Origin of the sequence: Bacillus sp. RCC_6_1, assembly GCF_041360755.1 — a bacterium.
GTDB lineage: Bacteria > Bacillota > Bacilli > Bacillales > Bacillaceae_G > Bacillus_A > Bacillus_A cereus.
This window is the reverse complement of sequence record NZ_JBFUPV010000024.1, coordinates 1-48345: the sequence shown is the minus strand read 5'-3', so window position 1 is coordinate 48345 and position 48345 is coordinate 1. Positions and strand designations below refer to the sequence as shown.

Genomic DNA, 48345 nt, shown 5'->3' with positions numbered 1-48345 from the left:
AGTTAGTTTGTCTAGCATCTAAAATAAAAATTGACGTTTCACGTTGTTTGTTTCGTTCAGTTTTCAAAGAACTACTTTGTCGCTCAGAAGCGACTTTATCAATATAACATTTCGTTATATTTTCGTCAACAACTTTTTTAATAAGTTGTTTTTCGTTTGTTTTGTTTGTTACCTTTCGTGGCAACGAATATAAATATACCAGTTTGATTATTAAAATGCAATAGTTTTTCTAATAAAATTTTTAACTTAGTAAAAAAGTATAAAAACAGCACATTTCTTCTATATAAATATAATTTCTCGCACTATCAAGATTTACTATACCCACGCAACTCATGCTCAAATAAAAAAAGCTTTGGAGAAATCTCCAAAGCTTAGTCTTGTTTATGGCGCATAGCAGGGAATAATAATACATCACGAATAGATGGTGCATTTGTTAATAACATAACTAGACGATCAATACCGATTCCTAATCCACCCGTAGGAGGCATACCGTACTCAAGAGCTTCAATATAATCGTCATCCATCATGTGAGCTTCGTCATTACCTTGTTCGCGCTCTTTTAATTGCGCTTCAAAACGTTCTTTTTGATCGATTGGATCATTTAACTCAGTGAATGCATTTGCATGTTCACGCGCAACGATAAATAATTCGAAACGATCTGTAAATCTTGGATCTTCATCATTCTTTTTCGCAAGCGGCGAGATTTCTACCGGATGACCGTAAATAAATGTTGGTTGGATTAATTTATCTTCTACTTTTTGTTCGAAGAATTCATTTATAATATGACCAACTTCCATTGTATCTTTAATTTCTACATTATGTTCTTTTGCAAGTTCACGCGCTTCTTCTATACTCATCGGATTCCAGAAATCAGCTCCAGAGTATTGCTTAATCGCATCTACCATATGAAGACGTGTCCATTCTGGTTCTAGATTAATTTCATAATCACCATACTGGATTGTTGTTGTACCCAGTACTTTTTTCGCGATATGAGCAACCATATCTTCTGTTAACTTCATAATATCTTTATAATCAGCGTATGCTTCATATAATTCAATCATCGTAAACTCAGGGTTATGACGAGTTGATACACCCTCATTACGGAATACACGGCCGATCTCATATACTTTTTCTAAACCACCCACAATAAGACGCTTTAAATGTAGCTCAATTGCGATACGCATATATAATTCCATATCTAACGCATTATGGTGTGTAGTGAAAGGACGCGCAGAAGCTCCACCTGCAATTGCATGCATCATAGGTGTTTCCACTTCAAGATAACCGTTGTCATCTAGGTATCTTCTCATCTCACGAATAATTTTACTACGAGTAACGAACGTTTCACGACTTTCCATACTTGTAATTAAGTCTAAGTAACGTTGACGGTAGCGTTGTTCAACATCTTTTAATCCATGGTATTTATCTGGTAATGGACGAAGAGATTTCGTTAATAGCGTAAAGCCTGTTGCTTTTACTGAAAGTTCTCCAACGTTTGTTTTGAACACTTTACCTTCAATACCTACTAAATCACCTAAATCTGCTGTTTTAAATAATTCGTACTCGTCATCTCCAACAGCATCTTTACGAACATAAATTTGAACTTGTCCATGTAAATCTTGAACATGTGCAAATCCAGCTTTCCCTTTTCCGCGTTTTGTCATAATACGACCAGCGATAGAAACAGCGATTTCCTTCTCCTCTAATTCCTCTTTAGAGAACTCTCCATATAGACTCACTAAGTCAGTTGTTGAATTTGTGCGTTCAAATCTTTTACCGAACGGGTCAATTCCTTGTTCACGTAAATTATGTAGCTTTTCACGACGAACAATCAATTGGTCGTTTAATTCTTCGTGGTTCATGTTATCCATGATATTGATATCACTCCAGCTCTATTTAATTTTACAATATATACAGTATAGCATTTTCTACTCAACTAGAAAAACTGCCAGCAACTAACTGGCAGCTCTTCTTTCTTTCACGTAATTATAGGAAGTGTATAGAAGAATGTCAATCTCCTATGCCCATTATTAACCAACGTAAATTGTTTGTTGTTTCGCTTCCACTTCTTCTACAAATGTACCTAACACATTCGCAAGGTCTTCCCGTGTGTTACAAGCATTAATACCATTACGTACACTCGCATTACCACGAACACCTTTTAAATACCAAGCTGCATGTTTTCTCATCTCTCTTACAGCGACACTTTCATTCTTTAAGTCGATAAGACGATCTAGATGCAACATACATACATCAATTTTCTCGCGCACTGTTGGTTCCGGCATTAATTCACCTGTCTCCAAATACTTTACCGTACGATAAATCATCCACGGATCTCCAAGAGCAGCACGCCCAATCATAACACCATCTACACCAATTTCATCAAGCATACGCTTTGCATCTTGCGGCGTTGCGACATCACCATTTCCGATAACCGGGATATTTACAGATTGTTTTACTTGTTTAATAATATCCCAATCCGCTTTTCCTTCATACATTTGCACTCGTGTACGTCCGTGAACCGCCACAGCTTGGCCACCAGCACGCTCAACAGCCCTAGCATTTTCTATTGCGAAAATATGTTCTTCATCCCAACCGATACGCATTTTAACTGTAACCGGCTTTTCAACAGCATCTACAACCGCTGCTACCATTTCATATATTTTATTCGGGTCTAAAAGCCACCTTGCTCCAGCATCACATTTAACGATTTTCGGCACTGGACAACCCATATTAATATCAATTATGTCTGCTGTCGTATATTTATCTACATATTTCGCAGCATCTACAAGAGTTTCTTTCTCTCCACCAAAAATTTGTAAACTTAATGGCTTTTCTCTCTCGTCGATATATAACATATCTAATGTTCTTTTATTATTAAGTAATATTGCCTTATCACTTACCATTTCAGCACAAACTAATCCGGCACCAAATTCTTTTACTGTTAAACGGAATGCAGAGTTACACACTCCCGCCATCGGTGCTAGTACAACCGGATTTTTCATCTCGATATTTGCAATCTTTAACAATCAATCTACTCCTTCCTGTACAATCACTTTGGCATTAATTCCTCTATCGAAACATTTAATGCCTTAGCAACTTCTACTACAAAATCTTGAGAAGGCGATCTATTCCCTCTCTCAACCTCACCTAAAACAGATACAGATACCCCTAGTGCTTTAGCAAAACCTTCTTGTGTGTAACCTTTTAGCTTTCGAAAAGCACGAATGCGTCTTCCCCATTTTTCTGCTTCCATACCGTTACTCCCTCTCGCCTTTTCATTTCTTCTACTTGTGAACATGAAATGTTTTGTTTTATGTCTTGATTAATTTCTAACAACGGAACGATAACAAAAGCTCTTTCAAACATCCGCGGATGCGGAACAATAAGATTCTCTGCTTCAATATTCTCTTGATTATAAAGTAAAATGTCAAGGTCGATAGTCCTCGGCCCCCACCTAATTTCCCTTTTTCTTCCTAGGTCATTTTCTACTTTTTGTGTTGCTTTCAATAATTCTTGTGGTGATAAATTGGTAGAAATTTTTATAACTAAATTTAAAAAGCAACTTTGGTCAGTATAGCCAACTGGCTCAGTTTCATATACAGATGAAATATCATCAACCTGAATATAAGGATTTTTATTTAAAAACTGAATCGCTTCGGTTAGATACGTATAACGCTCTCCAATATTTGACCCTAATGCAATGTAAGCTATATTGTTCATGGACGTTCTCTCGTAATTTCTACTGCTACAGCACGATAATGACCCGGTATCGGTGGATCCGGCTTAATTACCTTAATTGTACAGCGCGAAATACTTTCATATTGTTTTAATATATCTGCAGCAATATTTTCAGCGATACTCTCCACAAGCTTATACTTTCTATCCTCAACAACTTTTCTACATAATTCGAAAAGCTCTCCATAATTGACCGAATGCTCTAAGTCATCACTTTCCCCTGCACGCTTTAAATCCAACTCCACCGTTAAGTCAACTTTAAATCTCTGACCTAATTTATTCTCCTCTGGGAACACGCCATGATAACCATAAAACTCCATATCATGGATATAAATTTTATCCAATTACCTTACCCCCTTACCAATCATCGCATCCATCATTTTAGCCATACGCGCCATTTCTTTCACATCATGGACACGAACAAACTCACAGCCCTTTTCAATACCAAGACAAACAGTAGCTCCCGTTCCCTCAAGGCGTTCCTCTACTGGCAAATCTAATACGTGCCCAATAAAGGACTTTCTCGAAGTACCTAAGAGAACCGGATAACCTAGCACATTTAACTGTTCTAAATTACGCATCGCCTCTAAGTTCTGCTCAGGTGTTTTAGCAAAACCGATACCTGGATCTAAAATAATATTCTCATCTCGCACACCAGCATTTTTAGCAATTTTAATACTGTCATACAAATCAGCAATCATATCCGCCATTAAATTACGATAATTCATGTTATCGCGGTTATGCATTAAAATGATGGGTACATCGTAATGAGCTGCGACTTCAGCAATTTTCGGCTCCGCCTTCGCTCCCCAAATATCATTAATAATATGAGCACCAGCCTCAATTGCTTGCTTTGCAACTTCAGCTTTATATGTATCGATAGATATAGGCAATTTTACTTCTTTTGAAACTGCTTGAATCATCGGGACAACTCGCTTTATTTCTTCTTCTACTGATACTTTAGCAAAACCCGGGCGAGTAGATTCGCCACCAATATCAATAATATGAGCACCTTCACCTTGTATTTCTTTTGCGTGACGTACCGCAGCATCTACTTCGTTGTAACTCCCACCATCAGAAAACGAATCTGGTGTTACATTTAAAATCCCCATAATTAATGTCTTTTCATTTAAATTCAATGTATATTCGCCGCAGCGTAAATCATAATCCCACTTCAAACTACACATCTCCTCTTCGTAATTCATTTCTGCTCCATAATTTCTCTCTTTGCATTCCATAAAGGTACATTAAACTTTTTGTAACCACTCCTACTTTACCCGGGAAATCCTGCGCTTCTATACGATAAAGCGGAACAATTTCTTGAATGGAGTTTGTTACGAAGACTTCATCCGCTGAAAGTAGCTCATCTTTTGTAAAGAAACCTTCCTTTACTTCTATATTTAATTCTTCAGCACTCTTTATAATAAACGCACGAGTGATACCATTTAAAATCCCTGTCTCTAACGAAGGTGTATATAAAACATCACCTTTCACAAAAAATAGATTGGAAACAATACCCTCTGCAACATAACCTGCTTCAGTAAGAAAAATACCTTCCTTACTCACAACATTTCCAATTTCACGCTTCCCTAAAATATTATTTAAATAATGATGAGACTTCAGACGAAATGTTCCTTCCGGTGTATTTCGCACTTGTTTTAGAATAACACCTTCTTTTTCCACTACATCTCCTGGAGCTGTTAAAGGTTTTATAAAAACAATAACCGAAGGCTCTTCATACATTTCCGTTTGTAATCCTATTTCATCTATACCCGCTGATACATTAAAACGTACATATGCATGCTTCAATTCATTCTTAGCGAGTAAATCTTTCAAAATAAGCATCACGTCATTTTTTTTCATTGTCCATTTAATTTGCAATGTATCCAGCGCTTCTATTAAACGGTCATAATGATCATCCAATAAGAAAGGATGACCATTATAAATACGAAACGTTTCAAAAACTCCAAGACCATATAAATAACCATGATCATAAGGAGAAATTTTCGCTTCACTTGCTTCTACATACTGACCATTTACGTAAATTAACATAACGTTGCACTTGGACTGTATTTACAAATGAAATTCTGTAACAACTCTTTCCCATGAGAAGTCATAATAGATTCCGGATGGAATTGCACACCCTCTATCGGCAATGTCTTATGACGAAGTGCCATAATTTCTCCTTCCTCTGTCCAAGATGTTACCTCTAAGCAATCGGGTAACGTCTCTTTCTTAACAATAAGGGAATGATAGCGCGTCGCAGTAAACGGATTAGGAATATCCGAAAAAATCGTCTTTCCATCATGATGCATAAGCGACGTTTTCCCATGCATTAATCGTTCTGCACGGACAACCTCTCCACCAAACACTTGTGCAATGGATTGATGCCCTAGACAAACTCCAAAAATCGGAATCTTTCCAGCAAAGTATTTAATAACTTCCATACTAATCCCCGCTTCATTAGGACTACATGGACCTGGAGAAATCATTAGAAAATCTGGTTTCATATTCTTAATATCTGAAATGGTCACTTCATCGTTACGTTTAACAACGAGCTCTTGTCCAAGTTCTCCAAGAAACTGCACTAAATTAAATGTAAAAGAATCATAATTATCAATCATTAATATCATTTCTCTCACCTAACCGTTTCTTCGCTACGTTCTTTTGCACGCCATAAAGCAATCGCCTTTTTTAACGACTCTTTATATTCATTTTCTGGATTTGAATCAATTACAATTCCCGCCCCTGCTTGTACATGAGCTTTTCCATCTTTAGCAAGAAGTGTTCTAATTACAATATTCAATTCTGTATCTCCAGAATAACCAATCCAACCGATTGAACCTGTATAAATCCCTCTTCGAACAGGTTCTAATTCCTCAATAATTTCCATCGTACGTATTTTCGGGGCACCAGTAATTGTTCCCCCAGGGAATACAGCCTTCACTAAATCAAAAGCATCTTTATCTTCTTCCACCTCACCACGCACATTAGAAACAATATGCATAACATGTGAGTATTTCTCAATTACCATAAATTCATCTACTTCTACAGTGCCATATTTACAAACACGTCCTAAATCATTTCTTTCTAAATCCACAAGCATTACATGCTCTGCTCTTTCTTTTTCGTTCTCAATTAATTCTCTTGCTAATTCTTCATCCTCTTGCTCATCCGCGCCTCTAGATCTCGTTCCAGCAATTGGTCTTGTACTTACTTCAGTTCCTTGTTTCTTAATTAACAACTCTGGCGATCCACTAACAATTTGAAAATCCCCAAGCTCCAGGTAACCCATATATGGAGATGGATTAATTTCACGAAGACTTGTATAAATTTCTAGTGGGTGTGTCTGTAACGTTCTTTCTTGTCTCGTCGACAAGTTTACTTGGAACACATCACCCGCCCCAATATATTCTTGAATACATTCAACTGCCTTCATAAAGCCGGCTTCAGTAAAAGCAACTGCTTCACTTTTCTTTTCAGGACTTTCAAAGGGCACAGTCACTTCAGGCGCTTCTGTCATCCAAAGACTCTTCCACTCATTTAGCCGTTCTTTTGCCTCTTCATATTTATCTATATAATGCGTAATAACCCATAACACTTGTTCTTTTTGATCATAGACAAATACGTCATCAAATAATAAAAAGAAGATGTCAGGTATATTAATATCATCTTCCGCAAGAGAAGGCAGCTTTTCAATATAACGGATACAGTCATAACTGAAATAGCCAATTGCACCACCTTGAAAAGGCGGATACTCTGGGTTATAGTCCGTCTTCCATTGTTCCATATATTCTTGCATTAAATCTAACGGATTCCCTCGTTTTATTGTTTCCTTACCACTTTCACTTATATGTAACGTTTCATCCTTCCCTCGGATTACCGCTACTGGGTTCAGCCCTACAATGTTATAACGACCGCCACGGCCGCTTTCTAACAAAATATGTTGCGATTTACCCTGAGAAAGAAATTTATATTGCTTAAAGAAATCTAACTGATATGGAATAGAAAGCGCTAAAGATTTTCTTCGTTGCATATCAACACCCCGTCTTCTTTTATCCCACCCTCTTAGATTAACCAGCTCAAACTACATAAGTTATTTATATAGAGATTGATTATACTCGAAGGCTAGTGAAAATAATTTAATTATACTACCTCTTATTTTACATGAAGTTTTCTAGTCATTCACTCTTTTCCTATTTCCAATCCCAAAAGAAAAAGCACCCTTTTTCAAGGATGCTTTTTCAATCGCGTTTAATTATGATTCAAATTGATAAAGTGGTGTACTTAAATAACGTTCACCGTTACTCGGGATAATAACAAGTACCTTTTTCCCTTTACCTAACTTTTTCGCAACTTCTGTTGCTGCATAAATAACTGCGCCTGAAGAGATACCAACTAAAATACCTTCCTCTTTAGCCACTCTTCTCGCATATTCAAATGCTTGCTCTGTTTTCACTTGAATAATTTCATCATATACTTCTACATCCAACGTCTCCGGAACAAATCCCGCCCCAATTCCTTGGATTTTATGTGGACCTGGTTTCCCACCAGATAATACTGGTGAATCTGCAGGTTCTACTGCATAAATTTTAATATCTTTATACGCTTCCTTCAGTACTTCACCAGCACCAGTAATCGTTCCACCTGTACCAATACCTGCAATAAACGCATCTAATTGGTCACCCATTTGTTCAATAATTTCTGGACCTGTTGTTAAACGGTGAATTTCTGGATTCGATTGGTTTTTGAACTGTTGTGGTATAAAGTAGCCATGCTCTTTTGCTAATTCAGTCGCTTTACGAATTGCTCCACCCATTCCTTCAGGCCCTGGAGTCAATACTAATTCCGCACCGTAAGCACGTAATAAATTACGACGCTCAATACTCATTGTTTCTGGCATTACTAAGATTGCATTATATCCTTTAGCAGCCGCTACCATCGCTAAACCAATTCCTGTGTTACCACTTGTCGGCTCAATGATTGTATCGCCCTCTTTTAATAATCCATTTTTTTCAGCATCTTCAATCATAGCTAATGCGATACGATCTTTAACGCTACTCCCCGGATTCATAAATTCTAATTTTAAGTATATATCTGCGCTGTCTGATTCTACGATGCGGTTCAACTTAACGATCGGCGTTTTCCCGATTAATTCTGAAACTGATTGTGCCACTCGCATTCCTGTCACTCCTAACACCGAGTATTTTTATTGGTTTTATCTATATTTAGATTTTGTCAGAAAATTCCCTGTTTGTCAATTCATTTGGAGGATTGCTCCTCTTAATTCCCTTATTACAAATTCTCGATTAAATTTGTAATATCTTCTTTAGAGAACTTGTATCGTTCATTACAGAAATGACAGTGAACTTCTGTCTCTTCCTCTTCTTCACGAACTTGCTCTAACTCTGTTTTACCTAAACTAATTAATACACTCTCAATACGCTCGCGTGAGCATGTGCAATTAAATTGAACATCCATTGTTTCTAATACTTTTACTTTATCTTCTCCAAGAACTGCATATAGTAGCTCTTCCGGAGAAAGTCCTTGTTCAATCAACGTTGATACAGGTGGAATCTTTTGTAAACGGTCTTCAATAAATGAAATCGTTTCATCTTGCGCACCCGGCATAATTTGAAGGATGAATCCACCTGCCGCTAATATGCTATCATCTCCATTTACAAGAACACCAACACCTACAGAAGAAGGCGTTTGTTCAGAAACTGCAAAATAATACGTAAAGTCTTCTCCTAATTCTCCTGAAACGATTGGAGATTGACCAATAAACGGCTCACGCATTCCAATATCTTTAATTACAGTTACAAACCCCTCTGTACCTACCGCTTGATATACACGTAACTTCCCTTGTTCTGTTCCTTCAAAATCAACATGCGGATTCGTTACATAACCACGTACATCTCCATTTGCATGAGCATCTACTAAGATAGGACCAATCGGACCGTTACCTTCTACCTTAATCGTTAACTTTTGCTCACCTTTTAACATTGCGCCCATCATTGTACCCGCAGTTAAAGAACGCCCTAGTGCCGCTGAAGCTGTTCTCCATGTATCATGACGTCTTTGCGCCTCACTTACTGTATTTGTTGTACGTACACTATACGCACGCACTTCTCCATCAAACGCTAACGCTTTTACTAAATAATCTTTCATACGTATTTATTCACCTTTCTCATGCTGTAAATTTGCATTACGTTCATATAACATGTATAAACCTTTTAACGTTAAAAATGGATCTACAATATCAATTACATTCGATTCTTCGGAAATTAATTTTGCTAATCCACCTGTTGCAATAACTTTAGGTTCTTGTCTAGCTTCTTCTTTCATACGCTTAACAATACCTTCCACTTGTCCAACATAACCATAAAGAATACCCGATTGCATCGCACTTACTGTATTTTTCCCAACTACACTGCTTGGTTTTGTAATTTCGATACGAGGAAGTTTTGCTGCTCTGCTATATAAAGCCTCTGCTGAAATCATAATTCCTGGCGTAATAACTCCACCCATATAATGCTTTTCTTCGTTAATATAACAATATGTAGTAGCCGTACCAAAATCAACAATAATAAGCGGACTTCCATATAAGTGGATTCCTGCTACTGCATTTACAATTCGGTCTGCGCCTACTTCACGCGGATTTTCATATTTAATATTTAGCCCTGTTTTTATCCCAGGCCCTACTACAAGCGGTTTAATTTTAAAATATTTTTCACACATGCGCTCTAAAGCAAACATAATTGGTGGTACGACTGAAGACACAATAATACCTTTCACATCTTCAAACGAAAGACCTTCATGCTCAAGCAATTGCTTTACAAGCATTCCATATTCATCTTCTGTCTTATGACGATCTGTTTCCATGCGCCAATGCTGACGAAGTTCCCCCTCTTCAAACACACCTAGTACAGCATTTGTGTTCCCTACATCCAATACAAAAATCATATTCTCACCACTTATCTTATTTAATCTATATTTGTGCAGTATGTATAAAACTTATAAAAACATCATATCACACATACTTATATAATCAGCTTTCCTATCCTCATCATTTTACAAAAAGATTGCTCTCTATTTCAATTTTTAATACTAGTTTTACTTAAATTACTTTATCCACTAAGTTCTCAATAGTAATTAACAAAGGTTTTAACAAACAAAAAAGGAGTGACGATAGTCACTCCTTCGTTTCTTACTTATCTTCTTTATCTTCATCGTCTTTCTTCATGTTGATGTTTACTTTCACATCATCTGAAGATGTTGGACGTTCTGGCAATCTGCCGTAATCACATAAATGATTGATTTGCTCAGCATCTAACGTTTCTACTTCAAGTAACGTTTTTGCAATAAGATCTAGCTTATCACGATTTTCAGTAAGAATGTCTTTTGCACGAGCATAACATTCTTTCATAATCGTTTGCATTTCTACATCGATATCGTGTGCAATTGCATCACTGTAGTTTTGCTCTGAATGGAAGTCTCTTCCTAAGAACACTTGACCACCTTGCGAACTACCAAATTGCATTGGTCCAAGCTTATCACTCATACCGAATTCTGTAACCATGCGTCTTGCAATGCCCGTCGCACGTTGGAAGTCGTTGTGAGCACCTGTACTCACTTCACCAAATACAATCTCCTCAGCTACTCGACCACCAAGTAAACCAGTGATTTTATCAAGTAACTCTGGCTTTGTCATGAAGTAACGATCTTCTTTCGGAAGCATTACTGCATATCCACCAGCTTGACCACGAGGGACAATTGTTACTTTATGAACGACATCAGCTTCATCAAGAACAACACCAATTACAGTATGACCCGCTTCATGGAAAGCAACGATATTACGTTCTTTTTCAGAGATAACACGACTTTTCTTAGCCGGACCTGCAATAACGCGATCCGTTGCTTCATCAATGTCACTCATATCAATTTTCTTCTTATCTTGACGCGCAGCTACTAAAGCAGCTTCGTTTAATAAGTTTTCAAGATCAGCACCAGAGAATCCTGGCGTACGAGTTGCAATTGCTCTTAAGTTGATATTCTCATCAAGCGGTTTATTACGAGCATGCACCTTCAGTACAGCTTCACGGCCATTTACATCTGGACGATCTACTGTAATTTGACGGTCAAAACGACCTGGACGTAATAATGCTGGATCAAGAATATCAGGACGGTTTGTCGCAGCGATGATAATAATACCTTCGTTTGCACCGAATCCATCCATTTCAACAAGTAATTGGTTCAACGTTTGCTCACGCTCATCATGGCCACCACCAAGACCTGCGCCACGTTGACGCCCTACTGCATCAATTTCATCAATGAAAATGATACAAGGAGCATTTTTCTTTGCATTTTCAAATAAATCACGTACACGTGATGCACCGACACCCACAAACATCTCTACGAAGTCAGAACCACTGATAGAGAAGAATGGAACGCCAGCCTCACCTGCAACAGCACGTGCTAATAAAGTTTTACCTGTACCTGGAGGTCCAACTAATAGGACACCCTTTGGAATACGAGCACCAACTTCAGAGAACTTACGAGGGTCTTTCAAGAATTCAACTACCTCAACAAGTTCTTGTTTCTCTTCATCCGCACCAGCAACATCTCTGAAACGAACTTTTTTCTTTTCATCATTATATAACTTCGCCTTACTTTTCCCGAAGTTCATAACACGGCTACCGCCGCCTTGAGCTTGGTTTAATAAGAAGAAGAATAAAATGAAGATGATGACAAATGGAATGATTGAAGTAAAGAATGTTACCCAGGCACTTGTTTCTTCTGCTGGTTGATACTTAACTTCGGCACCTTTCGCTTTATCATTAATTTTCTTTTGTAATTCCTCAGTATTTGGTGCATAAGTAACAAATTGTTCTCCTTGGCTAGAGTTATTAAATTGTCCTTTTACCTCAAATACACCATTTTTCGGTTGAAGTTGCACATTACGCACTTCACCGCTTTCTAGTTTAGTAATGAATTTGTCGTAGCTAACTGATGTCGTTTTTTGTGTCGAACCATTAAAATAGCTCACGATTCCAATTACTACTAAGAATATCAGTAAATAAAAGATGGTATTACGGAAGATACGATTCATTCCTAACCTCCTCTCACGGCATAAACACTATAGTAAATCGTAACATAGAAAAACTTTCCTATACAATTGTGAAGCCTATATTTAATTAATTTGAGTAAACGCTTGGTTTTAATACGCCTACATAAGGAAGATTACGGTACTGCTCTTTATAATCTAATCCATATCCTACTACAAATTCATGTGGAACAGTAAATCCAACATAATCCGCTTTCAGATCAACCTTACGGCCTGTTGGCTTATCTAATAATGTAACAATTTTTACAGACTTCGCTTTACGATATTTGAATAAGTCTACTAAGTAGCTTAGTGTAAGACCACTATCAATAATATCTTCGACGATTAAAATATCGCGACCTTCTACAGAAGTATCAAGATCTTTTAAAATTTTCACTTCGCCTGTTGAAACTGTAGAGTGACCGTAACTAGATACAGCCATAAAATCCATTTCAAGATATGTATCTGTTCTCTTTAATAAATCTGCCATGAATGGCATTGCGCCTTTTAATACACCAATTGCAAGAGGTACTGTGTTTTTATAATCCTCTGCAACAATTGCACCTAGTTCGCGCACCTTTTCTTGTATTTGCTCTTCAGAAATTAATACTTTTTCGATATCTTGATTCATCATTTCATTATCCTCCCGGAAGACTCCTTGCTTTTGTAGTGAATAATCATATATTTATCCTTCTTTGCCATCTCTTTCGAAATTGCAAATGCAGATCGCTTCAACAAGGGTACCCAAATAATGGTCCCACTTGCATCACAAACGACCGGCCATTCTTCTCTTTTTTCTTTCGGTACTTTTGCTTCGATAAAAATAGCTTTTATCTTTTTCGTGCCATTCATACCTTGTATTGACATGCGATCTCCATTTTCCCTAGAACGAATACGAAGTGGATATGATATATCATTATACTTAGCAACAAATACTGTTTCATTCATGTTACTTGGTATATCTTCGCTCACCTCTGTTACAAATTCATCCCCGTTCAATAGCGTAATGGTCCCGGGTACTGATAAATCTTGTAAAAAAGGAGAAACAATTTCTTGTTTAAATCTAAAGCTACACTCCTCGTATGTACGAACAATTTTCAAATCACCTGGAAAATCAAGTGAACCTGAAGGTTGCGTCCGCTTAAAAAACTCAATCACCTTGTCAATATGTATGGAAGAAAGAGAAGATGGAATCTTATATTCATAAAGATAGTTTAATATTAGTTGAATCCCTCTTCTTTGTAAAGGCATAGACATGGATTCAAAGGCAGGAATTGATAAGCTAATTTGTTTATCACTTTTTTTTGTAATTACTTTATTCATTTTCTCAAAAGCTAATTCCTGCAAATAAGCCTCATCCTCTTGCATCTGCACGCTAAATTTTTGGAATTTCTCATGCACTTGTGGATTTTCTTCTTTCAAATGAGGAAGGACATATTTACGTAATCGATTCCTTGTATATACTTCCTTTTTATTACTCGGATCTATACGTGGCATTAAATTTAGCTTATTACAGTAATCAACAATTTCTTCCTTCGTTACCCCAAGTAACGGCCTAATTAAATACCCATTATGAAAAGGACGCTTCACTGCAATTCCTGCATATCCTTTCGGAGTACTCCCTCTTACAAGACGCATTAAAATTGTCTCGACTTGATCATCTCCATGATGTCCAAGAGCAACATATCTTGCATCATATTTCTTCATTATTCTTTCCAAAAATGCATATCTGCATTCTCTAGCAGCAACCTGTGCATTCATTCCGTATTGCTGTTGATATTGTGATACATTAATCCTTATCGTTTCACAAATAATTCCCAGTTCTTCACAAAGGCCCTGCACAAACCGTAAATCCTCATGAGATTCATCACCTCTAAACATATGATCCACATGAGCTACTACAATTTCCAACTGTTTTTCCGCTCTTTTTTCTAATAAATAATATAAAAGCGCTAACGAGTCAGGACCACCAGAAACTCCCACAACAATTGTTGAATCATTTTTTAATACATCATGCTGCTTTACAAAGTCATCTACTTTTTCAACAAATGTATCTTTCAACTTCGTAATCACCTTTCATTAAACAAGAACAGCAACGTTAGTTGCCTTGTCTACAATGGTACAACTTTTACAAACATTGTGCAAAAAAAAGATATACAAAAATTACATTTTTATCTTACATCCTCCGTGTATATTCACAAAATTAATAACATTACCTTTTTCCACAAAAAAACCTAGGTATTCACCTAGGTTTTTAAAATCAAATTATAGATAAACATTCCACTTACATTTTACTGCGCCTGCATTCCTACAATCGGAATCGTAGCCCACTTCGGCATATTTTTCTTCACTTTTGCCACTACAATAGTCATATCATCATTTATATAACCATCACAAGAGCGAATCACTTCTTCCATAATGATATCAGCAATTTCTTGCGGGTCTTCGGTTTGCAATTCTTTAATTTTTCGTTTCATCCACAATTCATGATTCTCCACATGCTGCGCTCCCTCAAAAATCCCATCGCTCATCATAATAAGAATATCGCCCGTTTTTAATTGTTCACCCACCACATCAACTTCAACATCTTCAATGATTCCCATCGGCAAATTACTTGCTTCAATTTTCAAAATATTATTTGCGCGTTTAACAAAACTCGGCGTCGATCCAATCTTTAAAAACCTTGCACTCGCATCCCGCAAATCTACCATAGCTAAATCTAACGTCGTAAACATCTCTTCTGTCGTTCTCAAAGAAAGAATTGAATTGATAGACTTAATTGCTATTTCTTCATCAATGCCCGATTGGAGTATTTTTTGTAATAATTTCACCGTTTCCTTACTTTCCATATGAGCCCTTTGCCCATTCCCCATACCATCACTAATTGCAAGTGCATATTTACCAACACTTAAATCCATCATCGCATAAGAGTCACCCGAAACAAATCCACCGCCTTTTGCAGCTGTAGCCAATCCTGTATCAAGAGAATACGTCTTCGCCGAACCAAATGATATTAAACTATGGCCATTTGGATAAGAAGACTTTTCTTCATGTTTAACGACAATATTTTCTTTAAGGATATCCGAAAGCATCGGTGCAACTAACTTTTCACATTCACCATGTTCATTAGATGCAACTGGAATTAACATTTCAATATCAATACTTCCTCTATCTAAACAATAAATATCAACATGCTCTACTTCGACACCAAAATCACGGAATGCTTGCATAATCTGTTCTTCCTGCACTTGATGATTTTCACGCTCTCGTTGTATCTCCTTAGCAAAATCCTCCATAACCTTTGATACACCTAATAGTTGCTCCGCTACTATTCTACGATTTTCCTTCATTTGTTTTCGTAATTTTTGTCCCTCATAGAAGTGATCTAATTCACCCGCTACTAAATCCGTCACTTTTTTCCCTCTCACACAATGCTTGTCCCACTCACGAACTAATTTACGATTATGTTGCAGGGTTCCTTCTTCCGTTTCATTCATTATTTGTTTCATATAATCGTACGTTTTATCAAAATTCACTACCCAGCATTGATCCTTTTTAAAGCATGTTTGACATGTTTTCGCAGTAATTGTACTCAAAAACAAATCTGCTTCTGTCTCTTTATCTTCTTCCTCTACATACCCATATACAGAAAAGCTATTAGATAAAGCAGCAAATACATTTGCAAATTGGTTGATTTTATTTGCTGTAACATCACGCATCCTTCTTAAATATTGTTGTTGGTCTTGCGAATGCTCTTGTGTACCTGGCATAAATTTAGCAATACGATCCAAAACAAGCTTCGGTGTTAATAAGAAGATAACAATCGCTACACCTGACTCAATTAAAGTTGTTACAATATTTGTCTGTTTGTCCACATATAATGTAATTAAGCTTGTCCCAATTAATAAACCTAAACTAACACCTAAACGCTTCCCTTCTTTTAACAATCCACCAAGCAATCCAGAGAAAGCAAGAAGGCTAAGCTGAGACAAGCTAGACACATTTGCTAAACTTAATATTAGTCCTGTTACAACCCCTACTGTGGATCCTGTGGCAGCACCTGCAATAAATGCAAATACTAGCACTAAATACCTTGTAAAAATATGTTGAATAGAAGCATCATATACAAACCAATCTGTTGTACCCGTTAAAACAGATGCTAGTAATATAATCAAACAAACAATTTCTTCCGTCTCTAATGCCTGTTGTTTTCCTTTCCTTTCCACTAAAAGCGGGACGCTTTGTAAAAATATCATAGTTAATACGAAACTAAGCCCAGCCTCAATGGTACTAACGAGTAAATCGTACATGGTGACAGTTTGTTGCGCAAAATATACAACAACTAAGTGTGCGGTTAATGCGGAGATAAATACTTGAAATGGAACAAGTCCAACAGTTTTACGTGTAAATCGACTAAAGAAGATATTATAAATGAAGAAGGTAAAGATAGATGCAAAGGTAAAAAACAAATTATCTATCGATACCGAAAGAGCTCCTCCCATTAGAGCTAAAAATGCTAGCGGCATCTTATCCCGCTTCATAACATAAACAGCAGCAAAAAATGGCAGTGCAAACGGTAAAATATTTGTTAATATATATGCTCGTCCCAAAAGAAAACCAATAACAACAATAATAAATCCCCATCTAAAGAAAACTTGCTCAAATTTCATTCGCAACTTACTCGTCCACTTTATTCCTCCAAGCTGACTCTCATTCATTGCCAATGCACTTGTATTCATAGTATTCCTTCCTGCTTTAGGCATATTTTTAACACCACCTGCATAGTTTAATTACTGTCATTATAAAAGATGATTGTTGGTTTTTTTGTCAAAACAACAGTTTTCACTTTTATAATCGTTCGACTTTTTATTCGAAATAACTCTACAGATATACACGGTATGTAAGTTATTTTTGAGATTTTAATTAAATATTCAGAAAATATAGGGTGATTTTGTAGAAGTGTTGTATATCTTAATTTATTTAACAAAAAAAGATCATGCAAATTTGCATGATCTTTTTAGATGACCCGTACGGGATTCGAACCCGTGTTACCGCCGTGAAAGGGCGGTGTCTTAACCACTTGACCAACGGGCCGTTAAATTAAATATAGCGGCGGAGGGGATCGAACCCCCGACCTCACGGGTATGAACCGTACGCTCTAGCCAGCTGAGCTACACCGCCATGTCGTCTTATTTAACGGACAATTAGTATCTTACATCAGATACTAATTAAAGTCAACACATCTCAAAAACTTTTTTAAAAATATTTTTAACATATAAAAAAGCACCCTGAGCCATCACTCTGGGTACCTCTCTATATGTTAAAAACTAAACGTCCTTATTATCCGCGACGCGCGCCACGGCCACCACGTTTAGACTCTGTGTTACGCTTTAAAGAAGTTAAACGATCTTCGCTATCTTTTAAGAAGCGTGCCATCTTTTGCTCAAATGTTTCTTTCGGAGCTCGGTCGTTACCGCCACCGCGATTATCTCTGTTGAAAGAGCGATTATTACGTTGTGGACGTCCAGAACGTTGTTGATCACCACCGCGTTGGTATTCACCGCGTGGACGATCTCCTTCTGTTTTTTCACGTTCTTTCGCTTTTTTGATAGATAAACCAATCTTTCCATCTTTTTCAACATTAATAACTTTTACTTCTACTTGGTCGCCCACTTTTAAGTGATCGTTAATATCTTTTACATAGTTATCAGCAACTTCACTAATATGAACAAGACCCGTTAAGCCCTCTGGCAGCTCCACAAAAGCCCCAAAATTTGTAATACCTGTTACTTTACCCTGTAACTTGCTGCCTACCTCGATTGACATAAAAAAAATGCTCCTCCTTAGTGGTTAAAAAGTCAAATTTTACTTTATTATATATAATCCTAAAATATAGTGTCAATAAGACATACTCTACTTAGAAACAGGAAAAATTATCTCCCCTTTACCAGAGAAGAAATAATCCCTTCTAGCAATCTTTAATACGTACTCTTCATCATTTAACTTTTGAACTTCGTCTTTTAGACTTTTTTCTTTATTCGTTAATGAATCCAGTTCTTTTTTCATGTCCTTAACTTTTGCTTCTTTTGCTTTAATGGAACTGTTTTGTTGATAAAACGTTACACTAATACTCGCAATAATTGTAAAAGTAAAGACAAGAAAAACCGCTAAACGGCGATAAAGTCGCTTCCTGTTCTCATCCGTTTGTATTATATGCTCTTTAACAGGATTTGGACTCTGTTTTTCGATTGTTCTTTGTCTCAGTTCCCTCATTTCCGAGGTCCCCCTAACTTCTTTTTTATATGCTCCCATAGTTGGAAGATATGTCCCTTCAATTTTGCTATATATTGCAGGAACCCTATATGTTTCACTATAAAAAGTTTAACACGATTAGGGAGAAGTTTCCATATGAGCGAAGCAATAAATCGAACAGGCCAGAAAAAAACTTTCCATATGAAAAGTAATATCCAAATCACCATTTTCCATAACACATGTCCAATTGAAAGCAGTATACGAAATAAGAATAATATAAATGCAATAAATAGCTGCGCTATAATAATAACAGGTTTTATCATGAGTAGCTGTATAATTCGAACAAAAAAATATGTTGTTTGCATAAAAATATAGATGAGAAAATTTAACAGCTTCATGTATAGTGCCTTCAGTAAGCTTTGATATGCCGCAAAACCACATAATAATGCCAAAAACACATATATACGTAGCTCAGCTTCATTTACGAGAAGCAATACATAAAAGACGGATAATGCTTGGACAATCCAAAATAATATATCATGTATAAATACAAGCCAACGTTTACGTTCTTGGCGCTTTAAAAAACGTTGATATGTATCTAAAGACGCTCCAATCCAAGCACCCATTCCAATCATTGAAAGCATTGTATACAACTGAATTGTTAAGCTCATTTAAACAACTTACTAAAGAAACCTTTAGTTTTTTCCCCTTGATTTTCATCAATATACAGCATCTCATTAACTTTCCCTTTAATCGACACAATACCTTTTTCCACATCTAAATTTTTCATTTGTAAATTTTGACCACGAATTGTTAAAAAACCCATTACGGTCTCTAGTAAAAACTCTTCGCTATCAAAACTCTCTACCTGCTTCACACCGGTAATATCAATTATACGCCTGCCACGCATAATAATGTCATGCTCTACAGAAACATTTTGTTGATTAGAAGACGTAGGTGAGTAACCATTATTCACGTAAATCCCCCCATAGGTTTTTACTAGCTAATAGTAATGTATGAGGGGATAAATGATTTTAGAACAAGCCTTCTTCCGCTTTTACTTTTTCTTCACGAACTAAGCTATACATATTTGCTGCATCTTCTTTTTTAGTTGTTTCTTTTAATTCATTTATTTTCACAGTCACTATTTTTTGACCAAAACGAATTGTTAATTCGTCAGCTACTTTCACATCAGAACTTGCTTTTGCCACTTGACCATTAATAGATATTCTTCCTTGATCAGCTACTTCTTTCGCTAATGTTCTTCTTTTAATTAAACGTGATACTTTTAAAAACTTATCTAGACGCATATCAAATCCCCCTATTAACGCTCTGTCTGTTTCGCTTCTTCCCATAAAACATCTAACTGTTCTAATGATAAATCTTTCATCTCTTTATTCATTTCAGCTACTTTTGCCTCCATGTATAAAAAACGACCAGTAAATTTCTCATTAGTTGAACGTAACGCCTCTTCTGGATCTATTTTGTAATGACGAGCTATATTAACAAATGCAAATAGTAAATCACCAAACTCACCCAGCATCTTTTTCTCATCCATATTTGTAACCTCTTGTTGGAACTCTTGCCATTCTTCCAAAGCTTTCTCTATCATCGGTTGCACATCAACCCAATCAAATCCAACCTTACCAGCTTTCTTCTGAATTTCATAGGCGCGTAGTAACTGCGGCAAACTTTTGGGAACGCCATTTAAAACAGATTCTTTCACGAATCCTTTTTCTTGTTTTTTAATTTCTTCCCAATTTGCAATCACTTCATCAGCGCTGTTTACATCCATATTTCCAAACACATGCGGATGGCGACGAACCATTTTCTCAGATAGAGTTCGAATGATATCATCTATAGAGAACCAACCTTCATCTTCTCCGATTTGAGCATGAAGCATAACTTGTAATAATATATCACCTAATTCTTCTACTAAGTGATCATCATCCTCTTCATCGATTGCTTCCAACACTTCATAAGCTTCCTCAATTAAATATTTCTTTAATGATTGATGTGTTTGCTTTTTATCCCACGGACAACCATTTGGACCACGAAGTTCCGCAATAATTTCTCTAAGAACATCAAACTGTTGATACAAGGACGCACGCTCCTGAACTGGCGGCACGTACACACTCGTTAAATTATTCAATTCCGTTTCATGATCTAACATGTACAACGGTACCTTCTTTACTTGTTCAAATGAAGTTCCTGCAGCTGTTACGATATACACTTCATAATCATCTGGTAACATCTCCATTAATGTTAATTTCACATCAGATGCAACGAATGCATCATATACTTGGCAAAAGATTAAATGTTGACGCAGTTCTAATTGCCCTCTTTCAAATGATGTAGCATCAAGTAATTGGAATCCTTCAATCGGATCAATCTTTAGACTTGCAAACATAGGATCAAGGAAACTTTGTCCACCCTCAATTCGCACTTCAACATTTGAAACTTCTCCTTTTTCCAACAGTAGCTGAACTGTTCTTTCTGCTACAAGTGGATGCCCGGGAACAGCATAGATAATTTCTGTACCTTCAGCTTGTTCTAGCAATTTATTCGCAATTGTTTCATATACAATTTCAAACGTATCATGTGCTTCATATACAGCATCAAAAGACGTATATTGTACGCCTTCTTTCTCCAATTCTTCTATAACTGGATGTTCTTTCGTTCTAACAAACAGATGGTCTGCTTCTTTTATTTTTCGATATACACCCATCGTTAGCTGATCTAATTCACCAGCTCCTAAACCTAAAATAGTAATGATTCCACTCACAACCAGTCACCTCTATCCACTCTTCTTCAATGAACCTTCTTTTTTCTCTTGTTTCATAACGGTTCCTAATTCTTTTTTTGTAAATACACGTAATTTCAAAATAAAAAACATATATGTCAATCCGCCAATGGCTACACCTAACAACGCTTCAAGTGTCGCGCTTCCTCTATGTTCCGTATCAATTACTAATCCAGACATCTGTAACACACGTGTGAATATCATTAATACAAATCCCATACAGATACCACTAATTACTATCCCTAACATATTTCGCTTATTGATAAGTGACCCTGATACAGCTCTCGTAAGCAACAAAGTATTTAGTCCAGAGATTATAATTAACGCACATAAAGTCGCAAAGGCTGCACCTTTCACACCAAAATAAGGCATGAATATATAATTTAACGCTAACTTTAAGCAACCTCCAAATACAACAAATAATGCTGGCTTAAACGTTTGCCCCAATCCTTGTAAAATAGAAGCTGTCGTAATTGACAATGAACTAAATAAAATAGATAACGATAAAATAGATAAAACATCTGATCCATCACTGTTTTCAAACAACATAATATTCGTAGGTTGAATAATACAAGTTAGTCCAATAGCTGCTGCAAGTCCAATAACACATGTTATTTTCACTGCTAACTTTACCTTTTCTTGAATAAAGGAAAGATCTCCTCTTTCCTTCGCCGCTGTAATAATCGGAATAAGTGACAACGAGAAAGAAGTCGTCACAACAGTACCTAATTGCATTAGCGGAATACTTCTATCATAAACACCCTTTAATACCTTTGCATTTTCAGCCTGTTCTCCCGCACCAATAAGTAAGCTGTAAAAGGACACTGAATCAGCCATCTGTATAAAAATAAGCACTAAATTACTAACACAAATCGCTAACCCCTGCCAAAAAAGGATTTTAACTATCTTCCTTTTACCCTTAATTCTCGCTGCACTTTTGAAGAATATAGAACGAAAATCTTGACGCATATACAATATAAGTACAATAATCCCAATAAGACCACCCGCAATTGAGCCTAACATAGCCCCTGCACCAACTGTATATAAATCAAATCCGTGAGCAATTAGGAATAGCGATAAAAATACAATAATAGAAACTCGAATTGTTTGTTCTATTACTTGCGAAACAGCCGTTGGCATCATATTATTAAATCCTTGAAAATACCCTCTTGCTACAGACAAAAATGGCATCAATAAGAATGAAAATGAAATAACACGTAGTAACTTATCTAAGTGTATATCGCCCATAGCTACCGCAATTGTTTCGGCCCCAAAAAACAATGTAAAGAAGCCTATAAAACCAATTCCTAATAAGAACCAAAAAGATACACAAATAATTTCTTCTGCTTCTTTTTGTTTTCCCCGCTCTAATCGTTCTGCAACCATTTTCGAAATGATAACAGGAAATCCATAAGTAGCTAAAATTAAACAAAATCCATAAAACGGGTAAATTTGTTGGTAAATATAAAACCCAATATCCCCCGCTATATTTTGATATGGAATACGGTAAAAAGCGCTTAATACTTTTGTAACGAAACTTGCAATCGTTAATATAATAGCCCCACGCCAAAAGGCTTGATACTTCTTCGCTTCCATACAAGAAAACTCCTTTTTCTATTCTCACCTCTCGTATTATATCATAAAGAAAAGAACAAACTCCCTTCCCAACACGGGTAATAATGAGTTCCTACACGTTAAAAATATTCAACGAAAAAAGGTAGCAAAGTGCTACCTTCATTCAATATACATATATCTCCAAATAATTGATTTCTCAAAAAGAAAGATCATAATTAGGAAAGATTGCTACTTCTAAAATCAATATACCCTTACTGTTCCATTTGTTTCGCTAAGAAACTGGCAGCAGTATTAACCGCTTTATGCTCGATCTCGCTTATAATAGCTTCTTTTGAAAAAATAATGACGGCTCCAATCGGATCTCCGTTTGCAACAATTGGTCCAACTGTATAAGAATGAACCTTTTCTGTTACACCATCAATAATGGAAATATCACTTTCATCCGTCATAATAACAGACTTTCGTTCTTCCATCGTTTTTTCAATTAAATCGCCAACACTTTTATTTAAGTATTCTTTTTTCGATACGCCTGATACTGCGATGATAGAATCTCGATCACACACAAGCACATTATGTCCTAAGCTGTCATATAAAGCATCAGCATATTCTTTTGCAAAATCACCTAGCTCACTAATTGGAGAATACTTCTTTAAAATTACCTCTCCATCGCGATCAACAAATATTTCTAGTGGGTCTCCTTCTCGAATACGTAAAGTTCTACGAATTTCCTTCGGGATTACGACCCTGCCTAAATCATCAATTCGACGTACGATTCCAGTTGCTTTCATTCTAATGCTGCCTCACTTTCTACTGATGATCAAAGTGGTGAATTTACCTGTTCATGTAAAAATCACCAACTGTTAGATATAGTATTTTACACATTAGTTCTTCTATGCACGTCGAATTGTATTTTTTTATCTTATTTTAGGCATTTATTACTTCTTTTTTTACATCTGGTAAGCCTTTTAATAAATTTTCAGCAATCGTTAACCACTTCGATGTCTCTAAGCCATTTGTTTTCATAACAATTTTCAATTGTGATCCTTCCATTCCTAAACCAATCATACGTCCAAAACTATTTCCGAGCATGAATAATTTTCCACCATCAATATTTTGACTTGCTTGTTCAGAAAACAGGAATGTTACTTCAAATTTATTCTGCTTAATTAATTCAATTTGTTCTTTCATTGCCAACACTTTAATATTTGCAATTTGTAATAAATAACCAACTTCTTGTGGATAATCGCCAAATCTATCGATCATTTCTTCCTGCAATTCTTCAATATCCTCAATTGCAGAAACACCTCTAAATTGTTTATACATCATAATTTTTTGCTTACTATCTGAAATATAAGCATCTGGTAAGTATGCATCTACCTCTAAGTCAATTTCAACATTAACTATATTTTCAGCCCCATCTGTTCCTCTACGCTGTTCAATTGCATCTTTTAACATTTGAGAATATAGATCAAATCCGACAGAATCAATAAATCCATGCTGTTCTGCCCCTAACAAATTACCTGCTCCACGAATAGATAAATCTCTCATCGCAATTTTGAAACCAGATCCAAGTTCCGTGAACTCTTTAATTGCTTGTAGACGCTTCTCTGCAACCTCTGACAGCACTTTGTCACGTTTATATGCAAAGTATGCATATGCAACACGATTAGAACGTCCAACACGCCCACGAAGCTGATACAATTGTGATAATCCCATACGATCTGCATCAAATACAATTAACGTATTTACATTCGGAATATCTACACCCGTCTCAATAATTGTTGTACTTACAAGAACATCATGCTGTCCTTCTAAAAATGATAGCATAACAGACTCTAATTCGCTTTCGTTCATTTTCCCATGTGCGTACGTTACGCGGGCATCTGGAACTAACATCGAAATTTCATCTGCTTTTCTTTCAATATCCTCTACACGGTTATATAGGAAGTAAACTTGACCACCTCTTGCAAGCTCTCGCTCTATCGCCTCTCGCATTAACGCTGGATTATACTCGACTACATACGTTTGGACTGGGAAACGATTTTCTGGTGGTGTCTCAATAACAGATAAGTCGCGCACACCAAGCATAGACATATGAAGCGTCCGCGGAATCGGAGTTGCCGTTAATGTTAATACGTCAACATTCGCCTTCAATTGTTTAATTTTTTCTTTATGTGTCACACCAAATCTTTGTTCTTCATCAATAATAAGAAGCCCTAAATCTTTATAAGTAACATCTTTAGATAAAATACGATGTGTTCCGATTACAATATCTACTGTTCCATCCTTTAAGCCCTTAATTGTTTCATTTTGTTGTTTCCTCGTACGGAATCTACTTAATAAGCCTATATTGATTGGATAATCTTGAAAACGCTCTCGAATTGTTTCATAGTGTTGCTGCGCAAGAATCGTTGTCGGTACTAAAATTGCAACTTGTTTTTCATCCATAATCGCTTTAAATGCCGCACGAATAGCCACTTCAGTCTTTCCATACCCTACATCACCACAAAGGAGCCTATCCATCGGGCGTCCGCGTTCCATATCTTTTTTAATCTCGTCAATAGAACGTAACTGATCCTCTGTCTCTTGGTATGGGAAAGATGATTCGAACTCTTGTTGTTCTGCCGTATCTGGCGTATATGCATAGCCTTTTGAAGCTTCGCGCTCAGCATATAGTTTAATTAGGTCATCCGCAATGTCTTGTACAGATTTTTCAACTTTCGTTTTAACCTTTTTCCAATCATTCCCACCTAATTTGTAAACTTTCGGATCCTTACCTTCAGATCCTACATATTTTTGAACTTGATCAATTTGTTCAATTGGAACGTATAGCTTATCATTACCTTGATATTTAATATTTAAATAATCTTTATGAACACCATTAATCTCTAATGTCTCAATACCTAAAAATTTACCTATACCATGATTTACATGAACTACATAATCTCCAACTTTTAATTCCGAATAACTTTTAATACGTTCAGCATTCGATAGCTTTTGTTTACGTTGTGATTTTTTAACTTTCTTATGAAAAAGCTCCTTTTCAGTAATGACAACAAGCTTTTGCATCGGCATTTCAAATCCTGCATGTAAATCACCTACAGCAATTTGTAACCTTCCAGGCAATAAAATATCTGTACCTTCTACAATATCTGCCTCAATATCATAATCACTTAAAATATGTTGTAATTTTTTCACACGTTCATCATCTGTTCCGAGTACAACAGTCGTAAAATGCCCTTCATTCCATCTATCAATTTCTGTTTTTAACAAATTCATCTGTCCATGGAAATCTTGCATTGTTTTACATGTTACATTAACAATATTTTGCGGATGTGTGTGTGCGATATGACGCAAGAATAACGTTAAATATACAAAACTTCTTTTTTTATGATGAAGAAATCCCTCGAATGGGTGAGAGAAAGATAAATCTTGAATAATTGTTCCTTCACCAAGAAGTGATATATACCATTCCGCCTCTTCTGTTTCAAGATGTGATGCTGTTTCTTGAATACGGGAAATCTCATCTAAAATTACAACACCATCTTCTGGTAAATAATCTATCAGACTAGCAGGTTCTTTATAGAAAATAGATAAGTATTTAAACATCTGTTCTATACTTTGCCCGTTTTTCAACATCTCAATTTCATGACTTACCGTCTCAAGCACTTTAGTCTTTAGTTTATCATCAGAAAGTTTTTGCATCGTCTTAGTCAAGCCTTCTTCAAGATGCTGAATTCCTGATTTTAATTCTTCCTGTGAAAATAAAAACTCTGTTGCCGGACCAAACCTAACGTTTTCTTTTTTACCTTGAGAACGCTGTTCATCCACATCAAATAATCGAATAGAATCGACTTCTGTATCAAAGAATTCAATACGAAATGGTAGTTCTTCAGTTAAAGGATAAATATCTAATATTCCCCCACGCAAACTGAACTCCCCTGGAGCTTCTACCATCGACTTACGTTCATAGCCAATATGATGTAAAGTATGCAAGAGCGCATCTAAATCAATCTCTTGCCCTAGATTGATTTCAACTTGCTTTTGCTTCCACAATTCTTTTATTGGTAAAAATCTACGCAATCCTGCTACTGGCGCTACAATGATTCCATTCTCTCCCGCAGCCAAGCGATTTAACACTTCTATACGTTGCGCCTTCAATTCTGGACTTGCAACTCCAATTTCCGATGCTATCAGTTCATTCACTGGATATAACCACACATCTTTTTCACCAAGTAACGCCACTAAATCTTCATGTACTTTTTGTGCTTGGTATAAGTTATGTGTCACGATTAATTGTGATTTTTTTGTTTTTTTATATAAAGCCGCCATTAATAATGAACGAGAAGACGTTGCCATCCCTGATATAAGTTGTTCTTTTAACCCATCTTCTAACCCATTAATAACCGATTGTATCTCTTCATTTTTATAAAATTGCTCTAATAAACCTATCATTTTTAAAACTCCTCTCAACATAAAGAGCAAGTCATTCTATTTTATGCAAATATTTTGGAAAAGGAAAACAGAAAAATGCTTTGGACATGCCAAAGCGACAACATTTTATTGCAGAAATTTTTCATACTCATAATACTCAGGATAAGATGCGAGCGTTTCTTGACACGATTCACAAATCGTTTTTATATATATATTTCCATTCTCATGAAAATGAATCATTTCTACTACTTCTTGCTCCGTTAGTTGAAATAAAACGTCGCTATATACTTTTTCTGCGTTAATGGAGCCTACATTACCTCCGCAGTGTCTGCAATAATAATACCCTTCCATACTAGCCTCCTAAAAATTCAATTACTACTAGTATGGGTAAAACAAAAGAGAAATATTCCCAATCTCATTTTTAACTATTGAAAGTATTCATGATTTGAAGAAAAGGCTTATTTAGCCACTCTTTACATGCATCCGCTGCTTTTTCAATAGAATGGTTAACATCCGGAATCTCTTCAGATGTAAAGCGTCCTAATACATAATCGACTACCTTCATTCCATTTTTCGGGCGATCAATTCCCATACGGATACGTTGAAATTCTTGTGTTCCTAAGTGCGAAATCGTTGACTTTACACCATTATGTCCACCAGCACTACCTTTCATGCGAAGACGCAATTTACCTACAGGAATATCTAAATCGTCGTACATAACAACGAAGTCCTCAACATCAATTTTATAATAATCCATAAGTGGACGAATACTTTCCCCAGATAAATTCATGTATGTTAGCGGCTTTAATAAGATTACCTTTTCTCCATTAACAAACCCTGCACCAAATACACCTTTAAATTTTTGTTCATTCAAAGAAATGTTCCAACGCTTCGCAAGTTCATCAATGGCCATAAATCCAATATTATGCCTTGTTAATTCATATTCTCTACCTGGGTTCCCAAGTCCTACTATCAATTTCATTCTTGTACCACTACTTTCTTTTTTCGATACGAAAAGACGTAACCAATTTTGGTTACGTCTCATTCTATCCAATTAATTGAATAATACACTCACAGATTCTTCTTCGTATACACGAATGATTGCTTCTCCGATTAATGGAGCAACTGAAAGTTCATGTACTTTGTCGATTTTCTTCTCTTCTGGTAATACGATAGAGTTCGTTACAACTAACTCTTTAATGTTTGAATTTTGAATACGCTCAATTGCTGGACCAGATAATACTGGGTGTGTACAGCAAGCATATACTTCAGAAGCACCGTTCTCAACAAGAGCGTTTGCTGCTAATGTAATTGTACCAGCTGTATCAATGATGTCATCAATTAAAATCGCTGTTTTGCCTTCAATATTACCGATAATGTTCATTACCTCTGAAACGTTCGGGCGAGGACGACGCTTATCAATAATAGCGATTGGCGCTTTTAGACGATCTGCCATTTTTCTCGCACGAGTTACACCACCATGATCAGGAGACACGATTACGATATCTTTAAGACCTTTTGTTTCAAAGTAATCAGAAAGAATCGGTACACCCATTAAGTGGTCGATTGGGATATCAAAGAACCCTTGAATTTGTGGAGCATGTAAATCTAGAGTGATTACACGAGTTGCACCTGCTGTTTCAAGCAAGTTTGCTACAAGTTTCGATGTAATTGGTTCACGAGAACGCGCTTTACGGTCTTGACGCGCATAACCATAGTAAGGAATAACAATATTAATTGTTTTCGCAGATGCACGTTTTAATGCATCGATCATAATAAGTAATTCCATGATATGTTCGTTTACTGGGAAGCTTGTAGATTGAATAATGAATACATCGCAACCACGGATACTTTCTTCAATGTTAATTTGAACTTCTCCATCACTAAAACGATCAACAGAACATTTTCCTAGTCCTACTCCAATATGCTTTGCAATCTGCTCAGCAAGTTCCTTATTAGAGTTTAAAGAGAATACTTTCAAATTAGAATTTAGATATTGAGTCGACATCTAGATTAACCCTCCACATTATTATGATTTTTTCTTATTCAGCAATTGATCAACATAGTCTTCTTTGTTAACTTGACGTGCACGTGCTACCGATAATGCTTTTGATGGAACATTCTCTGTAATTGTAGAGCCTGCCGCCACATAAGCACCATCTTCAACTGTTACTGGAGCAACAAGGTTTGAATTACATCCAATAAATACCCCATTACCAATCACAGTTTTGAATTTATTCTTACCGTCATAGTTCACCGTAATTGAACCACAACCAAGATTCACGTCTTCTCCAACTTGTGCATCCCCGATATAACTCAAGTGTGAAGCTTTACTTCTATTACCAAAGACAGTTTTTTTGATTTCCACGAAGTTTCCAACGCGTACTTCGTCTCCAATAACTGAATCTGGGCGAATATGTGCAAATGGACCAACCGATACTTCTGTACCAAGCTTACTATCATGTACAGTAGATTGTCGAATTGTCGTACGATCTCCAATTTCACTATCGCGAATTACTGTATGCGGTCCAATTTCACAATCAGAACCAATTACAGTGTTCCCCTCAATAATTGTTCCTGGATGAAGAACTGTATCGCTACCGATAATTGCATCAGCAGAAATATAAGTGTTACTTGGATCAATAATTGTAACACCATTTACCATGTTCTTTCGGTTGATACGGTTTTTCATAATAATTTCCGCTTGCGATAGAGCGACTCTGTCGTTAACACCTAACGTTTCATCGAACTGCTCTGTTTGATAAGCTGATACGATATGACCTTCATTTTTTAAAATCCCAATAACATCTGGAAGGTAATATTCACCTTGCACGTTATCATTTGAAACTTTAGAAAGTGAAGCAAATAAAGCCTTATTATCAAAACAATACGTACCTGTATTGATTTCTTTAATAGCTAATTCTTTCTCATTTGCATCTTTATGCTCAACAATCTTTTCAACATGACCATTCTCATTACGAACAATACGGCCATATCCAGCAGGCTCTTCTATGTATGCTGTTAGCACCGTCGCCATTGCTCCTGCTTCTTTATGTTGCTGAAGTAATGCTTCCATTGTTTCAGCAGTTATTAGAGGCGTATCACCACAAATAACTAAAGTTGTTCCTTCTTCATTTGCAAGTACACTTGCAGCTTGATCTACAGCATGTGCTGTACCAAGTTGTTCTGCTTGTAATGCAAATTCACTTACGTTCCCTAGCTGTTCTTGTACCATTTCAGCACCATGTCCAACAACCGTTACAAGTTTCTGCAATCCTAATTGAGATACTTGATCGACTACGTGTTGTACCATAGGTTTTCCACATACAGGATGCAGCACTTTGTATAGCTTAGACTTCATACGTGTGCCTTTACCTGCAGCTAGAATCACTGCAAATCTGTTTGACATATAGACCCTCCATCGCAACCTATTTATCCATTAAAGATATTATCCTAAATCATCATATATTTCAAGAAACACATTTTAACTATTAAATTTTACCATAATTCTTATAAGATGTTTTACTCTTTAGTATCTTTTTTAAGAAATAAGCTATACTATTTAAAATGATTTTGAAAAAATTAGTAGTTTCTTCTTTTTATGTTAATAAATTATACAGTTTCCAAATATAAAGCCAAAAAAACAAACCCCTGTAAATGCTTACAGGAGTTTGCTACAAAATTATAAGGCTTTTTGTCAAAAGCCCTTTTCATTCGAATTTTACGAAGCACCTGCTTCTTCAAACTCAACCTCTTCTAACTCGCCTAAACGATGATACTCTGTTAAAACCGCATCTTGAATTTTAGAGCGTGTACCAGAATTAATTGGATGTGCAATGTCACGGAACTCTCCATCTGGAGTACGTTTACTTGGCATTGCTACAAATAATCCATTATTACCATCAATTACACGAATATCATGAACAACAAATTCATGGTCTAGAGTAATAGAGGCAATTGCTCTCATGCGGCCTTCTGTGTTTACGCGGCGTAATCTTACGTCAGTCACTTCCATCTTGTGTTCACCACCCTTTTCTAAATAAGCGATATATTTGTATAAATTCCACAAATTTTCTATTTTCCCTTTAATTTTTTAAAAATTTTTAAGATAAAAATTTTTAAAGTAGTTGAATATAGAGATTAGTGGAGGTTATCGCTTACAAAAGGTTACTTAACTAGGGCGATTACTTCAATTTCAACGGAAACATCTTTCGGTAATTTTGCTACTTGCACACAAGATCGAGCTGGTTTATGAGTAGAGAAATAAGAGCTATACACTTCATTCACAGCATTAAAATCATCCATGTCCTTTAAAAATACTGTTGTTTTTACGACTGTATCAAATGAAGCACCTGCTTCCTCTAATACCGCTTGTAAATTTTGAAATACTTGTTCTGTTTGTACTGTTACATCTCCTGTTACAAGCTCCCCATTTGCCATCAATGGAATTTGTCCTGAGCTATAGAACATGTTATTTACAATAATCCCCTGTGAATAAGGTCCAATTGCTTGTGGTGCCTTGCTTGTTTGAACAACTTTCATACTTTTCACCCTTTTATTATTTATTTTACTCTTTAAAAATAGTGTACGAAAGGCAGTTTGTCCATCTATTTTATAATCTATAAATAAAATAAAAAAGATAGAGCTATCTGCTCTATCTTTTATTCCGCCTCTACAAGCCCTTCATCAAATGGTGCAAGAGAATAATTCCCTTTTTCCACTTGAATCGTTTTTTCTTTCACATCAACTTCCGATAGACGAATTAATGATACAAAATTATTAATTAGTCGTTCTTCAATATCTGTGGATTCTACTAATACACCAATACCAACAACATTAGCCTTGAATTCTTCTAGCATACTCATCATACCTTGAATTGTTCCGCCAGCTTTCATGAAGTCATCAATAATTAAAACATTCGACCCTTCTGGAAGACTGCGTTTTGCTAACGTCATTGTTTGAATTCGTTTAGAAGAACCCGACACATAGTTAATACTAACAGTCGGACCTTCTGTTACCTTATTATCTTTCCTTGCAATTACAACTGGTACATCTAAGTAATTTGCCACTGCATAAGCAAGTGGAATCCCCTTCGTTGCCACCGTCATAACTGCATCAATTGGTTGCCTAGCAAAAACAGAAGCAAACAAACGACCTGCGCCATTAATATGGCGAGGATTACTCAATAAATCTGTCATGTATAAGTAACCGCCAGGCAAAATACGATCTGGGTTTTCAAATAAGCCACAAAGCTCATCAATAATTAGATCTGCCTCTTCTTCACTTATATACGGTATATATTTCACTCCTCCTGCTGCTCCTGGTATCGTTTGCAATGTGCCGACCCCTTGTTGTTCAAACGTTTGCTTAATAATAACTAAATCTTCACTAATGGAAGACTTAGCCGATTGATACCTTTCAGCAAAAAAAGTGAGAGATACTAGCTGACGAGGGTTTTGTAGCAAGTAATAAGTCATATCGACTAATCTTGTACTTCTTCTAATTTTCATACTCTCACCTCAAATCACGAATATTCTAAACAAATCATAACGTATTATACGTCTTTATTCAAGCGTTTCTCGCTCTCCTAATAAACGTACCGCATAGACTTGTTCACAAAATCCTTTTAATCCGTTATAAATGCGATGCATTCGTGAATCATGGTGTACAAGTCCAAATACAGTTGGACCACTTCCACTCATTAATACAGCATCCGCTCCAAATCGCTTCATCTGTGATTTAATACGGGCAACTTCAGGATGCATTCCAAATGTTACATCTTCTAAAACGTTACCAACAGTATCACAAATTCCTTTATAATCACCAGAATTTATGACATCAACCATTTTATCTACATTTGGATGTGTAACTCGATTTAACTTTAAATTTCCATACACATCAGCAGTAGATACACCTATATGTGGTTTCGCTAAAATAACCCAACAAGAAGGCGGAGTCTTTATATGCTCAATTTTCTCTCCTCTTCCAGTGGCAATTGCTGTGCCTCCGTATACACAGAACGATACATCTGATCCAATTTCTGCACCAAGCTCTGCTAACTCATCAATTGTAAGCCCTAAATTCCATAATTTATTAAGACCACGTAATGTCGCTGCTGCATCACTACTTCCACCTGCTAATCCAGCTGCTACTGGAATCGTTTTTTCAATAGTAATAGATACACCTTTTTTTACATTAAACTTCTCTTTTAATAATTTCGCTGCCTGATAAGCTAAATTTCGTTGGTCGTCTGGGACATACCGATTATGGGATAAAATTTCAATACGGTCTTCTGCTAATTCCGTTAGTTCTAGACGATCTGCTAAATCAATGGTTGTCATAATCATTTTCACTTCATGATATCCGTCTTGTCTTTTTCCCAGTACATCTAACGACAGATTAATCTTTGCTGGTGCTTTCACTAGTAGCTTCAATCTATTCACCCACTCTATGTACTCAATCTTTTATCGTTTATTTTACCATAAATTTATAGTAAGACGATGACACTTCCCTAATTATAACGAAAAGCATTCAGAATGAAACTACTTATGTAAAATGATGGCACCTTTTAGAGTACAAAAAGCCGAGGAATGTCTCCTCGGCTACCGTAGCACAGAAAGTATCTTACAACTACTGGTTTCGTTTCATTAATTGCTGTTCTGCAATTTCTATAGCACGTTTCACCATGTTACCAGCATCTTTCGCACGAATTCCGCCCCATCCTTCTTTCTGAACAACATCATAAAAGCCAAGCTCTTTTGCTAGCTCTTCTTTAAATTGGTTTGACATGACACCTCTTCGTCTACTCAATGCAGAGTCCCTCCTTATTTTGCTACGGTATAGTTAGTATGCAAAATAATATAGCTTTTCATTTATGGGAATATATGTAATGATATATGGATTATAAAATGACCTCATTATGAGGGTCTCCATAAAATGTTAACTCTACTGTCTCTGTTAAAACATCTGCATAACTATAAGATACACGTTGCAACGCATCTTCTTGTTGATCCAATTGTACAACAAAAACGGAACGGTATGTTTCTGCTAGTACACCTGATTGCTCCACAGTTTTTCTTCTTCCACTATTTGCTTTTAACATAAGTCGCTGTCCAAGATGGTGATCTAATTCGCTTTTAATTTCATCTAAACGTTTTGACATATACTTCGCTACACCTCGCTGTAATTTAGATTGAACACTTAAAGCACGATATATCTATCCTAATTATTAACCGCGATTCACAGCTAATATCATCCTGCGTTTGAATAGATAGAAGAAATACTATATTGTAAAAGTATCATTACGTAGTCTTTACGTTCTTACCTCTTTTTATCCAAATTCATTTAAATCCTTCCATACAAAAAGCAAGATACATATGTATCCTGCTTACTCTTCGTAATGTTGAAAAGGTAATCCCGTTCGTAAAATCCCTCTCGTTTCAATTCCACCTAGTCCCTTTTCACCAGTAATTGTATTACGTACGACATCCCATACATTGACTCTCTCCATAAATGAAGTAAAACTAATTTTACCAACTACATATACAGGATCTAGTGCATGAATATTAATTCTAGATGGTGAACTAGCGAAATTGGCCCCTGCACGAATTAGTGCCTCAAAATGTGATTGACATGCCCCAGCAAAAATAACAAGTTGATCCAATGATGGATATTTTTTTCGCACTTCACGAACAGCCTGTACAAAATGCCTTGAATGCCTATATGCCGCTAAATCTCCCTTCACTCCTTTTGATTTTGTATATGCATCATGTCCTGTAATAACGAGAATGTCTGGGCGAAAGTGATCTATTAAGTCTACTACTTTTTCATGCATCTCCGTTTCTTTACAATGAATACCTTGAACAGGAACGCCAATTTTATTATATAAATCTAAGCACTTGCGCAAATATAAAGGGTCTCCATCTATATGCAATACACGTCCCGGCATTTGAAAATAATTTACCTCACTTGTGTATCCACCAGTTGAAGTATGTTCATGCCTTTGTTTCATCAGTACATAATCTTGTTGAAACAAACGATACGTGCGCTCCATTGTTTCTTTCTCACGCTTCACCCTTTTTTTATGTTCTCTTTGATCTATACTAATTAAATCTTCAAGTGGCGCATCCGCCACCAGTCTAATTTCTTCTCCAAACAATATAGCTATCTCGCCTTTTATTTCTATAATACGAAAAAGAATATCCCTCTTATGAGAATATCGTTCCACTAATTCTCCAACATGTAAAACCATTCTCCTACCTCCAAACTCATTAGGCCATCTTACCTGTTTTTAAAGTATGAATTTAGAGAGAGAAAGGTGACAAAAGGGACAGTTCAACTTGAACTGTCCCTTTCATATTCTTATGATAATTTATGAAGAACTAATGCATTACTTAATGTTGCAAACTCTTCAATAGATAGCGTTTCGCCTCTTCGCTTTGGATCAATTCCTACTTCTGTTAAAATTCGATCCAATAACTCCTTATCTTTCGGGAAACCATTTAAATTATTTGATAAATTATTCATTAAAGTTTTACGGCGCTGTGCGAAACTTGCTCGTACTACTTCAAAGAAGAACGTTTCATCTGTCACCTCTACAACCGGTTTAGGACGCTTTAGAAGGCGGATAATTGCAGAATCAACGTTTGGCTGTGGTACAAACACTGTACGCGGTACAGTCATAACTGTTTCAACCTCTGTATAGTACTGAATGGCAATCGATAAAGAACCATACTCTTTTGTTCCAGGTTTAGCAGCTAAACGATCTCCAACTTCTTTTTGCATCATAACAACAAATCCACGAACTGGTAACTTTTCTTCAAGCAATTTAAATAAAATTGGCGTTGTAATATAGTATGGTAAGTTAGCTACTACCATTACATCTTGCCCTTCTTCAAATTGCTCATTAAATACTTCATGTACATCTGCTTTTAGTACGTCTTTATTAATAACTGTAACATTACCATATGGCGCTAACGTCTCATCTAAAATTGGTAATAGTCTTTGATCAATTTCAAAAGCCACTACTTTTTTAGCACGCTTCGCTAATTGCTCTGTTAATGCACCAATACCTGGTCCAATTTCAATTGCACCACTTTCTGAACCAATTTCTGCATGATCGACAATACGATTTAATACATTTGTATCAATTAAAAAGTTTTGTCCTAAACTTTTTTTGAATGAAAATCCATACTTTTCAACAATGTCTTTTGTACGATTTGGCGTTGCGATATCCTTCATTTTTTTTCCTCCTGTATTACTTGCTTATAAGCTTCTGCAAATGATTCCTTTGAAACTTGAAACATCTGTAATCGTTTATGTAACTGTTTTGCATTTGTATAACCAATCTTTAATAGCTTACCCATTCTTTCTCTGCGGCTCTTTGCCATTTCTCCGCCCACTAAGCCTGCATCGACTAAATCACTCCAACTAATTTCACTTGTGTAAGCTTCCATTTCTTCATGTATATTCTCTAGAGCACGGCGAATCGACTCATTAGAAGCATGTTCAATCCCAACACCCTTTTTCCTTTTAGCAAGCGCTTCTTCCTTCGGTAAAAAAGCATGCTTACAGCCAGGAACCTTGTCAGAAATAATTTTTCGAATACGCTCTCCAGGATAATCCGGATCTGTGAAAATAATAACGCCCCTTTTTTGCTGCGCTAATTTAACTTGCTCAATAACATGATCACCGATTGCTGAACCGTTCGTTTCAATTGTATCCGCATCAACAGCACGCTTAATCGCAACTGTATCATCTTTACCTTCTACAACGATAATCTCTTTTATTTTCATGCTTGCCTCCACACTCATTTCGTCTCTACTTAGTAAAACAAAAAAATGACGACTTTTCCATTATTATTTTCCCCATTCTTATATTTTAAAAAATAGAATAGAAAAATCTTTGTTCTCTGTCCTTATTGTAACACTTCATCATTCACATTTATTTTCTTGATTACTTCTACTAGTGTTTCTCAAAATAAAAAAGAACAGGTTTCACCCGTTCTTTTTATTCAACTCCAAATAAAACTTTTGCATTTTTAGTTGTCATTTCTGCTACTTCCTCATAAGAAATTCCTTTTAAATTCGCAATTTCTTCTGCTACGAGTTTTACATAACTCGGTTCATTTCGTTTCCCGCGAAATGGATGCGGCGTTAAATAGGGACAATCCGTCTCTATTAACAATTTCTCTAATGGAATCTCCGTAGCAACTTCTTTCGGTTTCTTAGCGTTTTTAAATGTAACTGGTCCACCTAACGAAATTAAAAAGTTCATATCAACACATCGCTCTGCTACTTCTACGCTACCGCTAAAGCAATGCATAATGCCTCCTACTTCAGCTGCATTCTCTTCTTCTAGAATATCAACAATATCTTGAGTTGCATCGCGGTTATGTATAATAATCGGCAAATTTACTTTTTTCGCTAATGCAATTTGTTTACGAAATACTTCTTTCTGTATTTCTTTTGGAGACTTATCCCAGTGATAATCTAAGCCCATTTCTCCAAGTGCAACGACTTTAGGATGAGAAGCAAGTTCTTCTAACCAAGCTAAATGTTCTTCTGTCATGTCGATTGCATCAACTGGATGCCAGCCAACCGCAGCGTAAATAAAATCATAGGCTTCAGCTAATTCCATCGCCTTTTTTATCGTTACTTCATCAAAACCAACAACAACTGTATAAGTAACTCCCGCTTCTTTCATTCGGGCAATAACCTCTTGCAAATCTTCTTCGAATTGCTCTGCATTCAAATGTGAATGTGTATCAAACAACATAATACATAACTCCTTTTATATTGAAATCAAGTTTATTCTACAAAAATAAGTTCTTTAATAACTTAACGATAACAATACTACAATCTTAATGCAAAAATAGAGAGTGTAAAAAAGAAAAAAGACGCTTCACACATGTTACACGTGAAACATCTCTTTTCTTGTCTTAATTACTTGATTTTTGTACCATTTGGTAGATTTTGGTCAATTGATGCTAATGACAATACGCCATTCTCTTCACCCGCTAAAATCATACCTTGCGATAATTCACCGCGTAATTTTACAGGTTTTAAGTTTGTTACACAAATAACCTTTTTACCTTTTAAGTCTTCCGGCGAATAGAATTTTGCAATTCCAGAAACAACTTGACGCTTTTCTGTGCCTAAGTCTAGTTGAATTTTTAACAACTTGTCTGCTTTTTTCACAGGTTCAGCAGATAGTACTTCAGCTACGCGTAATTCTACTTTAAAGAAATCATCAATTGTAATTTCTTCTGCCTTCGGTTCTTCTTCTTTTTTCTCTTCTACTTTAGGAGCAGAGCTTTTCATTTGTTCTTTAATGTACTCTACTTCCACTTCCATTTCTAAACGAGGGAAAATTGGGTTTCCTTTTTCTACTTTTGTTCCAGCTGGAATGCAGCCAATTGTAGATAGACTTTCCCAAGATTTATGAGCTTCATCAGTAAGGCCAAGCTGAGCAAACATCTTGCTTGGTGCTACTGTTAAGAATGGCATAAGCATAATACCTGTTTGACGAAGTACTTCTGCTAAATGAGCCATTACAGAAGCTAACTTTGCACGATCATTCTCATCTTTTGCTAATACCCATGGTTGTGTTTCATCAATATATTTATTCGTACGACTAACTAGTTGCCAAATAGATCCTAACGCTACAGAGAACTCCATATTCTCCATTGCTTCTTCTACTTTTTTCAAAGTATCTTGTGCAAACGCTACTAACGTTTCATCAAATTCCGTCACATTTGCTTTAAATGCAGGGATTTCTCCGTTAAAATACTTATCAATCATAGCTACTGTACGATTTAATAAATTACCTAAGTCATTTGCTAAGTCGAAATTAATACGCTCCACAAATCCTTCTGGTGTGAATACGCCATCAGATCCAAATGGAACTTCACGAAGTAGGTAATAACGTAATGCATCTAATCCGTAACGATCGATTAATGTAACTGGATCTACTACGTTTCCTTTTGACTTACTCATCTTCCCATCCTTCATTAAAATCCAGCCATGAGCAAAGACTTTCTTCGGAAGAGGTAAATCTAATGCCATTAAAATTATCGGCCAATAAATTGTATGGAAACGAACAATTTCTTTCCCAACTAAATGCACATCTGCAGGCCAGAATTTTTTATATTTCTCTTCATTTGCTGTTCCATAACCTAACGCCGTAATATAGTTAGATAATGCGTCAACCCATACGTAAATAACATGTTTTGGGTTACCAGGAACACGAACTCCCCAGTCAAATGAAGTACGAGAAACCGCTAAATCTTCTAATCCTGGTTTAATAAAATTATTAATCATTTCATTTTTACGAGACTCCGGCTGAATGAAATGTGGATTATCTTCATAGAACTTTAATAGTCTGTCGACATATTTACCCATTCTAAAGAAATAAGATTCTTCACGAACAAGTTCTACATCATGACCACTATCTGGGCTTTTTCCTCCAACTACTTTGTCGCCTTCCATAATTGGATCTACTAATTGATGCTCTGTATAGAACGTCTCATCTTGTACAGAATACCAACCTTCATATTCATCAAGATAAATGTCACCTTGATCTACTAATTGCTTAAAGATTTTTTCGACAACATCTTTATGACGATCTTCAGTTGTACGAATAAAATCATCATAAGAAATATCCATTTTCTCCCAAAGCTCTTTAATTCCTGCAACAATGTTATCAACATATGCCTGTGGCGTAATATTTAACTCTTCTGCTTTCTTTTGGATCTTCTGTCCATGCTCATCAGTTCCTGTTAAATAATGCACATTATAACCTTGCATACGCTTATATCGTGCCATCGCATCTCCTGCTACTGTCGTATAAGCATGTCCAATGTGTAATTTTCCACTTGGATAATAAATTGGGGTAGTAATATAAAAGGACTTATTTTCCTCTGTCATTGTTTTGGACCTCCCGAATAACCTCATATGTATTTATAAACAGTATATCAAAAACTCATATATAAAGTGAAACTTTAATCAGTAGGGTTTTTGTTCCTCCCCACTAATTATTAGCCCACATTAATTGGGCTTTTACGAGCAGTCCAAATCTAACTTATCTTCTTTACGCCAACCTAATTTTAAATTTAGGTCTTAATGCTCGATATCTTTATCATCTATTGCTCATATTTCACAAAAATATACAATCTCCACTTTGAATTTATTATTTTTTCAGAAAACAATGTAAATAATTGTGGAATTTCCTCTCAATCTATTATATATAAGAAATAAGAAATCTATAAATCTTTTTAAAAAATATAGAATTTAAGAATTGACGGAAATGTAAATGATTGGTATCATATGTCCATAGGGTATTTTGTCGAAAAATGACGAATCTAAAAATAGACTCGAAACTTATAAACTATTTATTTAGGAGGAAAAAAATTATGAAATCTACTGGTATTGTTCGTAAAGTTGATGAATTAGGTCGTGTAGTAATTCCAATCGAATTACGCCGTACTTTAGGTATTGCAGAAAAGGACGCTCTTGAAATCTATGTTGATGACGAAAAAATCATCTTAAAGAAATATAAACCAAACATGACTTGCCAAGTAACTGGTGAAGTATCTGACGGTAACCTTTCTTTAGCTGAAGGTAAAATCATCTTAAGCAAAGAAGGCGCTGAGCAAATCTTAAACGAACTTCAAGATTATATCGAAACAGCAAAATAAGCTTCTCAATTATGAGAAGCTTATTTTTTATCGACATGATAGATTTGATATACATCTCTTTTCGACAAATCTCGATCTTTAGCGACTGTTTTAATCGCTTCTTTTGAATTCATACTTTTTTCATTTATATAATATTCAATATGATCATATACCGAAAGAGATTCCCACCATTGTTCTTCTGGAGCAGGTTCTTCTGTTGAACCAGCTACTAAAATACAAAACTCACCACGTACTTCATTTTGCTTCGTCCACTCAATTGCTTCTTCGATTGTTCCTCGAATAAATTCCTCAAATTTTTTCGTTAACTCTCGACATAATACAATCTCTCTATTTCCCAACACTTCCTGCATCGAAATTAAAGTATCGTCTAAACGATGAGGCGCTTCATAAAACATCATTGTAGTTTGTACATACCGAAGCTTTTCTAACTCCATCTTCCGTTCCTTTTTGTTTCTCTGCAAGAAACCATAGAAATAAAACTGCTTTGTTTCAAGACCGGATGCAATTAATGCTGTAAGGGCTGCATTTGCTCCAGGAAGCGGAATTACATGATATTGCTCAGCTACTGCCTCAACGACAATATCGTAACCTGGATCAGAAATACACGGCATACCAGCGTCGCTAACAAGTGCTACATTCTTTCCATCCTCTAATTTCTCTAATAGTTTCTTCCCACTTACTTCTTTATTGTGCTCATGATAACTCGTAACAGGTGTTTCAATTTCAAAATAATTACAAAGTTTTTTCGTTTGTCTCGTATCTTCAGCAGCAATTAAATCAACTTCTTTTAAAATTCGGATTGCACGAAATGTCATATCTTCTAGATTTCCAATAGGAGTTGGTACTAAATATAAAACTCCCTTTTCATTTTGTTGAAAGCTTTTTTGTTGCCACATAGCGTTCTCCTTTTTGCATATATGCCTCTTTTTGTTTTCTCGTTAATTGCTTAAAGTAATACTCCGCTTGCATAGCTGTACGCTTATCATCGTGGGTCTCTACATATTTTAAAACAACAGGAAGCCTGACGCGTGTATACTTAGCCCCTTTGCCGCTATTATGAGTCTGAATTCTCTTTTCTATATGGTTTGTATATCCAGCATAATAACTTCCATCAGAGCACTCTACCACATAAAAAAAGTGCTTATTCTTCTCCATATAAAATCGAACGTAGCTCCTTTGTATATTCGTTATTGTTCTCATATACAACGAGAGGCGGTAAAATTTTCAAATCTGCATTTCCATCCTTAATTCCTTCAATTAACAATGTATTTGCTTCTTTTCCAACCTTAGGATAAACAAATTGCACACGCTTTGGTTCAATTTTATATTTACGCATTAATGTGACAATGTCTAGTAATCGCCCTGGACGATGTACAAACGCTACTTTCCCACCTTGTTTTACTAACTGACTACTTACAGATACAACATCTTCTAATGTACACATAATTTCATGACGAGCTATCGCTAAATGTTCATTCATATTTTTCTCTGAAGTTTGAGGTGTTTGAAAATATGGTGGATTACATGTAACAACATCATATTGATGACGCCCAAGTTTCTCTGGCATATCTTTCAAATCTCCATGTATGAGGTGAATTCTTTCCTCCAACCCATTGTATTGAACACTTCTTACTCCCATATCATATAAGCGTTCTTGAATTTCCACCCCAGTAATATTTCCTTTTGTTCTTGTACTTAATAGAAGGGGAACAACCGCGTTACCTGTACACAAATCAAGTAAATTCCCCTTTTGAATTGGTACCCATGCAAAATCTGCAAGTAAAACGGCATCTAAAGAAAAATTAAATACTGATGGGCTTTGTATAATCTTCATGTCTTGTGCTAATAAGTAATCTAAACGTTCATCTTCATATAAATTCATATACTGCTCCTTTTCTTACCCTTAACCTACCCTATTTCATGTATAAAAAATTACCTTTCCAATTATAATTGGAAAGGTAATTTCACTTTTTATTTAAGAATGACAGACAGAATAAACAATCTCCCTCTTTACGTACACTTCCATAATGTAGATTGCAAATATGAAAACCTTCTTGATACAGTCTCGCTAAATTGTCATAGCCTTCACCAATATCTGTTTTCGGCTTCACTTCTTTACGTTTTTGAGTTTTTTGTTTTTCTTTATTCTGCACTTCTTCAAAACGGTGTCGCAAATTGTTATTTTCCATTTTTATATGCTGGTTTTCTTCCAACAACTCTGCAAGATGCTGTTTTAACTCTCCCAACTGTTTATATAAATGTCCAATTTGCTCTTCCATACTAGAAACCGATTCAAAAATATCTTTTTTCTCCACAAGCACCCACCTCATTAATCTGTGGTTTGACTCGAAACGACCCCTTTATTCACTAACTCATCTAACGTATATTCTACTATCCGTTCCTTGTCTACTAGTTCCACTTGAATTAATCTTTCTAAAATATTTAATCCGATAACACGGCCAGTACCATGCGGGGTTTGTATACGTTGATCTAAATCAGGAAGTTGTTCCTTTGCTGCCTCATATTCATCATTCTCATATTTTAAGCAACACATTAAGCGACCACATAAACCAGAGATTTTTGCAGGATTTAATGATAAATTTTGATCCTTTGCCATTTTAATGGATACAGGTTCAAAATCCCCTAAAAAAGTAGAACAACAAAGCATACGACCACATGGACCAATACCACCTAGCATCTTCGCTTCATCACGAACACCAATTTGTCTTAGTTCAATTCTTGTTCTAAAAATTGCGGCTAAGTCCTTCACTAGTTCGCGGAAATCGATCCGACCATCCGCAGTAAAATAGAAAATAATCTTATTACGATCGAATGTATACTCTACATCTACAAGTTTCATATCAAGATCATGCTCTACTACCTTTTGTTGACAGACTTGATATGCTTCTTTGGCAGCATGTTTGTTCTCTTCAACAATGGTACGATCATTTTCATTTGCAATACGAATAACCTTTTTTAGCGGTAATACAACGTCGTTTTCATCAACTTGTTTTTTGGTAATAACTACTTTTCCGTATTCAATACCTCTTACCGTTTCTACAATGACAAACTCATTTTCAGAGATATCGAACTGGTTTGGATCAAAGTAATATACCTTTCCGGCCTTCTTAAAGCGAACACCTACTACATCATACAAAACGGTCATCCCTCCTGCAACCGCAACACTAACTGTTCGAACACAAGCTGCGCATTTACATTAGCGTTGATTCTATTTTTTGCCTCTAATATATTAAAGAGAGCTGATACAATGCGCTTCTGAGCATAGGAAAACGATTCAAACATCTCTTTCTGATCATGAAAAACAAGACGATCTTCTTCTCCAAGTTGAACATATAATAAATCCTTATAAATAAGGAGTAACATATCTAAACCTTGCTGTAATTGTTCTTTCTCTCCAAAGTGTTTTCCCCATTTTTCTTGTACAAAAAAAATAGAGGTTTTATCTTTTTCGAGCGCTTCACATAATTTTATCACTAAAGCTCGTGCTTGTGCAAACCATTCATCACTACATAAAGCTAAAGCTTCATCAAAACTATTTGTAAGTTGAGCAGCAAGTGTCGATAAAGATGCTGTAATCCCTTCATCCTGTAATCTTCTAATTAAAGATTCCGTAGGTAACGGTCTAAACGTAACAACTTGGCAACGAGATAAAATCGTATTTAAAATTTGATGACTTTGTTCAGTAAGTAAAATAGCAGTTGTATCACTACTTGGTTCTTCTAAAAATTTCAAAAGTGTATTTGCCGCATTTGCTGTCATACGATCTGCGTGCTCAATAATATATAATTTTTTATTTGCCTCTAATCCTGTTTTTGAAAACTCTTCTTGTAAATCATGAATTTGCTGCTTTTTAATAGATAATCCGTCTGGTTTTACAATATGTAAGTTAGGGTGGTTACCTGAATCAATTCGCTTACAGTTTGTACATACATGGCAGGGCTCTACCCCATTCCGCTCAGAACAGAGGAAACTCTTTGCCATTTGAATTGCTGTCGCAAACTTTCCTGTCCCTTTCCCTCCCTCTAACAAGTAAGCGTGGGATATACGCTCTTTTGCAATGCTATTCATCAACATTTTTACACCGATGGGTTGTATAGCAGAAAGCTGCTCCCACGTCTTCGTCATAATGCATACCTCACTTATTTCATTCTTTCCTTCTATTATAACAATTTATCTTCTATAATCTGAACAACTTCTTCTATAAGTTTTTCCATCGGCTGATCAGCATTTACCAATACAATACGATCCGAGAAACGTTCTACAACTTGTAAATACCCTTCGCGCACACGTTTATGGAAAGAGATATCTTCCATATCTAGTCGATTTACTTCACGTCCTGCATCTTTTTCAATCCGAGCCAAACCAACCTCAGGCTCAATGTCTAGATAAATTGTTAAACTAGGCATACAGTCCTCTGTTGCGAAACGATTTATTTCAAATACCTTATCCATACCCAATCCTCTTGCATAGCCTTGGTATGCTAAAGAGCTATCTATAAAACGATCACATAACACGAGGTAGTTCTCATTAAGTGCTGGCATAACTTTTTCTACTAAATGTTGTCTGCGCGCAGCAGCATAAAGAAGCGCTTCTGTACGTGCTTCCATCATCGTATATTCTTGTTTATGTAAAATCGTCCTAATGTCCTCAGAAATTGCAATACCGCCTGGTTCCCTTGTCGCCATTACCTTTTGTGCTTTTTTTTCAAAATATGGCAATAAGCTTTTAATTAACGTTGTTTTACCTGAACCTTCTGGGCCCTCAATTGTTACAAATAATCCCTTCATCCTAAAACCTACTTTCTATATCATACACTTTCATATATTTCGTATTACCTTGAAAACGAGCTCCTGCTCTCTCTAAATACATAATTTGCTCTTTATGCTCTGAAGTAATTCTCTCTCCATACATAATCAATGGAATTCCAGGTGGATACGGAATCACCATTTCCGCCGCTATCATTCCAACAGCCTCTTTTATAGATACTATCTTTGTTTCATATCCGTCTAGTTGTTTATACGTATACGGTAAAAGAGAGAATTCACCTTTATAAGTATAACGAATAGATTCCCTCTTGTCTTTCACCTCATAATGTTGCAATGCTACTCGGATCATCTCTATAACCTTCATATATCCCTCATTTACTTGTAAGGGTAAAATAAATAGGACATTGTACGGATCAGCCATCTCTGTATATATACCGACCTTTTCAAATACAGACTGTAATTCGTACCCTGATAACTGACAACGAGTTTGTACGGTGACCTTTAACTCATCTTGCAACGGATATTCTAAAATGGCGATTTGGGGAATAGAACGTAATTGTTCCTTAAATCTTCGTAAAAACTCAACAATTTCACTGTGACCTTCTTCTTTTATACGCGCCATTGTAAAGCGTGCTATATCCAAGGAAGCCATAATTGGATACGATGGACTACTAGATTGTAGCATACTTAAATAAGTAGTAACCTTCTCTTCGTCTACTAAGTGACTATTTATATGTAAATAGGAACCCATTGTCATTGCGGGTAATGTTTTATGTGCAGAATGAACTACAATATCTGCACCATATGTTAATGCTGACTTCGGGAATGGTTCTCCCAAGCACAGATGTGCCCCATGTGCCTCATCTACCAAAACAGGGATTTTATGTGCATGTGCAAAAGCGATGCTTGCCTCTAGATCCATACCCATACCATAATAATTAGGATGCGTTAAAATGAGTGCTTTCGCATTTGGATACTTTTCAATTGCTTTCTTAATAATTTCGTTACGAACTCCCACCGGTACGTTATAAACTTCATCAATCCATGGATCTAAAAAAATGGGATTTGCTCCCGCAAGTTTTAAAGCATTAATAATTGATTTATGGCAATTTCTTTGTACAAGAACAATATCATGTTCCCCACAACAAGACAAAATCATTGCTAAGTTCCCGACTGTTGAACCATTAATTAAAAAATAGCTCCTCTTTGTATTATAAACTTCAGCCAATAATTGTTGTGCCTCATCTATACATTCAAACGGACTATGCAAATCATCTAGTCCTGCTAACTCAGTTACATCAATAGATAGAATATCTTTAAACTCTCTTATTGCCTCCTGAGGGAAGTTTAAACCATTCTTATGACCTGGAACATGAAAGGATAACGGCCCTCTTTCTTTAAACTCTATTAACGCCTCATATAAAGGCATACGATTTTGATTCATCTACATCTCTTCCTTATTATTCATTCTCTATCTATTATACAGAACAAAAAAAATAATAGGCATATGCCTATTTAAAAATATGATACTTCTAATTTTCGAAGCTGCTTTAAATAATGTATATATTTCGGATCATCTGTCTCTGTATTCACCATATCCTTTTCACATTCATAGCATATTAAATTATTATAAACATATATACCTTCTTTTCTTTTTGTCTCACAAACAATACAAACTTCACTTTGTAATTTCATAGCCTTCCCTCCCTATTTTAGTGAACCTATTTTATACTTCTAATCCTTAACAATTTACAGAAAAATATACACCCATCTCTTATATAATATGATTAACTCTTGGGCAACGTGTTTGTATCACCCTTACTTCTTTCCCGTTCTTTTTAACAATACAAAAAAACACAAGTCAAATGACTTGTGTTTTTAGTTGCTTGGCGACGTCCTACTCTCACAGGGACAAGGTCCCAACTACCATCGGCGCTAGAGAGCTTAACTTCCG

51 protein-coding genes and 2 tRNA genes are annotated in these 48345 nt (G+C 36.0%); 1 reads left to right on the top strand and 52 read right to left on the bottom strand.

The genetic code is table 11. The features are described 5' to 3' along the window. The 43 genes from AB6801_RS30415 to metG all read right to left on the bottom strand — a co-directional run. A partial coding sequence (locus tag AB6801_RS30415) for a hypothetical protein (protein ID WP_370941353.1) occupies window positions 1-184 on the bottom strand: 184 nt, incomplete at its 3' end. A gap of 187 nt (window positions 185-371) precedes the next feature. Further along, window positions 372-1871, bottom strand: a complete 1500-nt coding sequence (lysS, locus tag AB6801_RS30410) for a lysine--tRNA ligase (protein WP_000369667.1) — start codon at window positions 1869-1871, stop codon at window positions 372-374. 159 nt (window positions 1872-2030) lie between these two features. After that, a complete protein-coding gene (gene dusB / locus AB6801_RS30405; RefSeq protein ID WP_000912251.1) occupies window positions 2031-3029 on the bottom strand; it encodes a tRNA dihydrouridine synthase DusB in 999 nt (332 codons plus the stop codon). 23 nt (window positions 3030-3052) lie between these two features. Further along, entirely contained in the window at window positions 3053-3256 is a 204-nt protein-coding gene (locus tag AB6801_RS30400) for a helix-turn-helix domain-containing protein (protein WP_000387024.1), read from the bottom strand. After that, window positions 3208-3723: a 2-amino-4-hydroxy-6-hydroxymethyldihydropteridine diphosphokinase gene (folK, locus tag AB6801_RS30395; protein WP_097999574.1), complete on the bottom strand. Its 516-nt coding sequence runs from the start codon at window positions 3721-3723 to the stop codon at window positions 3208-3210. The genes AB6801_RS30400 and folK overlap by 49 nt, the downstream gene beginning before the upstream one ends. Beyond that, a complete protein-coding gene (gene folB, locus AB6801_RS30390; protein ID WP_000358062.1) occupies window positions 3720-4082 on the bottom strand; it encodes a dihydroneopterin aldolase in 363 nt (120 codons plus the stop codon). Before folB ends, folK begins: the two co-directional genes overlap by 4 nt. After that, window positions 4083-4943: a dihydropteroate synthase gene (gene folP, locus AB6801_RS30385; RefSeq protein ID WP_141527186.1), complete on the bottom strand. Its 861-nt coding sequence runs from the start codon at window positions 4941-4943 to the stop codon at window positions 4083-4085. Continuing rightward, window positions 4918-5790 (bottom strand): aminodeoxychorismate lyase, encoded by an 873-nt coding sequence (pabC, locus tag AB6801_RS30380; protein WP_097999573.1) that lies wholly within the window; start codon window positions 5788-5790, stop codon window positions 4918-4920. The genes folP and pabC overlap by 26 nt, the downstream gene beginning before the upstream one ends. Continuing rightward, the gene (gene pabA / locus AB6801_RS30375) at window positions 5784-6371 is read right to left on the bottom strand and encodes an aminodeoxychorismate/anthranilate synthase component II (protein WP_097999572.1); all 588 of its coding nucleotides are present in this window, start codon (window positions 6369-6371) and stop codon (window positions 5784-5786) included. Before pabA ends, pabC begins: the two co-directional genes overlap by 7 nt. A gap of 5 nt (window positions 6372-6376) precedes the next feature. Continuing rightward, a complete protein-coding gene (pabB, locus tag AB6801_RS30370; RefSeq protein WP_065702700.1) occupies window positions 6377-7774 on the bottom strand; it encodes an aminodeoxychorismate synthase component I in 1398 nt (465 codons plus the stop codon). A 222-nt stretch (window positions 7775-7996) separates the two neighbouring features. After that, complete coding sequence (cysK, locus tag AB6801_RS30365) at window positions 7997-8920, bottom strand: cysteine synthase A (RefSeq protein WP_001261719.1); 924 nt, start codon at window positions 8918-8920, stop codon at window positions 7997-7999. A 113-nt stretch (window positions 8921-9033) separates the two neighbouring features. Next, window positions 9034-9909, bottom strand: coding sequence for a redox-regulated molecular chaperone HslO (gene hslO / locus AB6801_RS30360; protein ID WP_000656372.1), 876 nt, complete (start codon window positions 9907-9909; stop codon window positions 9034-9036). Between the two features lie 6 nt (window positions 9910-9915). Beyond that, entirely contained in the window at window positions 9916-10704 is a 789-nt protein-coding gene (locus AB6801_RS30355; RefSeq protein WP_000578368.1) for a type III pantothenate kinase, read from the bottom strand. A 244-nt stretch (window positions 10705-10948) separates the two neighbouring features. Next, the gene (gene ftsH, locus AB6801_RS30350) at window positions 10949-12850 is read right to left on the bottom strand and encodes an ATP-dependent zinc metalloprotease FtsH (protein ID WP_001079672.1); all 1902 of its coding nucleotides are present in this window, start codon (window positions 12848-12850) and stop codon (window positions 10949-10951) included. Between the two features lie 85 nt (window positions 12851-12935). Next, the gene (gene hpt / locus AB6801_RS30345) at window positions 12936-13478 is read right to left on the bottom strand and encodes a hypoxanthine phosphoribosyltransferase (protein WP_000981844.1); all 543 of its coding nucleotides are present in this window, start codon (window positions 13476-13478) and stop codon (window positions 12936-12938) included. Further along, window positions 13475-14905, bottom strand: a complete 1431-nt coding sequence (gene tilS / locus AB6801_RS30340; protein ID WP_000655458.1) for a tRNA lysidine(34) synthetase TilS — start codon at window positions 14903-14905, stop codon at window positions 13475-13477. Before tilS ends, hpt begins: the two co-directional genes overlap by 4 nt. 230 nt (window positions 14906-15135) lie before the next feature. After that, on the bottom strand, window positions 15136-17607 hold the full coding sequence (gene spoIIE / locus AB6801_RS30335) for a stage II sporulation protein E (RefSeq protein WP_001123552.1): 2472 nt from the start codon (window positions 17605-17607) through the stop codon (window positions 15136-15138). Window positions 17608-17866: 259 nt separating this feature from the next. Beyond that, window positions 17867-17938: transfer RNA gene (locus tag AB6801_RS30330), tRNA-Glu, on the bottom strand. Between the two features lie 13 nt (window positions 17939-17951). Next, window positions 17952-18025: transfer RNA gene (locus AB6801_RS30325), tRNA-Met, on the bottom strand. Window positions 18026-18184: 159 nt separating this feature from the next. Next, window positions 18185-18670: a S1 domain-containing RNA-binding protein gene (locus tag AB6801_RS30320; protein ID WP_000021451.1), complete on the bottom strand. Its 486-nt coding sequence runs from the start codon at window positions 18668-18670 to the stop codon at window positions 18185-18187. Between the two features lie 87 nt (window positions 18671-18757). Next, window positions 18758-19117, bottom strand: a complete 360-nt coding sequence (gene divIC, locus AB6801_RS30315) for a cell division protein DivIC (protein WP_001208739.1) — start codon at window positions 19115-19117, stop codon at window positions 18758-18760. Then, window positions 19114-19767, bottom strand: a complete 654-nt coding sequence (yabQ, locus tag AB6801_RS30310; protein WP_000059777.1) for a spore cortex biosynthesis protein YabQ — start codon at window positions 19765-19767, stop codon at window positions 19114-19116. Before yabQ ends, divIC begins: the two co-directional genes overlap by 4 nt. Continuing rightward, on the bottom strand, window positions 19764-20072 hold the full coding sequence (yabP, locus tag AB6801_RS30305; protein WP_001059104.1) for a sporulation protein YabP: 309 nt from the start codon (window positions 20070-20072) through the stop codon (window positions 19764-19766). Before yabP ends, yabQ begins: the two co-directional genes overlap by 4 nt. A 58-nt stretch (window positions 20073-20130) precedes the next feature. Then, the gene (locus AB6801_RS30300) at window positions 20131-20406 is read right to left on the bottom strand and encodes an RNA-binding S4 domain-containing protein (protein ID WP_001234876.1); all 276 of its coding nucleotides are present in this window, start codon (window positions 20404-20406) and stop codon (window positions 20131-20133) included. Between the two features lie 14 nt (window positions 20407-20420). Further along, window positions 20421-21881: a bifunctional methyltransferase/pyrophosphohydrolase YabN gene (gene yabN, locus AB6801_RS30295; RefSeq protein ID WP_097999571.1), complete on the bottom strand. Its 1461-nt coding sequence runs from the start codon at window positions 21879-21881 to the stop codon at window positions 20421-20423. A 12-nt stretch (window positions 21882-21893) separates the two neighbouring features. Beyond that, the gene (locus AB6801_RS30290; protein ID WP_000387588.1) at window positions 21894-23495 is read right to left on the bottom strand and encodes a putative polysaccharide biosynthesis protein; all 1602 of its coding nucleotides are present in this window, start codon (window positions 23493-23495) and stop codon (window positions 21894-21896) included. A 230-nt stretch (window positions 23496-23725) separates the two neighbouring features. Beyond that, window positions 23726-24262, bottom strand: a complete 537-nt coding sequence (gene spoVT, locus AB6801_RS30285) for a stage V sporulation protein T (RefSeq protein WP_000648302.1) — start codon at window positions 24260-24262, stop codon at window positions 23726-23728. A 136-nt stretch (window positions 24263-24398) separates the two neighbouring features. Beyond that, on the bottom strand, window positions 24399-27929 hold the full coding sequence (gene mfd, locus AB6801_RS30280) for a transcription-repair coupling factor (protein ID WP_000579678.1): 3531 nt from the start codon (window positions 27927-27929) through the stop codon (window positions 24399-24401). A gap of 105 nt (window positions 27930-28034) precedes the next feature. Continuing rightward, complete coding sequence (locus tag AB6801_RS30275; RefSeq protein ID WP_000399438.1) at window positions 28035-28259, bottom strand: anti-sigma-F factor Fin family protein; 225 nt, start codon at window positions 28257-28259, stop codon at window positions 28035-28037. Window positions 28260-28329: 70 nt separating this feature from the next. Beyond that, window positions 28330-28890 carry an aminoacyl-tRNA hydrolase gene (gene pth, locus AB6801_RS30270; protein ID WP_097999575.1) on the bottom strand — a complete coding sequence of 187 codons (561 nt, stop codon included), beginning with the start codon at window positions 28888-28890 and terminating at the stop codon, window positions 28330-28332. Between the two features lie 72 nt (window positions 28891-28962). Further along, window positions 28963-29916, bottom strand: coding sequence for a ribose-phosphate diphosphokinase (locus tag AB6801_RS30265; protein ID WP_000107420.1), 954 nt, complete (start codon window positions 29914-29916; stop codon window positions 28963-28965). 21 nt (window positions 29917-29937) lie between these two features. Then, on the bottom strand, window positions 29938-31317 hold the full coding sequence (glmU, locus tag AB6801_RS30260; RefSeq protein WP_370941352.1) for a bifunctional UDP-N-acetylglucosamine diphosphorylase/glucosamine-1-phosphate N-acetyltransferase GlmU: 1380 nt from the start codon (window positions 31315-31317) through the stop codon (window positions 29938-29940). Between the two features lie 312 nt (window positions 31318-31629). Continuing rightward, window positions 31630-31923 (bottom strand): septation regulator SpoVG, encoded by a 294-nt coding sequence (gene spoVG / locus AB6801_RS30255; RefSeq protein ID WP_000454041.1) that lies wholly within the window; start codon window positions 31921-31923, stop codon window positions 31630-31632. Window positions 31924-32075: 152 nt separating this feature from the next. Then, the gene (locus AB6801_RS30250; protein WP_000869811.1) at window positions 32076-32450 is read right to left on the bottom strand and encodes a RidA family protein; all 375 of its coding nucleotides are present in this window, start codon (window positions 32448-32450) and stop codon (window positions 32076-32078) included. A 119-nt stretch (window positions 32451-32569) separates the two neighbouring features. Then, window positions 32570-33418, bottom strand: a complete 849-nt coding sequence (purR, locus tag AB6801_RS30245) for a pur operon repressor (RefSeq protein WP_000702466.1) — start codon at window positions 33416-33418, stop codon at window positions 32570-32572. 54 nt (window positions 33419-33472) lie between these two features. Continuing rightward, complete coding sequence (ispE, locus tag AB6801_RS30240) at window positions 33473-34342, bottom strand: 4-(cytidine 5'-diphospho)-2-C-methyl-D-erythritol kinase (RefSeq protein WP_000772104.1); 870 nt, start codon at window positions 34340-34342, stop codon at window positions 33473-33475. A gap of 196 nt (window positions 34343-34538) precedes the next feature. Beyond that, on the bottom strand, window positions 34539-34718 hold the full coding sequence (gene sspF, locus AB6801_RS30235) for an acid-soluble spore protein SspF (RefSeq protein WP_002094215.1): 180 nt from the start codon (window positions 34716-34718) through the stop codon (window positions 34539-34541). Window positions 34719-34809: 91 nt separating this feature from the next. Beyond that, window positions 34810-35070: a biofilm formation stimulator Veg gene (gene veg, locus AB6801_RS30230; protein WP_000044347.1), complete on the bottom strand. Its 261-nt coding sequence runs from the start codon at window positions 35068-35070 to the stop codon at window positions 34810-34812. A 225-nt stretch (window positions 35071-35295) separates the two neighbouring features. Continuing rightward, entirely contained in the window at window positions 35296-36159 is an 864-nt protein-coding gene (gene yabG, locus AB6801_RS30225; protein WP_000242868.1) for a sporulation peptidase YabG, read from the bottom strand. Window positions 36160-36269: 110 nt separating this feature from the next. Next, on the bottom strand, window positions 36270-37148 hold the full coding sequence (rsmA, locus tag AB6801_RS30220) for a 16S rRNA (adenine(1518)-N(6)/adenine(1519)-N(6))-dimethyltransferase RsmA (RefSeq protein ID WP_000651548.1): 879 nt from the start codon (window positions 37146-37148) through the stop codon (window positions 36270-36272). Next, window positions 37145-37702 (bottom strand): ribonuclease M5, encoded by a 558-nt coding sequence (rnmV, locus tag AB6801_RS30215; protein ID WP_000692835.1) that lies wholly within the window; start codon window positions 37700-37702, stop codon window positions 37145-37147. Before rnmV ends, rsmA begins: the two co-directional genes overlap by 4 nt. 214 nt (window positions 37703-37916) lie before the next feature. Beyond that, complete coding sequence (locus AB6801_RS30210) at window positions 37917-38684, bottom strand: TatD family hydrolase (protein WP_000895843.1); 768 nt, start codon at window positions 38682-38684, stop codon at window positions 37917-37919. Window positions 38685-38851: 167 nt separating this feature from the next. Beyond that, window positions 38852-40834: a methionine--tRNA ligase gene (gene metG / locus AB6801_RS30205; RefSeq protein ID WP_250903218.1), complete on the bottom strand. Its 1983-nt coding sequence runs from the start codon at window positions 40832-40834 to the stop codon at window positions 38852-38854. Between the two features lie 485 nt (window positions 40835-41319). Here metG and AB6801_RS30200 point away from each other — a divergent pair, with 485 nt between their 5' ends. Further along, entirely contained in the window at window positions 41320-41604 is a 285-nt protein-coding gene (locus AB6801_RS30200) for a transition state genes transcriptional regulator AbrB (protein ID WP_000843036.1), read from the top strand. A 20-nt stretch (window positions 41605-41624) separates the two neighbouring features. On the opposite strand, the gene rsmI is transcribed toward AB6801_RS30200, so the two are convergent. From rsmI to AB6801_RS30155, 9 genes are all read right to left on the bottom strand, one after another. Further along, window positions 41625-42500 carry a 16S rRNA (cytidine(1402)-2'-O)-methyltransferase gene (gene rsmI / locus AB6801_RS30195; protein WP_000267821.1) on the bottom strand — a complete coding sequence of 292 codons (876 nt, stop codon included), beginning with the start codon at window positions 42498-42500 and terminating at the stop codon, window positions 41625-41627. Continuing rightward, complete coding sequence (locus tag AB6801_RS30190) at window positions 42469-42759, bottom strand: GIY-YIG nuclease family protein (RefSeq protein WP_000414350.1); 291 nt, start codon at window positions 42757-42759, stop codon at window positions 42469-42471. The genes rsmI and AB6801_RS30190 overlap by 32 nt, the downstream gene beginning before the upstream one ends. Continuing rightward, a complete protein-coding gene (locus tag AB6801_RS30185) occupies window positions 42746-43486 on the bottom strand; it encodes a tRNA1(Val) (adenine(37)-N6)-methyltransferase (RefSeq protein WP_001055367.1) in 741 nt (246 codons plus the stop codon). The genes AB6801_RS30190 and AB6801_RS30185 overlap by 14 nt, the downstream gene beginning before the upstream one ends. Window positions 43487-43568: 82 nt before the next feature. After that, window positions 43569-43919 (bottom strand): DNA replication initiation control protein YabA, encoded by a 351-nt coding sequence (gene yabA / locus AB6801_RS30180; protein WP_000412063.1) that lies wholly within the window; start codon window positions 43917-43919, stop codon window positions 43569-43571. 14 nt (window positions 43920-43933) lie between these two features. Continuing rightward, window positions 43934-44761 carry a PSP1 domain-containing protein gene (locus AB6801_RS30175; RefSeq protein WP_370941351.1) on the bottom strand — a complete coding sequence of 276 codons (828 nt, stop codon included), beginning with the start codon at window positions 44759-44761 and terminating at the stop codon, window positions 43934-43936. A 5-nt stretch (window positions 44762-44766) separates the two neighbouring features. Continuing rightward, on the bottom strand, window positions 44767-45750 hold the full coding sequence (holB, locus tag AB6801_RS30170; protein WP_000169563.1) for a DNA polymerase III subunit delta': 984 nt from the start codon (window positions 45748-45750) through the stop codon (window positions 44767-44769). 35 nt (window positions 45751-45785) lie between these two features. Then, window positions 45786-46412 (bottom strand): dTMP kinase, encoded by a 627-nt coding sequence (tmk, locus tag AB6801_RS30165; RefSeq protein WP_000677214.1) that lies wholly within the window; start codon window positions 46410-46412, stop codon window positions 45786-45788. 1 nt (window position 46413) lies between these two features. Further along, the gene (locus tag AB6801_RS30160; protein WP_097999570.1) at window positions 46414-47835 is read right to left on the bottom strand and encodes an aminotransferase class I/II-fold pyridoxal phosphate-dependent enzyme; all 1422 of its coding nucleotides are present in this window, start codon (window positions 47833-47835) and stop codon (window positions 46414-46416) included. A 71-nt stretch (window positions 47836-47906) separates the two neighbouring features. Beyond that, window positions 47907-48086, bottom strand: coding sequence for a sigma factor G inhibitor Gin (locus AB6801_RS30155; RefSeq protein ID WP_000776279.1), 180 nt, complete (start codon window positions 48084-48086; stop codon window positions 47907-47909). Between the last annotated feature and the right edge of the window lie 259 nt (window positions 48087-48345).

Coding starts and splice junctions, on each gene's coding strand:
- AB6801_RS30400 (WP_000387024.1), bottom strand. CDS start 3,256: ATGGAAGCAGAAAAATGGGGAAGACGCATTCGTGCTTTTCGAAAGCTA.
- AB6801_RS30160 (WP_097999570.1), bottom strand. CDS start 47,835: ATGAATCAAAATCGTATGCCTTTATATGAGGCGTTAATAGAGTTTAAA.
- tmk (WP_000677214.1), bottom strand. CDS start 46,412: ATGAAGGGATTATTTGTAACAATTGAGGGCCCAGAAGGTTCAGGTAAA.
- spoVT (WP_000648302.1), bottom strand. CDS start 24,262: ATGAAAGCAACTGGAATCGTACGTCGAATTGATGATTTAGGCAGGGTC.
- AB6801_RS30265 (WP_000107420.1), bottom strand. CDS start 29,916: ATGTCGACTCAATATCTAAATTCTAATTTGAAAGTATTCTCTTTAAAC.
- lysS (WP_000369667.1), bottom strand. CDS start 1,871: ATGGATAACATGAACCACGAAGAATTAAACGACCAATTGATTGTTCGT.
- divIC (WP_001208739.1), bottom strand. CDS start 19,117: ATGAGGGAACTGAGACAAAGAACAATCGAAAAACAGAGTCCAAATCCT.
- AB6801_RS30320 (WP_000021451.1), bottom strand. CDS start 18,670: ATGTCAATCGAGGTAGGCAGCAAGTTACAGGGTAAAGTAACAGGTATT.
- rnmV (WP_000692835.1), bottom strand. CDS start 37,702: ATGAAAATAAAAGAGATTATCGTTGTAGAAGGTAAAGATGATACAGTT.
- ftsH (WP_001079672.1), bottom strand. CDS start 12,850: ATGAATCGTATCTTCCGTAATACCATCTTTTATTTACTGATATTCTTA.
- folK (WP_097999574.1), bottom strand. CDS start 3,723: ATGAACAATATAGCTTACATTGCATTAGGGTCAAATATTGGAGAGCGT.
- AB6801_RS30190 (WP_000414350.1), bottom strand. CDS start 42,759: ATGGAGAAGAATAAGCACTTTTTTTATGTGGTAGAGTGCTCTGATGGA.
- rsmI (WP_000267821.1), bottom strand. CDS start 42,500: ATGTGGCAACAAAAAAGCTTTCAACAAAATGAAAAGGGAGTTTTATAT.
- holB (WP_000169563.1), bottom strand. CDS start 45,750: ATGACGAAGACGTGGGAGCAGCTTTCTGCTATACAACCCATCGGTGTA.
- AB6801_RS30300 (WP_001234876.1), bottom strand. CDS start 20,406: ATGCGTCTAGATAAGTTTTTAAAAGTATCACGTTTAATTAAAAGAAGA.
- AB6801_RS30155 (WP_000776279.1), bottom strand. CDS start 48,086: ATGAAATTACAAAGTGAAGTTTGTATTGTTTGTGAGACAAAAAGAAAA.
- AB6801_RS30290 (WP_000387588.1), bottom strand. CDS start 23,495: ATGGAAGCGAAGAAGTATCAAGCCTTTTGGCGTGGGGCTATTATATTA.
- mfd (WP_000579678.1), bottom strand. CDS start 27,929: ATGATAGGTTTATTAGAGCAATTTTATAAAAATGAAGAGATACAATCG.
- hslO (WP_000656372.1), bottom strand. CDS start 9,909: ATGAAAGATTATTTAGTAAAAGCGTTAGCGTTTGATGGAGAAGTGCGT.
- AB6801_RS30210 (WP_000895843.1), bottom strand. CDS start 38,684: ATGTTGTTTGATACACATTCACATTTGAATGCAGAGCAATTCGAAGAA.
- yabQ (WP_000059777.1), bottom strand. CDS start 19,767: ATGAGCTTAACAATTCAGTTGTATACAATGCTTTCAATGATTGGAATG.
- purR (WP_000702466.1), bottom strand. CDS start 33,418: ATGAAAATTAGAAGAAGTACAAGATTAGTCGATATGACTTATTACTTG.
- cysK (WP_001261719.1), bottom strand. CDS start 8,920: ATGCGAGTGGCACAATCAGTTTCAGAATTAATCGGGAAAACGCCGATC.
- AB6801_RS30250 (WP_000869811.1), bottom strand. CDS start 32,450: ATGAAAGTTGTTCAAACAAGCAAGGCACCACAAGCAATTGGACCTTAT.
- yabG (WP_000242868.1), bottom strand. CDS start 36,159: ATGGTTTTACATGTTGGAGAATTAGTGGAACGATATTCTCATAAGAGG.
- folP (WP_141527186.1), bottom strand. CDS start 4,943: ATGAATTACGAAGAGGAGATGTGTAGTTTGAAGTGGGATTATGATTTA.
- pabC (WP_097999573.1), bottom strand. CDS start 5,790: ATGTTAATTTACGTAAATGGTCAGTATGTAGAAGCAAGTGAAGCGAAA.
- spoIIE (WP_001123552.1), bottom strand. CDS start 17,607: ATGCCTAAAGCAGGAAGGAATACTATGAATACAAGTGCATTGGCAATG.
- spoVG (WP_000454041.1), bottom strand. CDS start 31,923: ATGGAAGTGACTGACGTAAGATTACGCCGCGTAAACACAGAAGGCCGC.
- AB6801_RS30200 (WP_000843036.1), top strand. CDS start 41,320: ATGAAATCTACTGGTATTGTTCGTAAAGTTGATGAATTAGGTCGTGTA.
- glmU (WP_370941352.1), bottom strand. CDS start 31,317: ATGTCAAACAGATTTGCAGTGATTCTAGCTGCAGGTAAAGGCACACGT.
- AB6801_RS30185 (WP_001055367.1), bottom strand. CDS start 43,486: ATGAATTTATATGAAGATGAACGTTTAGATTACTTATTAGCACAAGAC.
- hpt (WP_000981844.1), bottom strand. CDS start 13,478: ATGATGAATCAAGATATCGAAAAAGTATTAATTTCTGAAGAGCAAATA.
- rsmA (WP_000651548.1), bottom strand. CDS start 37,148: ATGAAGGATATCGCAACGCCAAATCGTACAAAAGACATTGTTGAAAAG.
- AB6801_RS30355 (WP_000578368.1), bottom strand. CDS start 10,704: ATGATTTTTGTATTGGATGTAGGGAACACAAATGCTGTACTAGGTGTG.
- pabB (WP_065702700.1), bottom strand. CDS start 7,774: ATGCAACGAAGAAAATCTTTAGCGCTTTCTATTCCATATCAGTTAGAT.
- veg (WP_000044347.1), bottom strand. CDS start 35,070: ATGTCAAAACGTTTAGATGAAATTAAAAGCGAATTAGATCACCATCTT.
- pth (WP_097999575.1), bottom strand. CDS start 28,890: ATGAAATTGATAGTAGGACTTGGGAACCCAGGTAGAGAATATGAATTA.
- metG (WP_250903218.1), bottom strand. CDS start 40,834: ATGACAGAGGAAAATAAGTCCTTTTATATTACTACCCCAATTTATTAT.
- AB6801_RS30275 (WP_000399438.1), bottom strand. CDS start 28,259: ATGGAAGGGTATTATTATTGCAGACACTGCGGAGGTAATGTAGGCTCC.
- pabA (WP_097999572.1), bottom strand. CDS start 6,371: ATGATATTAATGATTGATAATTATGATTCTTTTACATTTAATTTAGTG.